This is a genomic window from Streptococcus sp. zg-86, from assembly GCF_017639855.1.
Classification (GTDB): domain Bacteria; phylum Bacillota; class Bacilli; order Lactobacillales; family Streptococcaceae; genus Streptococcus; species Streptococcus zhangguiae.
In genome coordinates this window covers 1,670,584-1,728,254 of sequence record NZ_CP072115.1, presented here as the reverse complement: position 1 = coordinate 1,728,254, position 57,671 = coordinate 1,670,584, and the positions used below count along the sequence as shown (strand labels likewise).

The 57,671-nt window shown below is 41.2% G+C and carries 55 protein-coding genes and 1 pseudogene (2 of these 56 only partly in view); 44 read left to right on the top strand and 12 right to left on the bottom strand.

The window, feature by feature from the left end:
* A protein-coding gene (gene gatA / locus J5M87_RS08095) for an Asp-tRNA(Asn)/Glu-tRNA(Gln) amidotransferase subunit GatA (protein ID WP_154608389.1) crosses the window boundary here: on the top strand, positions 1 to 262 show its 3' portion. 1,205 nt of this gene lie to the left of the window's left edge; only the last 262 of its 1,467 coding nucleotides appear in the window; the start codon falls outside the window, past its left edge; the stop codon is at positions 260 to 262.
* Positions 262 to 1,704, top strand: a complete 1,443-nt coding sequence (gene gatB / locus J5M87_RS08090) for an Asp-tRNA(Asn)/Glu-tRNA(Gln) amidotransferase subunit GatB (protein WP_154608388.1) — start codon at positions 262 to 264, stop codon at positions 1,702 to 1,704. The genes gatA and gatB overlap by 1 nt, the downstream gene beginning before the upstream one ends.
* Positions 1,705 to 1,916: 212 nt before the next feature.
* Here the strand turns inward: gatB and J5M87_RS08085 are convergent, their stop codons facing one another.
* A complete protein-coding gene (locus J5M87_RS08085; RefSeq protein ID WP_154608387.1) occupies positions 1,917 to 2,918 on the bottom strand; it encodes a LacI family DNA-binding transcriptional regulator in 1,002 nt (333 codons plus the stop codon).
* A 121-nt stretch (positions 2,919 to 3,039) separates the two neighbouring features.
* Here J5M87_RS08085 and J5M87_RS08080 point away from each other — a divergent pair, with 121 nt between their 5' ends.
* The 14 genes from J5M87_RS08080 (at position 3,040) to J5M87_RS08015 (ending at position 14,376) form a co-directional block, all read left to right on the top strand.
* Positions 3,040 to 4,212, top strand: a complete 1,173-nt coding sequence (locus J5M87_RS08080; RefSeq protein WP_154608386.1) for a galactokinase — start codon at positions 3,040 to 3,042, stop codon at positions 4,210 to 4,212.
* Positions 4,213 to 4,224: 12 nt separating this feature from the next.
* A complete protein-coding gene (galT, locus tag J5M87_RS08075; protein ID WP_154608385.1) occupies positions 4,225 to 5,712 on the top strand; it encodes a UDP-glucose--hexose-1-phosphate uridylyltransferase in 1,488 nt (495 codons plus the stop codon).
* A gap of 115 nt (positions 5,713 to 5,827) precedes the next feature.
* Positions 5,828 to 6,751, top strand: a complete 924-nt coding sequence (locus J5M87_RS08070) for a DMT family transporter (protein ID WP_154608384.1) — start codon at positions 5,828 to 5,830, stop codon at positions 6,749 to 6,751.
* Between the two features lie 63 nt (positions 6,752 to 6,814).
* Entirely contained in the window at positions 6,815 to 7,441 is a 627-nt protein-coding gene (locus J5M87_RS08065) for a copper homeostasis protein CutC (protein WP_154608383.1), read from the top strand.
* A gap of 187 nt (positions 7,442 to 7,628) precedes the next feature.
* Positions 7,629 to 8,168 (top strand): YqeG family HAD IIIA-type phosphatase, encoded by a 540-nt coding sequence (locus J5M87_RS08060; protein ID WP_154608382.1) that lies wholly within the window; start codon positions 7,629 to 7,631, stop codon positions 8,166 to 8,168.
* Positions 8,169 to 9,275 (top strand): ribosome biogenesis GTPase YqeH, encoded by a 1,107-nt coding sequence (gene yqeH, locus J5M87_RS08055; protein WP_160463233.1) that lies wholly within the window; start codon positions 8,169 to 8,171, stop codon positions 9,273 to 9,275.
* Positions 9,276 to 9,290: 15 nt separating this feature from the next.
* Positions 9,291 to 9,602 carry a ribosome assembly RNA-binding protein YhbY gene (gene yhbY / locus J5M87_RS08050; RefSeq protein WP_154608381.1) on the top strand — a complete coding sequence of 104 codons (312 nt, stop codon included), beginning with the start codon at positions 9,291 to 9,293 and terminating at the stop codon, positions 9,600 to 9,602.
* A 42-nt stretch (positions 9,603 to 9,644) separates the two neighbouring features.
* Positions 9,645 to 10,277 (top strand): nicotinate-nucleotide adenylyltransferase, encoded by a 633-nt coding sequence (locus tag J5M87_RS08045; protein ID WP_154608380.1) that lies wholly within the window; start codon positions 9,645 to 9,647, stop codon positions 10,275 to 10,277.
* Complete coding sequence (gene yqeK / locus J5M87_RS08040; RefSeq protein ID WP_154608379.1) at positions 10,274 to 10,858, top strand: bis(5'-nucleosyl)-tetraphosphatase (symmetrical) YqeK; 585 nt, start codon at positions 10,274 to 10,276, stop codon at positions 10,856 to 10,858. The genes J5M87_RS08045 and yqeK overlap by 4 nt, the downstream gene beginning before the upstream one ends.
* Positions 10,859 to 10,880: 22 nt before the next feature.
* Positions 10,881 to 11,231, top strand: coding sequence for a ribosome silencing factor (rsfS, locus tag J5M87_RS08035; protein WP_160463234.1), 351 nt, complete (start codon positions 10,881 to 10,883; stop codon positions 11,229 to 11,231).
* Positions 11,232 to 11,374: 143 nt separating this feature from the next.
* Complete coding sequence (locus J5M87_RS08030; protein ID WP_154608378.1) at positions 11,375 to 12,109, top strand: class I SAM-dependent DNA methyltransferase; 735 nt, start codon at positions 11,375 to 11,377, stop codon at positions 12,107 to 12,109.
* Positions 12,106 to 13,209 (top strand): nucleotidyltransferase, encoded by a 1,104-nt coding sequence (locus tag J5M87_RS08025; protein ID WP_154608377.1) that lies wholly within the window; start codon positions 12,106 to 12,108, stop codon positions 13,207 to 13,209. The genes J5M87_RS08030 and J5M87_RS08025 overlap by 4 nt, the downstream gene beginning before the upstream one ends.
* A 38-nt stretch (positions 13,210 to 13,247) precedes the next feature.
* Positions 13,248 to 13,949 (top strand): DUF5694 domain-containing protein, encoded by a 702-nt coding sequence (locus J5M87_RS08020; RefSeq protein ID WP_154608376.1) that lies wholly within the window; start codon positions 13,248 to 13,250, stop codon positions 13,947 to 13,949.
* 16 nt (positions 13,950 to 13,965) lie between these two features.
* Complete coding sequence (locus J5M87_RS08015) at positions 13,966 to 14,376, top strand: peptide deformylase (protein WP_154608375.1); 411 nt, start codon at positions 13,966 to 13,968, stop codon at positions 14,374 to 14,376.
* A gap of 436 nt (positions 14,377 to 14,812) precedes the next feature.
* On the opposite strand, the gene J5M87_RS08010 is transcribed toward J5M87_RS08015, so the two are convergent.
* Positions 14,813 to 15,520, bottom strand: coding sequence for a GntR family transcriptional regulator (locus J5M87_RS08010; protein ID WP_154608374.1), 708 nt, complete (start codon positions 15,518 to 15,520; stop codon positions 14,813 to 14,815).
* Between the two features lie 174 nt (positions 15,521 to 15,694).
* Here J5M87_RS08010 and malQ point away from each other — a divergent pair, with 174 nt between their 5' ends.
* From malQ to J5M87_RS07985, 5 genes are all read left to right on the top strand, one after another.
* Positions 15,695 to 17,203, top strand: coding sequence for a 4-alpha-glucanotransferase (gene malQ, locus J5M87_RS08005; protein WP_154608373.1), 1,509 nt, complete (start codon positions 15,695 to 15,697; stop codon positions 17,201 to 17,203).
* Positions 17,196 to 19,460, top strand: a complete 2,265-nt coding sequence (gene glgP, locus J5M87_RS08000) for a glycogen/starch/alpha-glucan family phosphorylase (protein WP_154608372.1) — start codon at positions 17,196 to 17,198, stop codon at positions 19,458 to 19,460. The genes malQ and glgP overlap by 8 nt, the downstream gene beginning before the upstream one ends.
* Positions 19,461 to 19,890: 430 nt before the next feature.
* The gene (locus J5M87_RS07995) at positions 19,891 to 20,682 is read left to right on the top strand and encodes an endonuclease/exonuclease/phosphatase family protein (protein ID WP_154608371.1); all 792 of its coding nucleotides are present in this window, start codon (positions 19,891 to 19,893) and stop codon (positions 20,680 to 20,682) included.
* A 10-nt stretch (positions 20,683 to 20,692) separates the two neighbouring features.
* A complete protein-coding gene (locus J5M87_RS07990) occupies positions 20,693 to 22,864 on the top strand; it encodes a PTS transporter subunit IIBC (RefSeq protein ID WP_154608370.1) in 2,172 nt (723 codons plus the stop codon).
* A gap of 272 nt (positions 22,865 to 23,136) precedes the next feature.
* Positions 23,137 to 23,754 (top strand): hypothetical protein, encoded by a 618-nt coding sequence (locus tag J5M87_RS07985; protein ID WP_154608369.1) that lies wholly within the window; start codon positions 23,137 to 23,139, stop codon positions 23,752 to 23,754.
* Between the two features lie 341 nt (positions 23,755 to 24,095).
* On the opposite strand, the gene J5M87_RS07980 is transcribed toward J5M87_RS07985, so the two are convergent.
* Positions 24,096 to 24,716 (bottom strand): DUF2812 domain-containing protein, encoded by a 621-nt coding sequence (locus tag J5M87_RS07980; protein WP_154608368.1) that lies wholly within the window; start codon positions 24,714 to 24,716, stop codon positions 24,096 to 24,098.
* 11 nt (positions 24,717 to 24,727) lie between these two features.
* Positions 24,728 to 25,039: a PadR family transcriptional regulator gene (locus tag J5M87_RS07975; protein WP_154608367.1), complete on the bottom strand. Its 312-nt coding sequence runs from the start codon at positions 25,037 to 25,039 to the stop codon at positions 24,728 to 24,730.
* Between the two features lie 158 nt (positions 25,040 to 25,197).
* Here J5M87_RS07975 and J5M87_RS07970 point away from each other — a divergent pair, with 158 nt between their 5' ends.
* A complete protein-coding gene (locus J5M87_RS07970) occupies positions 25,198 to 25,914 on the top strand; it encodes a YebC/PmpR family DNA-binding transcriptional regulator (RefSeq protein WP_154608366.1) in 717 nt (238 codons plus the stop codon).
* Positions 25,915 to 26,065: 151 nt separating this feature from the next.
* Positions 26,066 to 26,920 carry a hypothetical protein gene (locus tag J5M87_RS07965; protein WP_154608365.1) on the top strand — a complete coding sequence of 285 codons (855 nt, stop codon included), beginning with the start codon at positions 26,066 to 26,068 and terminating at the stop codon, positions 26,918 to 26,920.
* Positions 26,921 to 27,231: 311 nt separating this feature from the next.
* Here J5M87_RS07965 and J5M87_RS07960 read toward each other — a convergent pair whose 3' ends face one another.
* The gene (locus J5M87_RS07960; RefSeq protein WP_154608364.1) at positions 27,232 to 27,957 is read right to left on the bottom strand and encodes an excalibur calcium-binding domain-containing protein; all 726 of its coding nucleotides are present in this window, start codon (positions 27,955 to 27,957) and stop codon (positions 27,232 to 27,234) included.
* Between the two features lie 226 nt (positions 27,958 to 28,183).
* On the opposite strand from J5M87_RS07960, the gene typA reads away from it, so the two are divergent.
* From typA to J5M87_RS07875, 17 genes are all read left to right on the top strand, one after another.
* On the top strand, positions 28,184 to 30,034 hold the full coding sequence (gene typA / locus J5M87_RS07955) for a translational GTPase TypA (protein WP_154608363.1): 1,851 nt from the start codon (positions 28,184 to 28,186) through the stop codon (positions 30,032 to 30,034).
* A 4-nt stretch (positions 30,035 to 30,038) separates the two neighbouring features.
* Positions 30,039 to 30,320, top strand: a complete 282-nt coding sequence (locus tag J5M87_RS07950; RefSeq protein ID WP_154608362.1) for a DUF3165 family protein — start codon at positions 30,039 to 30,041, stop codon at positions 30,318 to 30,320.
* Positions 30,321 to 30,455: 135 nt separating this feature from the next.
* Positions 30,456 to 31,814, top strand: coding sequence for a UDP-N-acetylmuramoyl-L-alanine--D-glutamate ligase (gene murD / locus J5M87_RS07945; RefSeq protein ID WP_154608361.1), 1,359 nt, complete (start codon positions 30,456 to 30,458; stop codon positions 31,812 to 31,814).
* A 3-nt stretch (positions 31,815 to 31,817) separates the two neighbouring features.
* On the top strand, positions 31,818 to 32,885 hold the full coding sequence (locus J5M87_RS07940) for a UDP-N-acetylglucosamine--N-acetylmuramyl-(pentapeptide) pyrophosphoryl-undecaprenol N-acetylglucosamine transferase (RefSeq protein ID WP_154608360.1): 1,068 nt from the start codon (positions 31,818 to 31,820) through the stop codon (positions 32,883 to 32,885).
* Position 32,886: 1 nt separating this feature from the next.
* Positions 32,887 to 33,894, top strand: coding sequence for a cell division protein FtsQ/DivIB (locus J5M87_RS07935; protein ID WP_154608359.1), 1,008 nt, complete (start codon positions 32,887 to 32,889; stop codon positions 33,892 to 33,894).
* Positions 33,895 to 34,030: 136 nt separating this feature from the next.
* Complete coding sequence (gene ftsA / locus J5M87_RS07930; protein WP_154608358.1) at positions 34,031 to 35,404, top strand: cell division protein FtsA; 1,374 nt, start codon at positions 34,031 to 34,033, stop codon at positions 35,402 to 35,404.
* A gap of 23 nt (positions 35,405 to 35,427) precedes the next feature.
* Positions 35,428 to 36,633: a cell division protein FtsZ gene (gene ftsZ / locus J5M87_RS07925; RefSeq protein WP_154608357.1), complete on the top strand. Its 1,206-nt coding sequence runs from the start codon at positions 35,428 to 35,430 to the stop codon at positions 36,631 to 36,633.
* Between the two features lies 1 nt (position 36,634).
* A complete protein-coding gene (locus tag J5M87_RS07920; RefSeq protein ID WP_154608405.1) occupies positions 36,635 to 37,306 on the top strand; it encodes a YggS family pyridoxal phosphate-dependent enzyme in 672 nt (223 codons plus the stop codon).
* Between the two features lie 11 nt (positions 37,307 to 37,317).
* A complete protein-coding gene (locus tag J5M87_RS07915) occupies positions 37,318 to 37,854 on the top strand; it encodes a cell division protein SepF (RefSeq protein ID WP_160463235.1) in 537 nt (178 codons plus the stop codon).
* A gap of 5 nt (positions 37,855 to 37,859) precedes the next feature.
* On the top strand, positions 37,860 to 38,120 hold the full coding sequence (locus J5M87_RS07910) for a YggT family protein (RefSeq protein WP_154608356.1): 261 nt from the start codon (positions 37,860 to 37,862) through the stop codon (positions 38,118 to 38,120).
* A gap of 3 nt (positions 38,121 to 38,123) precedes the next feature.
* Entirely contained in the window at positions 38,124 to 38,918 is a 795-nt protein-coding gene (locus J5M87_RS07905; protein WP_154608355.1) for a YlmH family RNA-binding protein, read from the top strand.
* A 6-nt stretch (positions 38,919 to 38,924) separates the two neighbouring features.
* On the top strand, positions 38,925 to 39,647 hold the full coding sequence (locus J5M87_RS07900) for a DivIVA domain-containing protein (RefSeq protein WP_154608354.1): 723 nt from the start codon (positions 38,925 to 38,927) through the stop codon (positions 39,645 to 39,647).
* Positions 39,648 to 40,142: 495 nt separating this feature from the next.
* Positions 40,143 to 40,610, top strand: coding sequence for a GNAT family N-acetyltransferase (locus J5M87_RS07895; protein WP_309109476.1), 468 nt, complete (start codon positions 40,143 to 40,145; stop codon positions 40,608 to 40,610).
* A gap of 10 nt (positions 40,611 to 40,620) precedes the next feature.
* Complete coding sequence (ileS, locus tag J5M87_RS07890) at positions 40,621 to 43,419, top strand: isoleucine--tRNA ligase (protein WP_154608353.1); 2,799 nt, start codon at positions 40,621 to 40,623, stop codon at positions 43,417 to 43,419.
* A 382-nt stretch (positions 43,420 to 43,801) separates the two neighbouring features.
* Positions 43,802 to 44,554, top strand: coding sequence for a DUF6261 family protein (locus tag J5M87_RS07885; protein WP_154608352.1), 753 nt, complete (start codon positions 43,802 to 43,804; stop codon positions 44,552 to 44,554).
* 337 nt (positions 44,555 to 44,891) lie between these two features.
* On the top strand, positions 44,892 to 45,221 hold the full coding sequence (locus J5M87_RS07880; protein WP_230082368.1) for a nucleotide pyrophosphohydrolase: 330 nt from the start codon (positions 44,892 to 44,894) through the stop codon (positions 45,219 to 45,221).
* A gap of 47 nt (positions 45,222 to 45,268) precedes the next feature.
* Positions 45,269 to 46,978 carry a DUF2075 domain-containing protein gene (locus J5M87_RS07875; protein WP_230089010.1) on the top strand — a complete coding sequence of 570 codons (1,710 nt, stop codon included), beginning with the start codon at positions 45,269 to 45,271 and terminating at the stop codon, positions 46,976 to 46,978.
* Between the two features lie 1,098 nt (positions 46,979 to 48,076).
* On the opposite strand, the gene J5M87_RS07870 is transcribed toward J5M87_RS07875, so the two are convergent.
* The 7 genes and pseudogenes from J5M87_RS07870 to metE all read right to left on the bottom strand — a co-directional run bounded on the left by J5M87_RS07870 (position 48,077) and on the right by metE (position 55,075).
* Complete coding sequence (locus J5M87_RS07870; RefSeq protein ID WP_154608348.1) at positions 48,077 to 48,547, bottom strand: GNAT family N-acetyltransferase; 471 nt, start codon at positions 48,545 to 48,547, stop codon at positions 48,077 to 48,079.
* A gap of 130 nt (positions 48,548 to 48,677) precedes the next feature.
* A complete protein-coding gene (locus J5M87_RS07865; RefSeq protein WP_154608347.1) occupies positions 48,678 to 49,145 on the bottom strand; it encodes an NUDIX hydrolase in 468 nt (155 codons plus the stop codon).
* A gap of 9 nt (positions 49,146 to 49,154) precedes the next feature.
* A pseudogene (locus tag J5M87_RS07860) lies at positions 49,155 to 49,327 on the bottom strand (tRNA uridine-5-carboxymethylaminomethyl(34) synthesis GTPase MnmE); the annotation flags it as partial.
* Positions 49,326 to 50,228, bottom strand: coding sequence for a hypothetical protein (locus tag J5M87_RS07855; protein ID WP_154608346.1), 903 nt, complete (start codon positions 50,226 to 50,228; stop codon positions 49,326 to 49,328). The gene J5M87_RS07855 and the pseudogene J5M87_RS07860, both read right to left, overlap by 2 nt.
* 229 nt (positions 50,229 to 50,457) lie before the next feature.
* On the bottom strand, positions 50,458 to 51,831 hold the full coding sequence (gene mnmE / locus J5M87_RS07850; RefSeq protein ID WP_154608345.1) for a tRNA uridine-5-carboxymethylaminomethyl(34) synthesis GTPase MnmE: 1,374 nt from the start codon (positions 51,829 to 51,831) through the stop codon (positions 50,458 to 50,460).
* Positions 51,832 to 51,891: 60 nt separating this feature from the next.
* Entirely contained in the window at positions 51,892 to 52,764 is an 873-nt protein-coding gene (gene metF, locus J5M87_RS07845) for a methylenetetrahydrofolate reductase [NAD(P)H] (RefSeq protein ID WP_154608344.1), read from the bottom strand.
* 58 nt (positions 52,765 to 52,822) lie between these two features.
* Positions 52,823 to 55,075 carry a 5-methyltetrahydropteroyltriglutamate--homocysteine S-methyltransferase gene (metE, locus tag J5M87_RS07840; RefSeq protein WP_154608343.1) on the bottom strand — a complete coding sequence of 751 codons (2,253 nt, stop codon included), beginning with the start codon at positions 55,073 to 55,075 and terminating at the stop codon, positions 52,823 to 52,825.
* Positions 55,076 to 55,380: 305 nt separating this feature from the next.
* On the opposite strand from metE, the gene J5M87_RS07835 reads away from it, so the two are divergent.
* The 4 genes from J5M87_RS07835 to J5M87_RS07820 form a co-directional block, all read left to right on the top strand.
* Complete coding sequence (locus J5M87_RS07835; RefSeq protein WP_154608342.1) at positions 55,381 to 56,070, top strand: gamma-glutamyl-gamma-aminobutyrate hydrolase family protein; 690 nt, start codon at positions 55,381 to 55,383, stop codon at positions 56,068 to 56,070.
* A 189-nt stretch (positions 56,071 to 56,259) separates the two neighbouring features.
* Complete coding sequence (locus J5M87_RS07830) at positions 56,260 to 56,553, top strand: hypothetical protein (protein ID WP_154608341.1); 294 nt, start codon at positions 56,260 to 56,262, stop codon at positions 56,551 to 56,553.
* Between the two features lie 12 nt (positions 56,554 to 56,565).
* The gene (locus tag J5M87_RS07825; RefSeq protein ID WP_154608340.1) at positions 56,566 to 56,913 is read left to right on the top strand and encodes a hypothetical protein; all 348 of its coding nucleotides are present in this window, start codon (positions 56,566 to 56,568) and stop codon (positions 56,911 to 56,913) included.
* Positions 56,914 to 57,634: 721 nt separating this feature from the next.
* On the top strand, positions 57,635 to 57,671 hold the 5' portion of the coding sequence (locus J5M87_RS07820) for a MetQ/NlpA family ABC transporter substrate-binding protein (protein WP_154608339.1). The gene runs 818 nt beyond the window's last position; the window shows 37 of its 855 coding nt (coding positions 1–37); the start codon lies at positions 57,635 to 57,637; its stop codon lies beyond the right edge, outside the window.

Genomic DNA, 57,671 nt, shown 5'->3' with positions numbered 1-57,671 from the left:
TCCAACGGTAGCTTATGGTCTTGGTACAATGAATCAGGATCCTGTTGCTATGTACTTGGCGGATCTTTTGACTATTCCAGTCAATTTGGCAGGGCTACCGGGTATTTCGATTCCTGCTGGCTTTGTAGAAGGATTGCCAGTCGGTTTGCAATTGATTGGACCTAAACATAGTGAGGAAACGATTTATCAAGTGGCAGCAGCCTTTGAAGCAACAACCGATTATCATAAGCAACAACCTGTTATTTTTGGAGGTGAGAAATAATGAACTTTGAAACCATTATTGGACTTGAAGTCCATGTTGAATTGAATACCAATTCAAAGATTTTCTCTCCGTCATCTGCACATTTTGGAGAGGATCCCAATGCCAATACCAATGTGATTGACTGGTCCTTCCCTGGTGTTCTACCTGTCTTAAATAAAGGCGTAGTAGAAGCAGGTATCAAAGCGGCGTTAGCTTTAAACATGGCTATTCATAAACAGATGCACTTTGACCGCAAGAATTATTTCTATCCAGATAATCCTAAGGCCTATCAAATTTCTCAATTTGATGAACCAATTGGGTACAATGGTTGGATTGAGATTGAACTAGAGGACGGATCGACCAAGAAAATCCGTATTGAACGGGCACATTTGGAAGAAGATGCGGGGAAAAACACTCACGGGACAGATGGTTATTCCTATGTTGATTTGAACCGTCAGGGTGTGCCCTTGATTGAGATCGTTTCAGAAGCGGATATGCGCAGTCCCGGAGAAGCCTATGCCTACTTAACAGCTCTGAAGGAAATTATCCAGTATACTGGTATCTCAGATGTTAAGATGGAAGAAGGCTCCATGCGTGTCGATGCCAATATCTCTCTTCGTCCGTATGGTCAAGAGGCTTTTGGTACCAAGACTGAGTTGAAAAATTTGAACTCCTTTAACTATGTCAAAAAAGGATTGCAACATGAAGTGGAGCGCCAAGCAAAAATCTTGCGTTCTGGTGGTCAAATTCAGCAGGAAACCCGTCGCTATGATGAAGCAACTGGGGAAACCATTCTCATGCGGGTCAAAGAAGGTTCAGCGGATTACCGTTATTTCCCAGAACCAGACTTACCATTATATGAAATTGAAGATAGTTGGATTGCCGAAGTTGCGACAAGTTTACCTAAGTTTCCGAAGGAACGTCGAGCAGATTATATGGAGCGATTGGGCTTGTCAAGTTATGATGCAAGCCAATTGACGGCTACCAAGATTTTGTCTGATTTCTTTGAAGCAGCAGTAGCCCTTGGTGGTGATGCCAAACTTGTTTCTAACTGGTTGCAAGGTGAGGTAGCTCAATTCTTGAATGCAGAACAAAAGAGCTTATCAGAGATTGCCTTAACTCCTGAAAATTTGGTTGAAATGATTAGCTTGATTGCAGATGGTACGATTTCATCCAAGATTGCTAAGAAAGTCTTTGTTCATTTGGCGAAAAATGGTGGTTCTGCGCGTGAATATGTGGAAAAAGCTGGTTTGGTACAGATTTCAGACTCAGCAGTCTTGATTCCAATTATTCATCAAGTCTTTGCAGATAATGAAGCAGCGGTGGCAGACTTCAAGTCTGGAAAACGCAATGCGGACAAGGCCTTTACTGGTTTCTTGATGAAAGCAACTAAAGGACAAGCCAATCCGCAAGTGGCTCAACAACTCTTAGCCCAAGAGTTGCAGAAACTATTAGAACAATAAACAGCATTCAAAAACGAGCCAAGTGGCTCGTCAGATTGAAGAAAAAGTCCATTTTGGGCAATTTTCTTCAATCTTTTTTCTTTTACTTGAGAAATAAAAAACTCTTAATAATACCGCTATATCAGCATTTTTAAGAGTTTCTGTTATATGGTAGTCAACCTCAAAAATAAAAATCTTTCTATTCCTAATAGGGTTTGTCTACGTTTTGAATATTACAAACTACTATCTCTCAAGGTTAATTGGGTACCCAGTTTAACCATGCGGGGGTGGTAGTTATTTGGTTTTTTAAGCATAGCATCTACTAGCTCTACAGCTTGAATGCCCATTTCCTCGGTAAAAACGGTGATACTAGATAGGGCAGGATAGACTTGTTTAGCAATGGGTGTATCGTTAAAGGTAATGACTTGAACTCGGTTAGGCACAGCGATTTGAGCTTCTTGTAAGGCGCGGAGGGCACCGACAGCAAGATTATCATTTGCAATGAAAAAGGCCGTTGGCAACTCTTCTTTTAAGGTCTCAATCGCTTCTTTCATGAGCTGGTAACCAGACTGACTAGTAAATGGACCTGTAAAAACAAATCGTTCGTGATATAAATCACAATCAGCTAGGTATTGTTTGAATGTTCGTAGTCTAGGATCTAACAGGATCATTTCCTTATCGTAGGTTTCTTCTTGACCTGCAATCATACCGATTTCCGTAATTCCTTGTTCAAGATAATGATCGAGAACTTGAATGACAGAGCGATTGAAATCTGTTGTCACGCAAGAAAACCCCTCTGCCAAGGTATCAAAATCGACAAATACCAGTTGTTTGTGAAGACTGGCTAATTCTTTCATTTGCTGTTGACTAAATTTCCCAATGGCAATCAGAGCATCTACTTCCTTCAAGAGAGGGGAGTTACTATCGTGGAAACAACGAACGATATCGTATCCTAATTCAAGTGCGCGTTGTTCTAGGCTAATCCGAATAGAATAGTAATAGAGATCATCCAATTCCTTGCTTTCTGTATACCATTGCAGGATACCAATTTTTTGTGGGACACCTTCAATTAGCTGTTTGGTTAAGTGCTTAGTGTAGCCCAGCTGCTTGGCAATTGTAAACACTTTTTGTCTGGTATCAGGGCTAACTGATAGACTCGTATCTTCTTTCAAAACGCGTGAAACAGTCGTAGTTGATAAATTTGTTTTTTGAGCAATATCTTTTAATGTAACCATAATCCTTCTCCTCAGTTCTTTTCTATTATATCATGATTTAGTAAAATTTACTAAAATTATTGACAAAAAAATAGAATCGGTTTACAATAAAATAAAAACGGTTACAAAGGTAGGATGGCTTATGAACACAACAGAGCTTCAACAGGCTTTTAAAGAGATTTTTGGGAAGGAAGCGGATGCGACTTTCTTTTCTCCGGGGCGGATTAACCTAATTGGGGAACATACAGATTATAATGGTGGTCATGTCTTTCCAGCTGCGATTACCTTGGGAACTTATGGAGCAGCCTGCAAGCGTGAAGATCAGTTATTACGCTTTTATTCTGCTAATTTTGAGGAACTGGGAATTATCGAAGTTAATTTAGAGAATTTGGTCTATGATAAGGCGGATAACTGGGCCAACTATGCCAAGGGAGTCTTGCACTATTTACAAGAAGCTGGTCATCGCATTGATACAGGACTAGATGTATTTGTCTATGGCAATATTCCAAATGGTTCTGGCTTATCCTCATCTGCTTCCTTGGAATTATTGATTGGGATTATGGCGGAGGAATTGTTTGACTTAGACTTGACCCGCCTTGATTTGGTCAAGATTGGGAAACAGACAGAAAATCATTTTATCGGTGTCAATTCAGGAATTATGGATCAATTTGCGATCGGGATGGGAGCAGATCAAAGAGCCATTTATTTAGATACAAATACACTTGACTATGAATTAGTGCCGCTTGATTTGGGCGATCATGTGATTGTCATCATGAACACCAATAAACGCAGAGAATTAGCAGACTCTAAATACAATGAGCGTCGGGCAGAATGTGAAAAAGCTGTGGAAGAATTAAATGCCGTAGTAGACATTCAAACCTTGGGTGAGCTAGATACGCAGACCTTTGACGAATATAGCTACTTGATTAAAGATGAAAATCGAATGAAGCGAGCTCGTCATGCTGTTTGGGAAAATCAGCGGACTTTGCAGGCTAGACAGGCTTTGGAATCTGGTGACCTACAACAATTTGGTCGCTTGGTCAATGCTTCCCATGTATCCTTGGAGCACGATTACGAAGTAACTGGCCTAGAATTAGACACCTTGGCTCATACTGCTTGGCAACAAGAAGGTGTATTGGGGGCTCGTATGACAGGAGCAGGTTTTGGCGGTTGTGGCATTGCCATTGTTGAAAAGGATAAGGTGGAGGCTTTCACGACAAATGTCGGCAAGATTTATACAGATATCGTAGGCTATGCACCAAGTTTTTATATCGCTGAAATTGCAGCAGGCTCTCGTGTTTTATCTCGAAAATAATAGGAAACGAAAATGACAAGAAGTATAGTAGATAGATTCGTAGACGGCCTTATTTTAAGTGGTAGCTATGAGGACTTAGATCGTACCTATCTAAAAAACCGTGTGATGGCTCTAGTGGGCGAGGTAGGTGTAGAACAAGATAGCCATGCAGAAACGCTTGTAGAACTAAAAGATGAGTTGGTTGCCCTTGCAGTAAAAAATGGCCGCGTGGGGGACTTGGTAGAAGAGCAGGACATGTTGGGGGCGGAACTAATGGACTTTGTGACTCCTAGCCCTAGTCAGGTGAATCAGCAATTTTGGTCCTCTTATGAAACGAATCCCGATCAGGCTATCGCTGATTTTCATAACCTCAGTAAGCGCAATGACTACATCAAGGTGGGGGCGATTGCAAAGAATATCTACTATCAGGTAGCGACAGAATATGGGGATTTGGAAATTACCATTAACTTATCAAAGCCTGAGAAAGATCCTAAGGCTATTGCAGCCGCCAAACTCGTTGAAGCTTCCAACTATCCTAAATGTCTTCTTTGTATGGAAAATGAAGGCTATCAAGGTCGTGTCAATCATCCTGCACGGGCGAATCATCGGATTATTCGATTGAATTTGGGGCAGGAAAAATGGGGCTTCCAATACTCGCCCTATGCCTACTTTAATGAACATGCGATTTTTCTAAATACAGAGCATGTGCCCATGGCGATTACGCCAAAAACGTTTGAACAGTTGCTTGATTTGGTGGCGTTATTCCCAGGGTATTTTGTGGGTTCAAATTCCGACTTACCGATAGCAGGTGGCTCTATTTTGACACATAATCATTATCAGGGTGGCCGGCATAGGTTTGCTATGGACTGCGCAGAAATTGGGCAAGAACTCGTCTTTGCAGACTTTGAAGATGTCGGGGCTGGAATTGTCAAATGGCCCATGTCCGTCATTCGTTTGTCAGGTGAAGATAAGAGTCGCTTGGTGGCATTAGCCAGTAAGATTTTAGAAAAATGGCGGAGCTACTCTGATGAGGCGGTACAGATTCTTGCTTCTTCAAACGGTGAACCCCATCATACCATTACCCCAATTGCCCGCAGAAAGGGAGATTGCTTTGAGTTGGATTTAGTCTTACGGGATAATCAGACCTCAGTAGCATTTCCAGACGGCATCTATCATCCACATCCAGATGTTCAGCATATTAAAAAAGAAAATATTGGTCTGATTGAGGTTATGGGACTAGCAATTTTACCCCCACGTCTCAAAAAAGAATTGCAAGAAGTTGTAGACTATTTGCTAGGCGAGGTCGACCAAGTTGCAGCTTATCATCAAGAATGGGCAGATAAATTGAAAGCACAAAACGAAGTTTATTCATCAGAACAGGCGACCCAAGTTGTCCAAGAAGCGGTTGGTCAAGTTTTTTGTAGGGTCTTAGAAGATGCAGGTGTCTACAAACGCACGCCAGAAGGACAAGCAGCTTTTCTACGCTTTGCAGATTATGTTGGTTTGTCTAGTACACTTTAAGTATAAGGCAGGAGACTGGAACGAAAAGTCCAGTCTTTTTTTGGAAGTTTTGAGTTCTTTCTCACACCTCTTTATGTTACAATAGAATGACGTTGAAACAGAGGAGAGATAGGGTATGAATGAGAAGATGAAAGGAACGCTCTTGACCTTGATCGCCGGCATTGCTTGGGGCTTGTCGGGAGTGAGTGGGCAGTTTGTGATGGCAAGAGGAGTAACTGTTGAGGCTCTAACTGCTTTACGTTTAGTTGTTTCTGGTGTTCTGCTACTGATCCTAGCTAGCTATAAAAATCCGCAGCAGTTAAAGAGCCTATTGGCTGACCGAAAAGCCTTGATCCGCGTAGCTTTATTTTCCATTTTTGGACTTCTTTTGAATCAAATGGCCTACTTGACCGCGATTTACCATACGAATGCAGGGACGGCGACGGTGTTACAATATCTCTGTCCCATTTTGGTTCTGGTATATGTCTGTGTAAAGCAAGGTCAAAAGCCAACGATGATTGAGCTTCTAGCGATTATTTTAGCGATTGGTGGTACTTTTCTCATCGCAACGCATGGTCAGATAACTAGTCTAGCCTTGACCCCGCAAGGGTTATTCTGGGGGTTATTTTCTGCAGTCACCTATGCACTGTATATTATTTTACCGACGACCATTATCAAACAATATGGCAGTCTAGTCGTCATCGGAGTCTCTATGTTACTCGGTTCGCTTGAAATGGCACTCTTGTTTCAACCTTGGCAGCATAGCGTGCCCTTTACAGGTGAGATTTTCTGGGGGTTGATGGGGATTGTCGGCGTTGGAACTGTTTTTGCCTACACAGCCTTTTTAAAAGGCGTGAGCATGGTTGGTCAAGTAAATGGTAGTTTGCTCGCTTCAATTGAACCACTTGCTTCTGTCTTCTTTGCAGTATGGTTACTAAATGAGACTTTTTATACCAGTGATATGATTGGGATGTTTCTGATTCTAGTAGCAGTGTTGCTCATCTCTGTAAAAGATATACTAATGGCACGCAAAATAGGAATAGCACAAACAAAGGAGTAGGTGAGTCACTTGCTCTTTTTTATGGTATACTAAAAGAAAAGGCTTACATAATGGAGGGCTACGATGAAAGAATTTTGTGCAGAGAATCATGTGCAAGTTGCGCGTGCGATTGCCTTGGGAGCAGGACGGATTGAATTATGTGATAACTTGGCGGTGGGTGGGACAACTCCTAGCTATGGAGTGATAGAGATGGTTTGTCAACTGGCACATGAACAAGGGGCAACCGTTATGACCATGATTCGTCCACGTGGTGGTGATTTTTGCTATGATGCAGTAGAAAAAATGATGATGCTGAAAGATGCTAAAATTGCTAAGGATTTGGCTTCAGATGGTCTAGTTTTTGGTGCTCTGACAGAGGATAACTGGCTCGATGAAGACTTTTTAGATCAGTTAATGGAAGAAGCTGGGAATCGGGAAACGGTCTTTCACATGGCTTTTGACTTGATTCCGCGCAAACGGCAGTTTGAAGCTCTGGATTGGTTGATAGAGCATGGTTTTACCCGCATTTTAATGCGTGGTGGTATTCAGGGATCAGCTGGAGATAATGCAGAATGGCTGAAAGAATTGATTGTATATGCGGCAGGACGGATTGAGATTCTCATCGGTGGTGGTGTAACGAGGGACAATGCCGAGTCTTTGATGAAAGAGCTGGGAATCACACAGGTTCATGGAACTCGTTTATTTTGGTAAATGAAATGGTGGAATGAGAAAGAAAACGATTGTGGTTGTCTTTTTCGTTCCCTTTCTTTTCCATTCGCTATTTGCCCCAAATTATGGTAAAATAAACTAATTGAGTTCTTTTGCTAAAGGACAAAGAGAGTGAGACTGGCAAAATTGAAGGAAGGTCAGTCAGCCTTGTTAGCCCACTCTCAAAACGATGGAGAATAGTGTGACGATTGAGAATTATATGCCAGATTTTGTGCTTGAAAAAGCCTATGATGTGACAGTAGAAAGTTTGCAAAAATACCATATTCGGACAGTTTTTGTGGACTTGGATAATACCTTGATTGCCTGGAACAATCCAGATGGAACGCTGGAGATGCGCAAGTGGCTACACGATTTGCGGGATGCGGGAATCCATGTGGTTGTGGTTTCAAATAACAAATATGAACGTGTAAAGCGAGCGGTTGAACGCTTTGAGATTGACTTTGAAGCCTTTGCCTTAAAACCGTTCACATTTGGGATTGACCGAGCCATTAAGCGTTTTGGAATCGAGCGTGAAGAAGCGATTATGATTGGTGATCAATTGATGACGGATATTCGAGCTGCCAAGCGGGCGGGGATTCGTTCGGTCTTAGTACGGCCGCTCATTGAGACAGACTCGATTAACACTCAAATCAATCGTTGGCGTGAACGCCGTATGATGAAGAGAATTACCGCCAAATATGGCGCATTTGATTACAAGAGGGAAATGTAAGTGGAAGAATTGTATTGTATTGGCTGCGGAGCCTTGATTCAGACCGAGGAAAAAGAAGGGGTAGGCTATACGCCCCAATCTGCCTTGGAAAAGGGATTAGAAACAGGTCAGGTCTATTGTCAGCGCTGTTTCCGTCTTCGTCACTATAATGAAATTTCAGATGTTAATATCTCAGATGACGAGTTTCAAATCTTGCTCCATAGTGTTGGGGAAAGCGATGCCTTGGTGGTTAATGTCATTGATATTTTTGATTTCAATGGTTCTGTTATCCCTGGCTTACCACGCTTTGTTTCTGGAAATGATGTCTTATTAGTCGGTAATAAAAAAGATATTCTGCCCAAGTCAGTCAAAGATGGGAAAGTGACCCAATGGCTAGCAGAGCGAGCGCATGAAGTAGGGCTCAGGCCTGTTGATGTCTTGCTGACATCTGCGCAAAACAAGTATGCCATTAAGGACTTGATCAATAAGATTGAACACTACCGTAAGGGACGGGATGTTTACGTGGTCGGCGTAACCAATGTTGGAAAATCAACCCTCATCAATGCCATTATTCAGGAAATTACAGGGGACAAGGATGTTATTACGACTTCACGTTTTCCAGGAACTACCTTAGACAAGATTGAGATTCCGTTAGATGACGGTTCCTATATCTATGACACACCAGGGATTATTCATCGTCACCAAATGGCTCATTATTTATCTGCGAAACAGTTGAAATTTGCCAGTCCTCGTAAGGAAATCAAACCCAAAACCTATCAGTTAAATCCGGAACAAACCCTCTTTTTGGCTGGTTTGGGTCGATTTGATTTTATTGCAGGAGAAAAACAGGGCTTTACCGCATTTTTTGACAATGAATTAAAGCTTCACCGCACGAAATTAGAAGGTGCGACAGAGTTTTACCAAAAACACGCAGGTAGTCTATTGGTACCGCCAACTAATACAGAATTAGAAGCCTTTCCAGATTTGGTACGGCATGAATTTACCATTACTGAAAAGACTGATGTGGTGTTCTCAGGTCTGGGCTGGATTCGGATCAATGGAGTGGCCAAAATAGCAGCATGGGCACCAAAGGGAGTCAGTGTTGTGACTCGTAAAGCAATTATTTAGAAAAAAGGAAATAGTATGACGTTAACATCGAAACAACGGGCCTTTCTTAATAGTCAGGCGCATAGTTTGAAGCCCATTATTCAAATTGGGAAATACGGTTTAAACGACCAAATTAAGACCAGCGTTCGTCAGGCATTGGACAGACGTGAGCTGATTAAGGTCACGCTGCTTCAAAATACGGATGAAAATATCCACGACGTGGCTGAAACCTTAGAAGACGAAATCGGAGTAGATACTGTACAGAAAATTGGTCGGACCTTGATTTTGTTTAAACAGTCGAGCAAGAAAGAAAATCGAAAATTGTCGATTAAAGTGAGGGAAATCTAGTGGGATTTTCCCAAGGATGGATGAGTGGGATAAGGAGTACAGATGGCAATTGAGCTATTAACGCCCTTTACTAAGGTTGAGTTAGAGATTGAGAAAAAAGAAACAAATCGCAAGCAAGTTGGCATTTTGGGCGGGAATTTCAATCCTGTTCACAATGCTCATTTAATTGTGGCTGACCAGGTGCGACAGCAGTTGAAATTAGATGAGGTCTTGCTGATGCCAGAGTTTCTACCACCTCATGTGGACAAAAAAGAAACGATTGATGAATTGCATCGCTATAATATGCTGAAAATGGCGATTGCAGGAATCGAAGGCTTGAATATTGAAACGATTGAGCTAGAGCGTCGCGGTATTAGCTATACTTATGACACCATGAAACTCTTGAAAGAGAAGAATCCAGATACGGATTACTATTTCATCATTGGCGCAGATATGGTGGATTATTTGCCTAAGTGGCACCGGATTGATGAGCTACTTCAGCTGGTGCAATTTGTCGGTGTCCAGCGCCCACGCTATAAGGCGGGAACCTCTTATCCGATTATCTGGGTAGATGTGCCACTCATGGATATTTCTTCCAGTATGGTACGCCAATTTATCCAGCAAGGCCGAGTACCAAACTTTATGTTACCGCATGAGGTTTTGGACTACATTGAAGAAAAAGGATTGTACAAATGATAGCAGCTGATTTATCCTTTGACCGTGAGAAGGTTTTAGAAAAAATTCGCTCTGCCATGTCTGAGAAACGATTTCGTCATGTTCTGGGGGTAGAAAAAGCAGCACTTGAGTTGGCTCGTCAGTATGGTTGTGATGAACGAAAAGCCAGTCTTGCTGCTCTTCTCCATGATTATGCCAAAGAGGTTGATAATCAGGTGTTTTTAGACCTGATTGACCAGCATCAACTGGGTGAGGACTTGAAAGTCTGGGGCAATAATGTCTGGCATGGGATTGTTGGTGCCTATAAAATTCGTCATGATTTTGGAATAGAAGATCAGGAAATTTTACAGGCAATTCAGCGACATACAGTAGGTGCAGCCCAGATGACCTTGCTCGATAAGGTTCTCTATGTAGCGGATTACATTGAGCCAAATCGTGATTTTCCCGGAGTAGATGAAGCAAGAAGATTAGCCAAAGAATGTTTGGATCTGGCAGTTGCCTATGAGACGGCGCAGACAGTTGCTCATTTGGCTAAAAAAGCGATTCCGATCTATCCCCAAACAATTGAAACCTATAATGCTTATGTGGGATATTTGCAGTAAGTAACCAATAATGAGGTAAAATGTGAAAGAAAAAGAATTAGTAGAATTGGTCGTCAAGGCGGCTGATGAAAAACGTGCAGAAGAAATTGTCGCACTTGATGTAACAAACGTGACCAGTGTAACAGACTATTTTGTGATTGCTAGCTCGATGAATAGCCGTCAGTTAGAGGCGATTGCTGAGCATATTCGTGAAAAGGTCAAAGAAGCTGGTTTTGTAGCGAGCCAACTAGAGGGGGATGCAGCCGGAGGCTGGGTCTTGCTCGACTTAGGTGGGGTTGTTGTCCATATCTTCTCAGAAGAAATGCGTGCGCATTACAATCTTGAAAAATTGTGGCACGAAGCGGATAACCTTGAGATTTCAGAGTGGTTGTAAGTCTTGTCTGATAAGTGTTTCATGTGATAGCCGGAACATTTATCATCCCAAAATCTGTATGACAAGAACGTAATGAGCTGAAATAAATATGAAAAACTCAGTTGGGAGCCGACTGAGTTTTTCAAGAAAAGAAAGGAAATAACATGGCGACTTATGAAACCTTTGCCTCAGTCTATGATGCCATTATGGATGATAGTCTGTATGACAGATGGACGGATTTTAGTTTGAGACATTTTCCGAAAGGCAAGACAAAACTCCTTGAATTAGCTTGCGGTACGGGCATTCAATCGATTCGCTTCAAAGAAGCTGGTTTTGATGTAACAGGTCTTGATTTGAGTCGAGAGATGCTGGAATTAGCCAAAAAACGTAGTCAGGAAGTTGGAGTTGAGATTCCATTTTTAGAAGGCAATATGCTGGACTTGTCTGGTCTTGCTAGCTTTGATATGGTGACCTGTTATTCGGATTCGATTTGCTACATGGCTGATGAGGTCGAGGTTGGTCAGGTCTTTCAAGAGGTTTATAATCATCTCAATGAAGGGGGCCGTTTTCTCTTTGATGTCCACTCGACCTACCAAATGGACGAGGTTTTTCCAGGCTATAGCTATCATGAAAATGCGGAAGATTTTGCCTTTGTTTGGGATACCTATGCGGATGAGCCGCCACACTCGATTGTGCATGAACTGACCTTCTTTGTTCAGGAAGAAGATGGTCGTTTCAGCCGGGTAGATGAGATTCATGAAGAGCGGACCTATGAGTTATTGACCTATGATGTGTTACTGGAGCAGGCTGGTTTTAAACAAGTTAAGGTCTATGCTGACTTTGAGGACAAGGAGCCAATAGAGACCAGTGCTCGCTGGTTCTTTGTAGCAGAAAAATGATAGTGACAGGCATTGTTGCAGAGTTCAATCCCTTTCATAATGGACATGCCTACCTACTTTCTAAGGCCGAAGGATTGAAAGTTGTTGCCATGAGTGGAAATTTTACCCAACGGGGGGAGCCTGCTATTGTAGATAAGTGGGCAAGAGCGCAGATGGCGTTGGAGAACGGTGCAGATTTAGTCGTTGAGTTGCCGTTTTTAGTCAGTGTGCAGGCAGCAGATTTTTTTGCCCAAGGAGCGGTGGATATCTTAGCTCGTTTGGGAGTGACTCAGCTTTCCTTTGGGACAGAAGAAATGTTGGATTATGGGAAAATAGCAGAGCTCTACGAGTTAAAAAGTGCTGAAATGGCTGATTTTCTAGCCAATTTACCTAATCGACTCAGTTATCCTGAGAAAACACAAGCCATGTGGGAGAACTTTGCAGGTTTGAGCTTTTCAGGCAATACTCCCAACCATGTCCTTGCTCTAGCTTATGCGAAGGCAGTGGCAGGCAAAGGGATTGCATTGTGTCCGATTAAACGAGAGGGAGCTGGATTTCATTCGCTTGCCTCACATTTGGAATTTGCTTCAGCTACGGCTTTGAGACATCGCATTGACGATGCAGACTTTATAGCCACTTTTAGTCCAAGTGGGGATTTACTAAGGCAAGTTCCCCATGTGTCATGGGAGAATTATTTCCCCTATCTCCGCTATCAAATTCTCTCCAATCCAGATTTGACGAGTATTTACCAAGTCAACCAAGAAATGGCCAGTCGGATTAGAGAAGCGATAAAGTTGGCTACTTCAATGGAAGAATTGGTCGAGCAGATTGCGACTAAGCGTTATACCAAGGCACGGGTTCGACGACTGTTGACCTACATCTTAGTACAGGCACAAGAAAGTCCACTGCCGCAATCAATCCACTTGCTAGGCTTTTCTGAACAAGGTCGTAAGCACTTAGCTAGTATCAAGCAGGAAGTTGCACTGATTAGTCGAATTGGAAAAGAAGCGTGGGACCCCCTTACCCAGCAGGCAGATCGGATTTACCAACTGGGCAATCCTCAGCTTGTCGAGCAGAATTTTGGCCGATTACCGATACGGATTGACAATTCCTTGCAATAGTTTTATACTATTTTTAAAAAGCAAAAGGAGATAAGACAATGGTCAAAGTAATGATTGTAGGGACGTTTCATATGGAAAGCCAGGCAGATGTTCATCATTTGCAAGATACTGAGCGTATTCATGATTTTGGCACGGAGTTTGCAGAGCTTGTAGAAAAATTCAAGGCTTTTCAGCCAACGAAAATCTGTGTGGAATGGGAAAGCAAGCACCAAGACCAACTGTTGCAGTATTTTGCGAATTGGCAGTCAGGTCAGGTTACTTCCACGAATGAAATTGTTCAGTTGGGCTTTCCCCTAGCTAAGGCCAGTCAAGCAGAGCTTGTTGCGATTGATTGGATGGAGGAGGGACAGGGCTTGTATGGTTTTGGCGATATTATGGATGAACTAGTCAATCAGCCAGCCTTGCAGGCAGAACTGGAGCGTTATCCCTTAGATCAGACAGATTTGGATAAAGGAATTACTGAAAATCTTCGCTTCTATAATTCACCGCAATTCGTAGCAGCTGCGCAGGCTTATTATACCAACGTAGCGCGAGTGGGAAGACCTGGACGAGAAGTTGGTATTGGTTGGCTGATCTGGTGGTATCAGCGGAATCTGATGATTTTTTACAATCTGTTTGAACAGCAAGCAGTAGATGATCGGCTCTTGATTCTAATTGGAGCTTCTCATAAAGGGATATTGGAACAGATGTTAGTAGACAGCCAGCAAGTAGAGTTAGTCGATGTGAATGACTATCTATAAACCAAAGGAGTTCAAGATGATTCGACCGATTATGAAAGACATCCTCTTTTTACAGGTTCCGTCAGAGCCTGCAACAAAGGCAGATTTGGCAATTGGACAGGATTTACAGGATACTTTGTTGGCACATCAAGATGCCTGTGTTGGTATGGCTGCTAATATGATTGGGGTTCGCAAGCGGATTATCATTGTCAATATGGGCTTTACCAATCTTGTGATGTACAATCCAGTTTTGGAAGCTGCTAGGCGACCCTATCAAACAGAGGAGAGTTGCCTGTCTTTAGAAGGAGTACGCACGACCAAGCGTTATGAAGAAATCGAAGTTTCCTTTTTTGACCAGAATTGGCAGGTGAAACGGCTGACTCTAACAGGCTTTACAGCTCAGATTGTTCAACATGAGCTGGATCATTTAGAGGGGATTATTATTTAAAGAAAAAGAACTGGAATGATAAAATCCAGTTCTTTTTCTTTAAAGTCAAGATGATTTGCTGCTATTCCCTATCTCCCAAGAGCCAGCCACTCTAGCTACTGGGGAAACGATTTCGGCTGAAAATAATCTCGCTAAGCTTCTAGGGAAGCTGTTTCAGATAAAACTATTTGGGACTTATTTCTAAGGAATCCATTTCGCAGACAAACGTTCGTGTCTAGCTTTTAGGAAAGTCATTTTAAATGAAAGGATTCTGGCTTCACTTCTAGGAAAGGAAATTCACATTAGAAAACGGGATTCTGACGAAAAGGGAAGCTAATTTATATGGAAAATCGCAAATCTCGTCACTAGGCAAGTATAGTTTCAAAGAAGTAGCTACTAGCATTTGGGAAACAGTTTAGGTATTGTCCATTTCATCAGGTAATAAATTGTAGATACTCTAGCGTTTGGCAGTTGATGTAAAAGTAATTTTATCGGGACGGTAGCTGATACTACCATATTGGAAGGCTTGGCCATTTTCAAGATAGGTGGTACTGGTCACCACAACCACCATGTTATAATCGCCCAAGTCAAGAGCTACTTTTTCGTCATCATTGGCATAGCGGAAGGAGATTTCCCGCTCAGAATAACTGATCGTAAGTCCTAGCTCTTGTTCCAAATAGTGGTAAATCGAATCCTCTGCAATCGTACGGTTCAAGTAAGGAACGATACGACGGTCAAAATAGGAGAGTTCATATTCGACACACTCGCCGTTAATGGTTCGAGTTCGTCCCACACGGTAAAAATCGACACTATCATCTACTTGAAAGATGTCCATCAGAATCGGATTACCCTGTACAATATAAAGGTCTGTCAGTTTGGTCTGGACATCGTGTGTCTGAGGATGATTCAGTTCTCCCATGGTTAGAATCGTTGTGAGAGATTGAGGCTTGTTTAAGGAAGGTTCAAGGACAATGGAATTCCGACCTTGTTGTTTTCGGATATAACCGTCTCGTTCAAGAAGGGCCAAGGACTTACGAATGGTATCTTTTGAGAACTGATAGTGATTCATTAGTTCGTTTTCACTTGGTAATTCATGATGAGCAGGCAATGAGCCTGCGACAATTTGTTCCTTAATGTCTTCATAGACCTGTTTGTATTTACTCATTTCCTAGCCTCCCTTTTTCTCCTAGTATAGCACAAATCATGTAAAATTTATCCGTATAAGTCTTGCTAAGACTAGAGTTTTACGGATGGATTCCAACTGTTACGTAAAAGATATTGACAAACGCAAACGTTTGCGTTAGAATGAAACCATAAGGGAACAGAAAGGAATTGGAATATGACAAATCGTACAAGCGGTGTGTTACTACACATTACCTCTTTACCAGGAAAGTTCGGTATTGGAACATTTGGAAAAGAAGCCTATGACTTTGTAGATTTCTTGGCAGAAACCAAGCAAACCTACTGGCAAATCCTCCCTTTGACAACCACTAGCTATGGAGATTCTCCCTATCAATCCTTTTCTGCGATTGCAGGAAATACCAATTTGATTGATTTTGACTTGTTGGTAGAAGCTGGTTGTTTGCAGGTAACAGATTATGAAACAGTCCACTTTGGAGATGATCCAGAAGTGATTGACTATGCCCAATTATTTACCACACGCCGTCCTATTTTGGAAATGGCTGTCAAGGGTTTTCTAGCTCAAGATAAAAACAGTGCAGTATTTAGAGAATTTGAAAAGGCTAATTCGTCATGGTTAAACGACTATGCAGAATTTATGGCTATAAAAGAATATTTTGGTAATAAGGCTCTTCAAGAGTGGGAGGACAAGAAAGTGCTCGCTCGTAATGAAGAATCGTTGGAAGCCTATCGTCAGGAGCTTGCAGAGCAAATTACCTATTTTAAGGTGACCCAGTATTTCTTCTTTAGCCAATGGAAGGAATTGAAGGCTTATGCCAATCAAAAGCACATTAAAATTATTGGGGACATGCCGATTTATGTTTCGGCAGATAGTGTGGAAGTCTGGACTAAACCCCAGCTTTTCAAGCTAGACCAAGAGCGTAAGCCTCTTTATGTGGCGGGTGTTCCTGCGGATAATTTTAGTGCAGACGGTCAGTTGTGGGGCAATCCAATCTACGACTGGTCAGAACATGAAAAGACAGGTTTTAGTTGGTGGATTTATCGAATTCATGAGAGTTTCAAACTCTATGATGTCTTGCGGATTGACCATTTCAAAGGCTTCTCTGATTTTTGGCAAGTAGCAGGAGATGCGGCTGTTGCCAAAATTGGTACATGGGAACCGGGTCCGGGATATGCACTCTTTAAGGCAGTAAAAGAAGCCTTGGGAGACTTACCAATCATTGCCGAAGATTTGGGAAATATTGATGCGAAAGCAAGAAAACTCTTGAATGATTGTGGTTATCCTGGAATGAAAATCTTGCAATTTGGGCTGGAAGATGTAGAAGGAAAAAGTATCGATAGCCCGCACCGCTGCATTCCAAACTCCGTATCTTATACCGGTACGCATGACAATGAGGTTATCAACGGTTGGTACAATAACTTGACAGTGGAACAACAAGAGTATGTCGATGACTACAGCAACCGCAAACCAATTGAGCCGGTCACTCAGGCCATGCTTCGCGTTTTATTTGCGACAGTGAGTGATACGGTGATTGCCACCATGCAGGATATTTTAGATCTCCCTGCTTCGTCGCGCATGAATAGACCTTCTACGATTGGTGGGAACTGGCAATGGCGGATGAAAGCAGAAGATTTAACTCAAGCTAAGAAAGACTTTTTAGTGAAAATGACAACATTATATCAGCGAGGAAATGAACAAAATGACTAATTTTACAGCATTTGCAGAAGCAAATACAGCAAAAAAGCTAGCCGAATTAACAAATGAGGAAATCTATTTCCAACTATTGGCATATGTCAAGGAAACAGCTGCAAGCAAACCAAAGAATACAGGGAAGCGGAAGGTTTACTACATCTCAGCAGAGTTTCTTATCGGAAAACTCTTGTCTAATAATTTAATTAACTTAGGTGTCTATAAAGAGATTCAAGCAGAGTTAGCAGTAGCTGGGAAATCACTCAGTCAGGTAGAAGATGTTGAGCCAGAGCCGTCATTGGGAAATGGTGGGCTTGGTCGCTTAGCATCGTGTTTTGTCGATTCAATGTCTACACTTGCTATCAATGGTGAGGGAGTGGGACTGAACTATCATTGCGGTCTTTTTAAGCAGGTCTTGCAGCAAAATGAGCAGGAAGCAGAGCCGAACTTTTGGATGGAAGATCAGTCTTGGTTGATTCCGACAGACATCAGCTACCAAGTGCCATTTAAAGATTTCACTTTGACCTCTAAGTTGGATCGGTTGGATATCTTGGGGTACAAGAAAGAGACCAAAAACTACCTCAACTTGTTTGATATTGAGCAGGTCAATTATAGCTTGATAGAAGACGGAATTGCCTTTGATAAGACCAATATTCAAGAAAACTTGACCCTCTTCCTTTACCCCGATGATTCGGATAAAAATGGGGAATTGCTCCGTATCTATCAACAATATTTCATGGTGTCAAATGCAGCCCAGCTCTTGATTGATGAGGCCCTTGAACGCGGTAGCAACCTCCATGACTTGGCAGAGTATGCATATGTGCAAATCAATGACACTCATCCTTCAATGGTGATTCCAGAATTGATTCGTCTTTTGACGGAACAACACGGCCTTGATTTTGCAGAAGCGGTTGACATTGTGCGGAATATGACAGGCTATACCAACCACACTATTTTGGCGGAGGCCTTGGAAAAATGGCCTCTTACTTTCCTAGAAGAAGTGGTTCCACACTTGGTTGCGATTATCAAGGAATTAGATGCCTTGGTGCGGGCTAGTTATTCAGATCCTGCGGTTCAAATCATTGATGAAACAGGTCGTGTTCACATGGCGCATATGGATATTCATTTTTCGAATTCAGTCAATGGGGTAGCAGCACTCCATACGGAAATCTTGAAAAATGCTGAATTAAAAGTCTTTTATGACCTCTATCCAGAGAAATTCAATAATAAAACAAATGGGATTACCTTCCGTCGCTGGTTGGAATTTGCCAACCAAGATTTGGCAGATTATATCAAGGAATTGATCGGTGACGGCTATCTTGAAAATGCGACAGAGCTTGAAAAATTATTGGCCTATGCAGATGACAAGGCCGTTCATGCCAAGTTAGCTGAAATCAAATTCCAGAATAAATTGGCCCTTAAACGTTACCTAAAAGAGAACAAGGGAATTGACTTGGATGAGAATTCTATTATCGATACGCAAATCAAGCGATTCCATGAGTACAAACGCCAGCAGATGAATGCCCTTTATGTGATTCATAAATATTTGGAAATCAAAAATGGCAACCTGCCAAAACGCAAGCTGACTGTTATCTTCGGTGGGAAGGCTGCGCCAGCTTACATTATTGCCCAAGACATTATTCACCTAATTCTCTGCCTGTCAGAATTGATCAACAATGATCCAGAAGTCAGTCCTTACCTCAATGTGCATTTGGTGGAAAACTACAATGTTACCGTTGCGGAAAAATTGATTCCTGCGACAGATATTTCAGAACAAATTTCCCTAGCCTCTAAAGAAGCATCTGGTACTGGAAATATGAAATTCATGTTGAATGGTGCTTTGACATTAGGAACCATGGACGGTGCCAACGTCGAGATTGTAGAGCTTGCTGGTGGCGCAAATATCTATACATTCGGTAAGGATTCAGATACGATTATTGACTTGTATGAAACCGGCGGCTACGTATCACGTGAATACTATGCCAATGATGAAGAAATCAAGCGTGCGGTTGACTTTATTGTGAGTGAGGACTTGGTCCGTCTCGGAAATAGCGAACGCTTGGAACGCCTGTACCAAGAACTCTTGAACAAGGACTGGTTTATGACCTTGATTGACTTGAAAGAGTATATTGCTGTCAAAGAGCAGGTCTTGTTAGACTATGAAGACCAAGATGCGTGGAACAAGAAAGTGATCCACAATATCGCAAAAGCAGGCTTCTTCTCATCAGATCGTACCATTGAGCAGTACAATGAGGATATCTGGCATAGCCACTAATGTTCAATCGTATCATTTTGATACTTTCTAAGTAGTGTGGACGAAAGCTGTTTCCTTACCACAAAGAAAGTATCATCTTTGGCTCACTATGTTCACATTATTTTCTTTCAATAAGTGAAATGGTCGTTTATGAATTGTGGTGAGTAGAAATCGTATGGATATGAAAATAGGGGAACTCGGTGTTGGACCTGCGCCAAGTTCTCTTGTTGAATATATTATATAGTGAATTGAATACAGGTTCTAAAGGTTAGGACATCGTTCAGTCGCTTTGCTTCAATAGTCCAGTGGACTGTTGAAGGTTGGAAATAGGGATTATGGAATAATCCTCAATTAACGCAGTTCTATCTGCAGCTCCTTGCCTTGTCCTATTCCTTTCTCAATCCACTATAAAATCAACCAAAAACAGAAAGGAGGTATCAGAACAGTTGCTATGAAATTACTAACGCTCAATGTTCATGCCTGGTTGGAGGACAATCAGGTGGAGAAAATCAATATCTTGGCTCGGACAATTGCAGACAAGCAATATGATGTGGTGGCCCTTCAAGAGGTTAATCAGTTAATGACTGCACGTCCGGTAACTAGAGATTTAAAAGAAGATAATTATGGCTTGTTACTGGTTGAGAAAATCAATCAGATAAGCAAGGAGAAGTATTCCTTGTTCTGGAGTAATTCGCATATTGGCTATGACAAGTATGATGAGGGAATTGCCTTTCTCACCAAGCTACCTGTCTATGAAGTCGATTCGTTTTACTGCACGGAGCATCAGACGGTGCAATCGATTTTATCACGCAAGATTATTGGTATCACAGTTGCTTATCAGGGGCAACTCATCGATTGTTATTCCTGCCACATGAACCTGCCAAATTGTCAGGAGGAAGATCCTATAGACAATCTACGGACAATCATGGAACGTTCCAGTCGATCTTGTTTAAAGATTCTGATGGGAGACTTTAATACAGATGCGATTTCTGCTCCAAAAGACTATGAGGCGATGAAAGGAGTTGGCTTGCTTGACACCTATGAACTAGCTCAGGAAAAGGATGCGGGGATCACGGTATCAAAAGCTATTGATGGCTGGAGTGGTCATGGGGCACAAAAGCGAATTGACTACATCTTTTTGAGCCAAGAACGCGAAGTACTAACAAGCCAAGTTATATTTAATGGAGAAAATCAAGCAGTTGTTTCAGATCATTTTGGTCTTGAAGTCCATGTGAAATATTAGGAGAACAGAAATGAAAAAATTTCTTAGTTTTGAATTTTGGCAAAAATTCGGAAAATGTTTGATGGTCGTGATTGCCGTTATGCCTGCTGCGGGTTTAATGGTTAGCATTGGAAATTCCTTGCCCTTGTTGAGTGCAGATTCTGAGCTGTTGGTTCGTATTGGCAATATCATTGCTCAAATCGGTTGGGGGATTATCGGCAATCTTCATCTCTTATTTGCTCTTGCGATTGGTGGTAGTTGGGCGAAGGAACGTGCAGGAGGAGCTTTCTCAGCAGGACTTGCCTTTATCTTAATTAACTTGATTACAGGGAACTTCTTTGGGGTCACTGTCGACATGTTGTCAGATGCTGAAGCACATGTCAGCACTATCTTTGGAACGCAGATTCCTGTTGCTAATTATTTTGTCAATGTCCTTGGGCAACCAGCCTTAAATATGGGAGTCTTTGTCGGAATTATTGCTGGTTTTGTTGGAGCGACAGCTTTTAACAAATACTACAATTACCGGAAATTACCAGATGCTTTGACCTTCTTTAACGGAAAACGGTTTGTGCCGTTTGTGGTGATTTACCGCTCAATCTTAATGGCTCTTGTTCTAGCAGTCTTTTGGCCTCTAGTTCAAACAGGAATCAATAGCTTTGGGAAATGGATTGCCAATTCACAAGATACGGCACCAGTTCTAGCTCCATTTATCTATGGAACCTTGGAACGTCTCTTATTGCCATTTGGCTTACATCATATGTTGACCATTCCAATGAACTACACATCGCTCGGCGGAACTTACGAAATCATGACAGGGACCCAAGCTGGTCAACAAGTATTTGGACAAGATCCGCTTTGGTTGGCATGGATTACAGACTTGATTAACCTTAAAGGTGCAGGTGATATGAGTCAGTACAACGATCTTCTAGCAACGGTCACACCGGCTCGTTTCAAGGTTGGACAAATGATTGGGTCAACGGGTATCCTTATGGGCTTGACCCTTGCCATGTACCGCAATGTTGATCCTGATAAAAAATCCAAATATAAAGGGATGTTTGTCTCGTCTGCCCTTGCGGTTTTCTTGACAGGAGTAACAGAGCCGATTGAATACATGTTCATGTTTGCTGCAATGCCACTTTACGTCGTCTATGCAGTCATTCAAGGGGCTGCCTTTGCTATGGCTGATATTGTGAATTTGCGTGTGCATTCTTTCGGAAATATCGAATTCTTGACTCGTACACCAATGGCTCTTAAAGCCGGTATCGGACTGGATGTGGTCAACTTTATCTGGGTATCTACCCTCTTTGCAGTCTTGATGTACTTTATTGCAGATTTCATGATTAAAAAAATGAACCTGGCAACAGCAGGTCGAAATGGAAACTATGATACTGAAACAGTCGAAGATACGCCTGTTTCTGGCAATGCTGGGGTTGCAGATGGCAATTCACAAGTTGTGCAAATTATCAACCTTTTAGGCGGTCGTGAAAATATCGCTGATGTAGATGCTTGTATGACTCGCTTACGTGTTACGGTCAATCATGTTGAAAAAGTCGGCGAAGAAGCTGCATGGAAACAGGCAGGTGCTATGGGCTTGATTATCAAGGGTTCAGGTGTACAAGCAGTCTACGGACCAAAAGCGGATGTCTTGAAATCAGATATCCAAGATTTGCTTGATTCTGGACTTGAAATTCCTAAAACGACTGTAGTCGTTACGGAAGAAGCACTTGTAGAAGACCAGTATAGAGGCATCACAGCTGAAGTACATGCTGTGGCAGATGGTCAAGCAATGGCCATTACCGAAGTGAGTGATCCCGTCTTTGCGCAAAAAATGATGGGGGATGGCTATGCAATCGAGCCTGTAAATGGCAATGTCTACGCACCAGTTTCTGGTCTTGTGACGAGTGTCTTTCCAACCAAGCATGCTGTAGGTCTCTTGACTGATAGCGGTTTGGAAGTTTTAGTTCACGTTGGACTAGATACCGTTGCCCTAAACGGCGCACCGTTCTCTATCAAGGTATCAGACGGCCAACGTGTGGAAGCAGGTGACTTGCTTCTTGTCGCAGACCTTGAAGCAATCAAATCAGCAGATCGTGAAACGACAATTGTTGTCGTTTTCACCAATACAGCTGAAATCAAAGCAGTCCACCTGCAAAATCTTGGAGTGGTAGGTAAAGATACTGTTCTTGCGCAAGTAGAGTTGTAATCTCATTCCTTTTCTCCGTTAGACATATAACACATCAGGCAATAGGTGATAACAAACTCTAAAATTAAAAAAAGGAGTGGACAAGACACCCATAATGGCTACCTTGTCCACCCCTTTTTTCACAAACTTTCGGTTTAATTGATTGTATTTTTTTACAAATCATGCTAGGATAAAATAAATGCAAGAAAACGACAGAATCCCTTAATTGTAAAGGAAATTTGTTGTTAAAACAATCACAATATTTAGATATGCTTGCATAAAAATGAGGGCTTATGAGAAAATTTTTACAAAATGTTGTGACAGAAGTTGTTTATTATTTAGAGTTAATCTTGTCTGCTATTTTGGCTGTAGCACTCTTGATTTTGTCTCTGTTACTTATAGGAGATTTGGTATCTGCTATTCCAAATGGGATACAAGGTGAGAATTTTCTGCAAGAGTTTTTGAATCGGACCATTACCCTAGCGGTCGGTGTCGAATTTATCAAAATGTTGTGTAAACAGTCGCCTCGTACAGTGATTGAGGTGTTGCTGGTTGCGATTGCACGTCAGTTGATTGTCGAACATGCTTCGAGTGTTGATTACCTTATTGGAATGGTTTCGGTAGCGATTCTATTTGCCGTACGGAAATATCTCTTTATTCAGTTTGATGATTCGAATAATATTGTGATGCGTGCTAGTCAGAAAGTACAAGTGGCTAATATCCTTGCACGTGTGAAAATTCCTGGTGAAAAGGGTGAAACCCTGCGCGATTTTGTCGTTCGAAAATTAAACGAAGAAGAAAAAACAATTGCTATTGGTTCCTGTGTTTACTTGAAAAATGTTGCTGTGCGGATTGACAATATGCATGGGGATTTGGTAACCCGGGTTGAAATCATTAAGAGTATGTATTAAAACAGGACTGAACGATTGTTCACTCTTGTTTCAGAATGTAGACAAACCTCACAATTCAGAAAAACATTACAATAATATTTAAATTTCTTTAGTTTTAAGGTTAGAAAATTTGCGAGCGTAGCGCACACAATACCGCACCTCCGCCGTGTTAAAAGTGGGAGTGAGACAGAAGTCGTGATTTCGTTGAAATCGATTATCCTCGCTCCTTTGTTTCTGGGCTTGGGCTAAAATAATCTACTGGATTATTTTACTCAACAGGAAGTCGCTGATGTCCGAAAGCACATGAGGATGGTGGCAATAAAAAGACTTTTTCTTCAAGCTGAACAGGACTGAACGATTGTTCACTCCTGTTTTTTAGGTCTATTTTTATAAGCCATATAGAGGTAAAAAAGGGCGCCTCCTAAGATAATGAGGGATGGGAACATACTTCGTAAAAGGACAAAGGGAGTTTCAAATAGAAAATTCAACCAAAAGTCAAAACCTGATTTTCCCCAGAGGTCAGGAGTTAGATAGAGTTCTTTGAGGTTCCAAACGCTTTGCTGGTGATGAGAGCTGAGTTGGAAGATAATGGTGAAGTTTGCTATAAAGATAGTAAAAAAAGTCAGGACCTGCTGTCTCACACGTTGATAGAGAGCATTGCGGGATTCGTCATCTGAAAAAATATCTGTATCACCATTATTGTCAACATGCGTAAAATACTGATAGCTCCAGCGGTTACTACCAGGAATCAGGGTCCAGCCACATTCTGTAAAGAGAGATAAATAGTCGAAATAAGCCTGTTTAGAAGCAAATTTTCGGTAGTCAATCCGAACGATAGGGATATCTGCTAGTTGTTCGACTTTTTCAAAGGTATAAGCGGCAGTGTAAGGATTGACCTTGATCAATCGATAGCCTTTGGATTGAACTTGGTTAATCCACTTTTCTTCATCTGGAATTGTTACAAAGATTTTATGCTTTTTCATAGGGAAACTCCTTAAAAATCAAAACGGCTAGCGAGAGTACTCAGCTTTCGTATGCGCTCGGTTTCGAGTGCTAGAATACTCTTTCCCGTGGGGGTAATCTGGTAGATTTTTCTCCGGCTGTCTGTGCTTGGTACAGCGACAATCCAGTCCAACTTGAGCAGGTTTTCAATCGCTCCGTACATGGTGCCTGCTGCGATACGAACATTGCCCTCGCTCATGGTCTCCACTTCCTGCATAATAGCGTATCCGTGGTTCGGCTCAAGTAATGCCAGTAGGATATAGTAGGTTGTTTCGGTCAGTGGTAGGTGTTTATTGCGTTTCATAGTTGCTCTTTTCTATTTGTATCGCTGAACTGTATAGTTTTATTATATATCGTTAGACTATATAAGTCAACTGTATACTTAAAAAATAGCAAAAATCTTCTCAAATAGGCAATCTTATGGTATAATAAACCGATTGAAAAAAATGTAGGAGGTTCCTCATGGGACGTAAATGGGCCAATATTGTAGCCAAAAAAACAGCTAAGGACGGAGCAAACTCAAAAGTTTATGCTAAATTCGGTGTAGAAATCTATGCAGCAGCGAAAAAAGGCGATCCAGATCCAGAAACCAATACAGCCTTAAAATTCGTTATTGATCGTGCCAAACAAGCGCAAGTACCAAAACACATCATTGATAAGGCCATTGACAAGGCAAAAGGAAATACAGACGAAACGTTCGTAGAAGGTCGTTATGAAGGTTTTGGGCCAAATGGTTCGATGCTGATTGTTGATACCCTTACTTCAAACGTGAACCGTACAGCAGCAAATGTCCGTGCTGCTTTTGGTAAAAATGGTGGAAATATGGGAGCGAGCGGCTCTGTTTCCTACTTGTTTGACAACAAGGGAGTGATTGTCTTTGCGGGTGACGATGCTGACAGCATCTTTGAGCAATTGCTAGAAGCAGACGTTGATGTAGAGGATGTGGAAGCTGAAGAAGGAACGATTACTGTCTATACTGCTCCAACAGATTTGCACAAAGCTCTTGTAGCCTTGCGTGAAGCAGGTACTAGTGAATTCCAAGTGACAGAATTAGAAATGATTCCTCAGTCAGAAGTTGTTTTAGAAGGTGATGATCTTGCAACCTTCGAAAAATTATATGATGTTTTAGAAGATGACGAAGACGTTCAAAAAGTCTATACGAATGTTGAAGGATTTTAATATAACAATCAATCTCCCTTGGGTAGCAGATGACCAAGGGAGATTTTCTATTGGATACAAGGGGGCTAACAGAATAGTTGTGATACCGCTTACGGTTGGCGCTTTTTCAAAATTTTGGTATAATAAAATACGATTACAAGGAGGAAGTAAAATGAGGAAAAAACAAATTATGGCCTTCTTGATTCTCTTATCCACGTTTCTTTTATTAGCTGCTTGTGGCATAGCTTCAAAAAGATTGTCCCAGACAAGAGGAAGTAGCGTAGAAAGTCAAGCGAATGAAGAAGCTGTCCGAAGAGATGCCACAATTTTGTTGAATAGTGTATTAACTGCAAATGATAAGGGTTTTTCTAGTTTGTATGGAAAATCCTACGAACAATGGACGAAACAGATCGTTTTCCCAAGTCAAATTGAAGCAGCAATTCAAGACAATGGTTGGACACCAGAGAGCAAGTACACTTATCAGTATGCCAAAGAATTTGAAAAGCAGCAGCCTTCGGAGATCTTAGAGCATTATTATGAGACGAGACGGGATAATCTCAAGGATATTCAAGAATATAGGATTACCGATGTAGAAGTTTCAGATGATAAGGCGACAGTCACTTTTTTATCTCGTCAAATCAATCATACTGCGACTGCCAGCGCGATTAATACAATCTATTTGGCTGTGGCAGATGGCACGATTGATGTCTTTGCCGCTCTTAACAAGGCAAATGAGGCTGACAGTAAATTTAAGAAACTCCATACCCTAGTTTCTGATTTTCTCTACTATGCTAATTTTAGTGATCGTTTGGTTGATCATAAAGGCATTTCTAGTCGTTTAAATGAAACACCATTGACAGAAGGGCAGTATGAAGTCAGCTTTGATTTGGAAAAAAACAGCGAGGATAATTGGGTAATCTCAGATAAGAACTACAGGAATCTTGTGTCTGATCTACTCAATTACGATGAAAAGGCAAGCCAAGCCCGTTATCCAGATGGAACGGCTGTAAAAGATATAGTGAATTGAATAAAGGTTAGGACATCGTTCAGTCGCTTTGCTTCAATAGTCCAGTGGACTGTTGAAGGTTGGAAATAGGGATTATGGAGTAATCCTCAATTAACGCCAGTTCTATCTGCAGCTCCTTGCCTTGCCCTATTCCTTTCTCAATCCACTATGATAATGATGATTCATATAAAAAAACGCATAAAATCGGAACGTAGGGAAATCTGATTTTATGTGTTTTTATGATTCGAAGAGTTGTTATCCTATTGTAAATACCCTGCTTGCAGCTACTAATCGACCACTCGGTTATTTCATTAATAGTGAGTGTAGGCTAGTTACTCCGTTGCTGTTCGTTCACAGGCAGTACCATCTCCATCTCGGTCAAGGTGTGGCCCATATCCGGGCTGGCCTCTATAAAGTGGTGCCTTCCCTGCAGCTCTTACTGCTTTACAATTGGGGTAGTAAGGTGTTTCTGTTTGGATTGGTTCTACCGGTGCAGTTGGTAGTGGAATAGGTTGCACAGGTCGTACGACTGGTACTGATTGTGCATACTGCGTTTGGATTGGTGCTCCTAAGGTAGTAGCATAGAATTTGATTCCTTCTTGTTGCCAACCATGGCTCGGTAGAATGGCGTATTCATTTTGATCAGTTGTCCAGTGGTGCAACCCTCTTAATTTTTGATTGTAGACACGGTAGATTGGGATGTCACCTCCAGAATAAAAGACGGGCTGTGCATTGTTATCAGCAATCCAACCATGCTTTGCCGTTAATACCTGTACTTCATTAACATCAGATGTATAAAGATGATTTTGAAGACCTGCATTGTATAAGCGATAGACAGGTGTTCCTGTGTCAGGTGCATTCCAAGCAACGCCTTCGTATCCCCAACCATGCTGTTGAAATAAGACATCTTTTTCATTTTCTGATGTGGTGTAGAGATGTTCACCGTTCATACGGTTGTACAGACGATAGATTGGTGTATCTGCTTTTACCTCTTTGAAACCGACAAGCGCTAAGCTACTTAAGGCCAATAGGAGGAATAGGGATTTTTTCTTTTTCATTAGTGACTCCTTTTGTATTTCATTTGAAATTAGTATACCAAAAAACAGGTCCCGTTAAAAGCGTTTTCAGATTTATCTCATGTAAAAAATAAGTATTTCATTTAGCTTGACATAGCCTTTTATTTTCAAAGGATTACCTGAAAACATTTACAATCAGCTTATCGGTGCTTTTTCTAGAAATCTGTGATATACTTTTTTAGTTAAACTAAACAAAGTAGAGGCAGATATGACAAAATTAAGAAATGATATTCGTAATGTCGCGATCATCGCTCACGTTGACCATGGAAAAACAACCTTGGTTGATGAATTGCTAAAACAATCGCAAACGCTTGATGAGCGTACGCAATTGGATGAACGTGCAATGGATTCAAACGATATTGAAAAAGAGCGTGGAATTACCATTCTTGCAAAAAATACAGCAGTTGCTTATAACGGTACTCGTATCAACATCATGGATACACCAGGACACGCGGACTTCGGTGGAGAAGTAGAGCGGATTATGAAAATGGTTGACGGAGTTGTCCTTGTAGTGGACGCCTATGAAGGAACCATGCCACAAACGCGTTTTGTATTGAAAAAAGCCTTGGAGCAAAACCTGATACCAATCGTTGTGGTGAATAAGATTGACAAACCGTCAGCTCGCCCAGCAGAAGTCGTTGATGAAGTCTTGGAACTGTTTATTGAGTTGGGTGCAGACGATGACCAATTGGAATTCCCAGTTGTATACGCATCAGCCATCAATGGAACCTCGTCTCTTTCTGATGATCCAGCAGACCAAGAAGAAACAATGGCGCCAATTTTTGATACCATTATCGAGCATATTCCAGCGCCAGTAGACAACTCAGATGAACCCTTGCAATTCCAAGTATCGCTCTTGGACTATAATGATTTCGTTGGTCGTATCGGTATCGGACGCGTCTTTCGTGGAACAGTAAAAGTCGGAGACCAAGTAACTCTTTCGAAGCTAGACGGTACAACGAAAAATTTCCGTGTTACTAAGCTCTTTGGTTTCTTTGGACTGGAACGCAAGGAAATCCAAGAAGCAAAAGCTGGTGATTTAATTGCCGTTTCTGGTATGGAAGACATCTTCGTCGGTGAAACAGTAACACCAACTGATGCCATTGAACCATTGCCAGTGCTTCGTATCGATGAGCCAACCCTTCAGATGACCTTCCTTGTGAACAATTCACCATTTGCAGGTCGTGAAGGAAAATGGATTACTTCTCGTAAGGTAGAAGAGCGTCTTCTGGCTGAATTGCAGACAGACGTATCGCTCCGTGTTGATGCGACAGATTCACCAGATAAATGGACTGTATCTGGTCGTGGTGAATTGCACTTGTCTATCTTAATTGAAACCATGCGTCGTGAAGGTTATGAACTTCAAGTGTCACGTCCTGAGGTCATCATTAAAGAAGTTGATGGTGTGAAAATGGAGCCGTTTGAGCGTGTGCAAATCGATACTCCTGAAGAATATCAAGGATCTGTTATCCAAAGTTTATCTGAACGCAAGGGTGAGATGTTGGATATGCAGGCGACAGGAAATGGTCAAACCCGACTTGTTTTCCTTGTCCCAGCTCGTGGCTTGATTGGCTATTCAACCGAATTCCTTTCAATGACTCGTGGATACGGAATCATGAACCATACCTTTGATCAGTACCTTCCAGTCGTTCCAGGTGAAATCGGTGGTCGTCACCGTGGCGCCTTGGTGTCAATTGATGCAGGAAAAGCAACCACTTACTCTATCATGCGGATTGAAGAGCGTGGAACAATTTTCGTTAATCCAGGTACAGAAGTATATGAGGGAATGATTATTGGGGAAAATTCCCGTGAGAATGACTTGACAGTGAACATCACGACAGCCAAGGCTATGACAAACGTTCGTTCAGCAACCAAGGACCAAACAGCGGTGATTAAAACACCACGTATTTTAACCTTGGAAGAATCGCTTGAGTTCTTGAATGACGATGAATATATGGAAGTCACACCAGAGTCGATTCGTTTACGCAAACAAATTTTAAATAAAGCAGAGCGTGACAAAGCCGCTAAGAAGAAAAAATTAGCGGCCGAAGAGGGCTAAGCCTATGTTTTATCTGATTGTTGCTATCATGTTGGTACTGTTCTATATTTTTGCAGCACCGAGCAATATCAAAGGGACCATGAATGTGGTGGGAGCAGTATTTCTCGTCGTAGGGCTTCTGATTGCCCTGCTACTAGGACTCTTGCAAATTTTGCAATCTCCGCCAGAAATGTGGTTGGTGATTGGCATGGTTGTTGTAGGGCTATGGGCTATGCGTGATATCTATTTCTTAGATAGGCTAGACAAACCAGCAGGGCCAAAGAGAAGACCTTATCGGTATCGATAGACAAGGTGTATGAGTCTCTTTAACTGAGAGAACAGAGGGCTAGGGAAATTTTCCCTAGCCCTTTTACTTTCACTTGAAAAAGGAACGCATTCAAGGTAAAATAGATAGGCTAGGTATAGAAAGTATGGTATCAAGATGCATCAGATAAAAGAATTTGAAAATAAAAAAGTTTTAGTGCTAGGACTTGCTAAATCAGGTGAGGCAGCGGCGCGTTTGTTGGATAGATTAGGCGCAATTGTCACTGTCAATGACGGCAAGCCATTTGAGGAGAACCCGACAGCTCAGGCCCTATTAGAAGCAGGCATTCGGGTGATTTGTGGTAGTCATCCCTTGGAATTGTTGGAAGAAGATTTTGCCCTTGTTGTGAAAAATCCAGGGATTCGTTATGACAATCCCATGGTAGCTCAAGCCCTTCAAAAAGGTATTCCAGTTTGGACAGAAGTGGAGTTGGCCTATCTTATTTCCGAAGCTCCAATTATTGGTATTACAGGTTCAAACGGTAAAACAACAACAACGACTATGATTGCGGAAGTCCTTAACCAGGGTCAACAATCCGTCAAACTTTGCGGAAATATCGGTTTTCCAGCTTCATCTGTTGCCCAAGAAGCGACAGCAAATGATGTCTTGGTTATGGAATTATCCTCTTTCCAACTCATGGGAATAGAAGCATTTCGTCCCCATATCGCAGTTATCACGAATCTAATGCCGACCCATATTGACTATCATGGTTCGTTCGAAGAGTATGTCGCTGCCAAATGGCGGATTCAAGAGCAAATGACAGCAGACGATTTTGTTGTGCTCAATATGAATCAGGAAATTGCCAGTTCTCTTGCGAAACAAACCAAGGCACAGGTTATTCCCATTTCGACTCAAGAGGCTGTTGACGGTGCTTATCTGGCAGACGGTCAGCTCTATTTTAAAGGTGAGCAGATTATGGCTGCTACAGACATTGGTGTTCCAGGTAGTCACAATGTGGAAAATGCCCTTGCGACCATCGCAGTTGCTAAACTCATGGGAATTGATAATCAAGCGATTAAAGAAGCCCTATCAGCCTTTGGCGGTGTGAAACACCGTTTGCAACATGCTGGCCAGCTGGAAGGAGTAACCTTCTATAATGACAGTAAATCAACCAATATTTTAGCGACCCAAAAAGCCTTGTCTGGCTTTGACAATAGCAAGGTCATTTTGATTGCAGGCGGTCTTGATCGTGGGAATGAATTTGATGAATTAGTACCCGATTTAGTGGGCTTAAAGCACATGGTCATCTTAGGCGAATCAGCTCCTCGTGTGAAACGGGCAGCAGAACAAGCAGGTGTGCCGTATACGGAAGCACAAGATGTAGCGGATGCAACGCGCAAGGCCTACCAAGTAGCCACAGCAGGGGATATTATCCTACTTAGTCCTGCCAATGCGAGCTGGGATATGTATGCCAATTTTGAAGTCCGCGGAGATAGCTTCTTAGCTACTGTCGAGGAATTGAAGGGGAAGAAATAGGATATGAAAAAAATAGTCTTTACAGGGGGGGGAACGGTCGGACATGTGACCTTGAATCTCCTGTTGATTCCACGATTTCTTAAGGACGGCTGGGAAGTCCATTATATTGGCGACCGTAAGGGAATTGAGTATCAACAAATCATTCAGTCAGGGCTAGATGTCCAGTTTCACGGAATTGCAACAGGAAAGTTGCGCCGGTATTTTTCCTGGCAAAATCTGCTAGATGTCTTTAAAGTCGTCTGGGGAATTGTGCAATCTATTGCCATTTTACTCTCTATTCGTCCCCAAGCTCTTTTTTCAAAGGGTGGTTTTGTGTCTGTTCCGCCTGTGATTGCAGCGCGTGTACTTGGCATTCCAGTTTTTATTCACGAGTCAGACTTATCAATGGGCTTGGCCAATAAAATTGCCTATAAATTTGCGACCACCATGTACAGTACCTTTGAACAAAGTGTGGATTTAGCAAAGGTCAAGCATGTAGGAGCTGTGACCAAAGTTGCACCTGCTACCAATGTGACCCCTATTCAACTACCAGAAATCCTGAGTCAATTTGATGAGCATTTACCAACCCTGCTTTTCGTAGGTGGTTCAGGCGGTGCCAAGGTCTTTAATGACCTCGTTAGCCAACACAAGGAAGCTTTGACAGAGCACTATAATATTATCAATCTGACCGGTGATGCGAGTCTTAATCAACTAGCGCCAAGACTGTATCGAGTAGATTATGTGACAGATTTATATCAGCCCCTGATGAATGAAGCGGATCTTGTGATTACTCGTGGTGGCTCAAATACGATTTTTGAATTAGTTGCCATGCAAAAACTTCACCTAATTGTCCCACTAGGGCGTCAAGCAAGCCGTGGGGATCAGCTCGAAAATGCTCGTTATTTTGAAGAAAAAGGCTATGCAAAACAGTTAGATGAAAGCCAATTGACAGTGGACAGCCTAGTGACCGTTGTTGAACAATTATTCCAAGAAAAAGAAGGCTATATAAAGCGAATGGCTGATTCAAGCGAGATTCAAACCATTGACCATTTTTATCAGCTCTTACAAGCCGATATAGATAGAAAGGTATAAAATGACGGAAAAGGATTCTTTGGAAGAAGTCAAGGAAACTCCACAAGAAGAGGTGGAAGCCGAAGAAAAAGAGCAAGCACCTGATACCGAAAAAGAAAGTGATTTTCTTGTTCAATGGAAGGAACGGCATCAGGCTTATTTGGCGAGCCAAAAAGATGCTAGTGCTGATGAAAAAAGCGAAAATCAGTCTGCCTTGGAGCATAAACCAAAGGCTGTAGAGCCAAAAAGAAAAGGCAGGGCCTTGGTGAAAGAACAATCTGATACTGCTGATTCAGATAAAAAGTCACCAAAAGCTGCTCCTAAGAAAAACAAAGCTCCGCTTCCTCGCAAAGCTCTTTTAAAAGCCTTTCCTATAATTGCGGCAGCTCTAGTTGGTCTTTTATTAGCAATCTATTTCATTAGTCCACTTAGTAAGAAAAAGCAGATTGAAGTAGTCGGGAATCACTATTTAAGCTCAGAAATGATTCGTTCCTACAGCCAAATTTCAGAGAAGGATTATGCTTTGACTACTCTTTTGTTGCGAAAAAATATTGAACAAGCAATCAAAAATAGCAGCACTCTTGTCAAATCAGATAAACTAACCTATCAATTTCCTAATCGCTTTACAATCCAAGTGGAAGAGTATGCAGAAGTTGGCTATGTAAAAGATAAGGATCACTATCGTTTAGTGTTATCCAGCGGGAATATTTCTGAAACCGCGCTCTCAGCAGAAGAATTACCAGAACGCCATACCCTCATCAATCTCGCAGATAAGAGAAAGGTAGAGGAACTCGCTCTTCAATTAGCCTCTATTGACCCAAGTATCATCGAGATGATTCAAAGTATTGAGCTAACTCCAAGTAAAGTCAGTGCGGATTTATTGACTATGACCATGCATGATGAGAATACCTTGCTCATACCACTTAGTGAAATTGATATAAAATTACCCTATTACCCTAAAATAGCTAAGCAACTTTCCCTACCAAGTGTGGTGGACATGGAGGTTGGCGCTTTTAGCTATGCAAAATAGAAAAAAATATGAGAAAAAAGCGTTTCTATCCCCATTTTTTAATATTGTATGATATAATGAAGAGTGAATAATTATATTTAAAACATTGAAATTTAAAATTCAAAAAAAGATTGAGAAGTAAGAGAGGACTGACAAGATGGCTAGAAATGGCTTTTTTACGGGATTAGATATCGGTACAAGCTCCGTTAAAGTCTTGGTTGCAGAATATGTAGAAGGTGAAATGAATGTGATTGGCGTGAGTAATGTCAAAAGCTCAGGCGTAAAAGATGGGATTATTGTCAACATTGACGTAGCAGCAAATGCAATTAAAACAGCGATTGCTCAGGCTGAGGAGAAGGCAGGAATTCGGATTGATAAGGTAAATGTTGGTTTACCAGCTAATCTGCTTCAAATCGAGCCAACTCAAGGGATGATTCCAGTCACAACTGACTCACAAGAAATCACCGATATAGATGTGCAAAATGTTGTGAAATCCGCCCTTACAAAGAGTATGACCCCAGAACGCGAAGTAATCTCCTTCATACCAGAAGAGTTTGTAGTAGATGGTTTCCAAGGCATTAAAGACCCTCGTGGTATGATGGGGATTCGTCTAGAAATGCGTGGGATGCTCTATACAGGTCCTCGGACGATTTTGCATAACTTACGCAAAACGGTTGAACGCGCAGGTGTTCAGGTAGAAAATATCGTAATTTCGCCCCTTGCTCTTACCCGCTCAGTCCTCAATGAAGGTGAAAAAGAGTTCGGTGCTATTGTGATTGACCTTGGCGGTGGCCAAACAACTGTGGCAGTTATGCGTGGTCAAGAATTGCAATATACGAATATCTACCAAGAAGGTGGAGACTACATTACCAAAGACATTTCAAAAGTTTTGACAACTTCTCAGAGCATTGCTGAGAACTTGAAATTCAACTATGGAATTGCCTACCCACAAGATGCAACTGAAAAAGAAAAATTCATGGTGGAAGTGATTGGTGAATCTGCTCCTGTTGAAGTGACAGAACGCTATTTATCAGAAGTCATTTCTGCTCGTCTTCGTCAGATTTTTGCCCGTGTAAAACAAGATTTGGAACGGACACGTGCCTTGGATTTACCAGGTGGTATTGTCTTAGTTGGTGGTGTGGCTGTTTTACCAGGTATTACTGAGCTTGCTCAGGAGATTTTTGGAATCAATACAAAACTATACGTGCCGAATCAAATCGGTATCCGCAATCCAGCTTTTGCACAAGTCATTAGCCTAGTGGAATACGTTGGTAGCTTAGATGAAGTAGAAATGATTGCCCAGGCAGCTGTAAATGGGGAAGCGCATCTGCGACAAAAGCCAATTGATATCCCATTTGATGTTCCAAAAGTTCGTCCAGCTATTCAGCCAGTCCAAAAAGAAGTACCGGTCGCTGATTCAGAACCTGTTGAAGAACATCCATATGTACCCTATGCAGAGACAGATTCAGCTGAACCGAAAGTAAAAATCACAGATCGTATTCGTGGTTTGTTTGGAAGCATGTTTGAGTAAGAAAAGAAAAAGGTGATAAAACTATGACATTTTCATTTGAAGCAGCAGCAGCTCATGGTGCTGTCATTAAGGTTATTGGTGTCGGTGGTGGCGGTGGAAATGCTATCAACCGCATGATTGAAGAAGGTGTTTCTGGCGTTGAATTTATCGCAGCTAACACAGATGTTCAAGCACTTAGCAGTTCAAAAGCTGAAACAGTCATTCAATTGGGACCAAAATTGACTCGTGGACTCGGTGCTGGAGGTCAACCTGAAGTTGGTCGTAAGGCTGCTGAAGAAAGTGAAGAAGCACTAACTAATGTATTGACAGGCGCAGATATGGTCTTCATTACAGCAGGTATGGGTGGTGGATCTGGTACAGGAGCTGCACCAGTTATCGCTCGTATTGCGAAAGGACTGGGAGCTTTGACGGTTGCGGTTGTGACGCGTCCATTTGGCTTTGAAGGAAACAAACGTGGAACCTTTGCAATCGAAGGAATTGAAGGTCTTCGTGAACAAGTCGATACTTTATTGATTATCTCTAATAATAATCTCCTTGAAATTGTAGACAAGAAAACACCGCTTTTAGAAGCGCTTAGCGAAGCAGATAACGTTCTTCGCCAAGGGGTACAAGGAATTACAGATTTGATTACAAATCCTGGTTTGATTAACTTGGACTTCGCTGATGTGAAGACAGTTATGGAAAATAAGGGCAATGCTCTTATGGGAATTGGTATTGGTTCTGGTGAAGAGCGTGTGATTGAAGCCGCTCGTAAGGCAATTTACTCACCACTTCTTGAAACAACAATTGATGGCGCTGAAGATGTGATTGTCAACGTAACAGGTGGTTATGATATGACCTTGACAGAAGCTGAAGAGGCATCTGAGATTGTACATCAGGCAGCTGGTCAAGGCGTGAATATCTGGCTGGGAACTTCGATTGACGAAACCATGAAAGATGAAATCCGCGTGACAGTTGTTGCAACAGGTGTTCGTCAAGAAACAAGCGAAAAACCAGCACGTCAACGTGTTGACTATACACCAGTTAGTCGTCCGGTTTCACAACCCATTTCGCAAGTAGAAGCACCTGCTTCGAAAGCATCAGCATTTGGCGAGTGGGATTTGCGTCGTGAAAATATTCTTCGTCCAACGAATGAAACAGCGCATCATTCAACTGTTTCAGTTGAGAAATTTGCGATGGACGATGAAGAAGATGAGTTGGATACTCCACCATTCTTTAGAAATCGTTAAGATGAATTTACAAGAAAATAAAGATGCTGTATTTGCTGCTGTTGAGCAAGCAAAGGAAGCTGCACAAGGTTCTCAAGATGTCGTCAATGTAATAGCTGTCACCAAGTATGTTGACAGCTCTATTACTAAAGACTTGGTAAAGACAGGCATTCAACACATTGGTGAAAATCGTGTCGATCAATTCTTGGAAAAGTACCAGGCCTTATCCAACCAACCTCTTACGTGGCATCTCATAGGGAGCTTGCAAAGGAGGAAAGTGAAAGATGTCATTAACTATGTCGATTACTTTCATGCCTTGGATTCCGTAAAATTAGCTCAAGAAATCCAAAAACGTGCGACAAAATCAATCAAGTGCTTTTTACAGGTCAATATTTCAAAAGAAGATAGCAAACATGGCTTTTCCCTAGAAGAAATAGAAATAGTTCTAGAAAACTTGCGTCCTCTTGATAAGATTGAACTGGTTGGTATCATGACGATGGCTCCTTTTGAAGCTAGCTCTGCAGAACTGATGAGTATTTTTTCAAAAGCAAAAGACCTGCAAGAAAGATTGGCAGCACGTAACCTACCTCATATGCCCTTTACAGAACTCAGTATGGGGATGAGTGGTGATTTTGTAGAAGCCATTGCGTGTGGAGCAAGCTTTATCCGTATCGGAACAGCATTTTTTAAATAAGGAAGAAAAACGTGGCTTTTAAAGATACATTTAGAAATATAATTAACTACTTTGAAATAGACGATGATACAGAGCAAGAAGGATATAGCATGGAGAATGAAAGTCCTAAAATGAGAGTAGCTCCTCTACCAGCTAAAGAACAAGAACCAGTTGCAACTACTTCTCCATTTAGTAGTCGTTCTCAGTCTGTTCCTACGCCTTTGACGCGGTCTCAAGAAGATTCGTCAATAGCAAAGACTGGAGTTGGAAGATCAACGATTGATATTAAGTATCCGAAACGATATGAGGATGCACCAGAAATGGTTCAACTATTGATTGATGATGCGAGTATCTTGATTGATTTTCAACACATGTCTGAAACGCAAGCACGCCGTTGTTTAGATTATTTAGATGGGGCTCGTTCTGTCTTATCTGGAAATCTGAAAAAAGTGTCCAATACGATGTGGCTCTTAACACCGGCTAATGTGACAGTCAATATGGAAGACTTGCGAACAAACACCTCCCATCATACGCAAGAGGCATCATTTGATTTTGATATGAAACGGTAGAGAATATGGCACTGGTTATTTCGATACTACTAAAAGTAGTAGAAATTTACTCCTATCTTTTGCTTGCTTATGCCTTTCTATCATGGGTTCCAAATGCCTATGATAGTGCTATTGGACGTTTCATAATAAGTCTAGTAAGACCGATTTTGGCACCTTTTCAGCGCTTGAAATTGCAATTCTTAGGGATGGATTGGACAGTTGTCATTGTCTTGCTCTTGCTCGAACTCGTATCGAACCTGTTGCACTATCTATTGTATTATGTATAAGATATGACAAGAGAATATAAGCAGTTGTTGCAACATTTCCCCCGAGAAGAAAAGGAGTTTATCGAAAAAATCATTGACATCTGTCAGCAGGTGGAGATGACCTATTCCTATCGTCTGACTGCTTTTTTAAATCCTAAGCAAGATGAGATTGCACACTCTATTGCAGGCTATTTTCAATTGCGGTATTTTACCAGTCGCTCACTTGTCTCAACAGAATTTTCAAGGGGTATTATTGCTCCAGATTATTATAGGCTTGATGAGCAGGATTTTGACATGGCTTTTGTTGAGCTTTCCTATCCGCGCAAGTATGCATCATTGACCCATTCCCAAATTTTAGGGACCTTGGTGAATCGCTTAGGCATTAAGCGACAACATATTGGGGATATTTTATTAGAAGAAGAGCATACCTACGTTCTCCTTGATCGTCGTTTTGTTCCTCTTTTAGTATCAGAAGTCCAAAAAGTTGCTAGGACACCTGTTGAGTGGACGGAAGTTGATAGAAAATCTATTTCAGTGAAGCATTCCTTTGATGCTGAGACAGAACAGATTCTTGTATCGAGTTTACGGATTGATAAGTTAGTGTCTACTGTCTTTCGGATTCCACGTTCAAGAGCTAGTCAGCTGATTGAAGCAAGACAGGTAAAGGTCGATTATCATATTGTGGAGCAAGTGGGAAAGACAATGGAAGAGGGGCAATTGATAAGTGTCAGAGGTTTTGGGAGAGTGCGTGTCGCAAAATTGATTGGTTATTCTAAGCAGGGTAAAGTAAAACTAGAAGTAGAAGTTATTAGAAAGTAGGGAATTATGGTACTGACATCATTAGAACTCAAAGACAAGACATTTGGTACAAAATTTAGAGGCTATGATCCAGAAGAAGTTGATGAGTTCTTGGATATTGTGACAGAAGATTATGAGCAATTGGTTCGTATCAATCATGAGCAAGAAATGGAAATCAAGTCTTTGAAAGATCGTCTTGCTTATTTTGATGAATTGAAAGAGTCGCTCAGTCAATCGGTTATTTTAGCTCAAGATACTGCTGAAAAAGTGAAGATTGCAGCTAAAGAACAATCTTCTAATATCATTAAGCAAGCAGAATATGACGGACATTCCTTGTTGAATGCTTCAAAAGAAAAGGCAAATGAGATTCTTCGCTTAGCGACTGACAATGCGAAAAAAGTGGCAGTTGAAACAGAAGAACTTAAAAATAAGACACGTGTCTTTCATCAGCGCTTGAAATCAGTAGTCGAAAGTCAATTATCATTGGTGAATTCGCCAGAATGGGAAGAATTACTACGTCCAACAGCTTCTTATTTACAAACAAGTGATGAAGCCTTCCGTGAGGTTTTGGAAGAAGCCTTGTCTGAGGCCATTGATGTTCAAGATGATGAGCTAGAAGTGACTCGTCAATTAACAGCTGAGGAAATGGCTGAATTGGCTAAACAAGCAGAAGCACTAGAGCAAGCAGAAGCTGCGGAGAAACAAAATTCGCTTGGTGTAGCCATTGAATTTAATAGTGAAGATGAGTAGAAATACGGTAAGGTAGAAATAGTTTTAGCGAGTAGGTGATGGTGGAAGACCTGCACTCCCTTTGTATCTTATTATCATTCTATAGGATTTTCTTTGAACAAAGTAGGGGAAAACGGTTTGCTCCCGTTAACGAGCAACAGAAGGGATGGGCATTTTGCCTATCTGAACTAAGGTGGTACCACGAACTTTCGTCCTTTTTGGCGGGAGTTTTTTTATTGTCATGCCCTAAAATATAAGCAACCACTTGCTATTCACCAAGTGACACCAATAGCCACTTTATCTTAAATGCGCTACACGCTGAGAGAACGAAGTGAGTTAAATAGGATACTTTTGCAATGAGTAAAATGATACGCAAGATCAAAGAGTAGCCTGCACGGTACTACTACAGAAAGTATTTAAAATGGGAACCTTGCTTTTGATTGGGTATAAGTAAGGAAACTAAGCTAGAAGAGAATGCTAGCAAGGTGAGTGAACGACATCAGAATAGGATATGTGATGAAGTATCCAAAAGAATGTGTGTTACAGATGATTAGATTAGCATTAGTAGATGAGACAACATTTGAAGCTGTTATCCAGCTATCGGTCAGCTCCAAAGATGAGCGACGTTTGGCTTCCAATCTCTATTCGCTAGCTCAGGCGTGGCTCTATCGGGATAAGGATCAGATTGAGCCCTTAGCGGTTCTTGAAGGGGATAAGGTGGTTGGTTTTCTCTTGTTATGCAAAGAGAAGCAGGAATACTTGATTTGGCGCTTGATGATTGACCAAACCTATCAGAATCTAGGCTATGGCAAAGAGGCTCTGAAATGGGTCATTCGACGAGCAAAGGCAGATCCGACTTGTCGTCATGTTTTGGTAAGCTATGTTGTCGGTAATCATCGTATGCGAAGCATATTAGAACGGTTGGGGTTTCATTCTGTAGGTCTATCTAAGAATGAAATAGTAATGAAATTAGACATCAAATAAAGGAGAACTTATGAAATTAAAAGATACCTTGAATCTTGGAAAAACAGCTTTTCCAATGCGTGCAGGCTTGCCAACCAAAGAACCAGTTTGGCAAAAAGAATGGGAAGAGGCAGAACTCTACAAAAAACGTCAAGCCTTAAACGAAGGTAAACCGCACTTTGTCTTGCATGATGGCCCTCCCTATGCCAATGGAAATATACACGTCGGACATGCCATGAACAAGATTTCAAAAGACATCATTGTGCGCTCAAAATCCATGTCTGGCTTCTATGCACCCTACATTCCAGGTTGGGATACACATGGTTTGCCAATCGAGCAAGTCTTGGCCAAACAAGGAGTGAAACGCAAGGAAATGGGCTTGGTTGATTACCTCAAGATGTGCCGTGACTACGCCCTCAGTCAAGTCGATAAGCAACGGGAGGATTTCAAACGCTTGGGTGTATCTGGAGATTGGGACAATCCTTATGTTACCTTGACACCCGATTATGAAGCAGCACAAATCCGTGTCTTTGGTGAAATGGCTAAGAAAGGCTACATCTATCGCGGAGCTAAGCCCGTCTATTGGTCATGGTCCTCTGAGTCAGCTCTAGCAGAAGCAGAAATCGAATACCATGACTTGGTATCTACTTCCCTCTACTATGCCAACCGTGTCAAAGACGGTAAAGGAATCTTGGATACAGATACCTATATCGTCGTTTGGACAACGACACCATTTACGATTACAGCTTCTCGTGGATTGACAGTCGGCCCTGATTTTGAATACGTAGTGGTGAAACCTGCAAATGACGACCGTAAATTCCTTGTGGCTGGGGAATTACTGCCTAGCTTAGCAGAGCGCTTTGGTTGGGAAAATCCACAAGTTGTTGCCAGCTATAAGGGGCAAGAATTAGACCGAATTGTGACGGAACACCCATGGGATGTGGAGCATGATGAGTTGGTCATGAATGGTGACCATGTTACCCTTGATTCAGGTACAGGGGTTGTCCATACGGCACCAGGATTTGGTGAGGATGACTACAATGTTGGGATTAAATATGGCTTGGAAGTGGCTGTGACTGTCAACGAGCGGGGGCTTATGACAGAAAATGCTGGTCCAGACTTTGAAGGCCAGTTCTATGAAAAAGTTGTTCCAACTGTTATTGAAAAATTAGGTAATTTACTGCTTGCCCAAGAAGAAATCTCTCACTCCTACCCATTTGATTGGCGGACCAAAAAGCCAATCATCTGGCGTGCTGTACCACAATGGTTTGCCTCTGTATCAAAATTCCGTCAGGAAATTCTTGATGAAATCGAAAAAGTAACCTTCCATTCAGAATGGGGCAAGGTTCGTCTGTACAATATGATTCGTGACCGTGGTGATTGGGTGATTTCTCGTCAACGTGCTTGGGGTGTGCCTCTTCCAATCTTCTATGCGGAAGATGGAACACCAATTATGACAGAAGAAACGATTGAACATGTCGCAGAGCTCTTTGCTGAGCACGGTTCGATTATCTGGTGGGAGCGTGAGGCCAAGGATCTCTTGCCAGCAGGCTTTACTCATCCAGCTTCTCCAAATGGTCAGTTTACCAAGGAAACAGACATTATGGATGTTTGGTTTGACTCTGGTTCATCATGGAATGGGGTCGTAAATACCCGCCCAGAATTGAGCTACCCAGCTGACTTGTATTTAGAAGGATCTGACCAATACCGTGGTTGGTTTAACTCCTCATTGATTACCTCAGTAGCTGCAAATGGTGTTGCACCTTACAAGCAAATCTTGTCACAAGGATTTGTCTTGGATGGAAAAGGGGAGAAAATGTCCAAATCTCTTGGGAATACCATCTTGCCAAGTGATGTCGAAAAACAATTTGGAGCAGAAATCCTGCGTCTCTGGGTAACGAGTGTTGATACTAGTAACGATGTGCGGATTTCAATGGATATTTTGAGCCAAGTTTCAGAAACCTATCGGAAGATTCGCAATACGCTTCGTTTCTTGATTGCCAATACGTCTGATTTTGTTCCAGCAGCAGATGCTGTTTCTTATGAAGAATTGCGTTCTGTTGATAAATACATGACCATTCGCTTTAATCAAGTCGTGTCAAGCATTCGTGAAGCCTATGCGGACTTCAAATTCTTGGATATTTACAAGACAATTGTGAACTTTGTGACGGTTGATTTATCAGCCTTCTACCTTGATTTCGCCAAAGATGTCGTCTATATCGAAGGAGCAAAATCATTGGAACGCCGTCAAATGCAGACTGTTTTCTATGACATGCTTGTTAAATTGACTAAGCTCTTGACGCCAATCTTACCACATACGGCAGAAGAAATCTGGTCTTACCTGGAGCATGAAGCAGAAGACTTTGTCCAATTAGCTGAATTGCCAGAAGCACAAACATTTGATCATCAAGCTGAAATTTTGGATACTTGGTCAGCCTTTATGGATTTCCGTGGCAAAGCGCAAAAAGCCTTGGAAGAAGCACGTGCTGAAAAAGTGATCGGTAAATCGCTTGAAGCACACTTGACGATTTATCCTGATGAAGTAACAAAAGTGCTATTAGAAGCAATCAATAGTGATGTAGCACAACTCCTCATCGTATCTCAAGTGACGATTGCAGAAGGAGCAGCACCAGCAGCTAGTGTAGCCTTTGAAGATGTAGCCTTTACAGTTGAACGGGCAGCAGGAGAAGTCTGTGAACGTTGCCGCCGCCTTGATACAAGTGTCGGTACACATGCAAATCCGCACCTTGCAACAGTCTGCGACCACTGTGCTACCATTCTTGAAGCTAACTTCCCAGAAGCTGTAGCAGAAGGATTTGAAGAGAAATAAAAAATTTCCCAGTTTTTTAAAAAAATATCCAGTAATCCCTTATCAGCCCTTGATTTTTATAGAACACGAAAAGTGATACCATACAACAATACTCCCTGCAACATAGACCGTGCAGGGAGTTTTTACTGTCAGCGATTGGCAGAATGGTAAGTCTGACATTTTTCGATGAAAAATAGTTTCCTAATTTCTAAGTCTGTTTTTCTTTGATGAAAAAAATTCTTCCTAACTTCTCAGTCAGACAATATTCATTAAAAACTCCTTCCCTATATTTCAAGACTCACATTTTTGGGTGAGATATTGTTCTCTAGCATTCCAGTCTGGCATTTTTTATTTGGAATTACGAATAGAAAAGGTGAACCATAAAAATATAAAGGAGAGATATATGATCTATACGTATGGTATTAAACATTTGGCGGTTCGAGCTTTAGATAACACTAGCTTTCTTCAATTGATGATAGAGAGCAGAGATGCTGTTTCAGCCTTTGTCAGTAAGCATAAGGTAGAAGCTGTTTATCCCAAGGAGTTGGAGGACTTTTCGAGCCTGTTAGAGAGGTTTCGACTAGTGCAACTAACCAAAAATACTGGTAAAGCAGTGCAGGACTTGGAGTCAGCAGATAGGGAACGAGATGCGGCAATGCTCACCCTTTCCAATTTGATTCGTGCCTTTTCTCGCGTTAAGGAGCCAGCGACCAAGGCAGCTTATGAAACCTTATCGGCTGTCCTCAAGCAGCACAAGGTGAGCGTTACAGACAGCTATGAAAAAGAAAGTGCCAAGATTAACCAACTGCTCAAGGCCTTGTCGAGTGATGACTGTCAACAAGCTATAGCAAATCTCTATCTAACCGTTTATCTGAATCAATTGATGGAGGCACAAGCGACTTTTGACCGCAGGTATAAATTACGTTTGGAAGAACAAAAGGAACACCTACCTAGTCAGTCTAAAGCTTTGCGAGCGCAATTATTTGATATCTATCATTTCTTTGTCGATTTTACGGCGGTCATGGCTTCTGCCTATCCGGAGCGGACAGAACTTACCGATTTACATCATCAGCTCAATATCATTCGTCAGCGCTACAAAAAACGCAAGACAGTAAAGAAAGAAGAGGGCGTAAGGACCAAATTAGAAGTTTTATAATAGAATAAGAAAGAGAGTGGGATTCAATCGTGATTTTGTAGAAATTGACTTTATAGTCCTACCTCGGTTGATTAGGTACTCTTGAAAGGTTGAAGAGTAAACAAAGTTGTCAATCAACTACTGCGCCAACCTGTGTTTCCTAACTTTGATAGGAGAAGCTGGATTTTCCGCCTAGCTTCTTTTTATTATACGTAGATAATTGATTGAAACAACTAAGAATAAGTTACAAAAGCTTGTTATATTCTATAGATGAATCTTTAGAATTATAGTATACTTTTAGTAAGAATATAGATGCTGGTTTATACGATATGAGGAGGTAATGCTAGTGAATCATTTAATGAAACAAATTGATCAGTTTCGAGATGAGCGTAATTGGAGACAATTCCATAATGAGAAAGATTTGGCGATTTCAATTTCTCTGGAAGCAAGTGAATTACTGGAACTGTTTCAATGGAAATCATCTGAAGAAGTGCTTCAGACAAATAGTCTAGAACTAAAGGAAGAACTGGCTGATGTACTCATCTATTCCTTTATGCTAGCTAGTAATCTAGGTTGTAGTGTTGAAGAAATTATGGAAGAGAAATTAGCACGTAATATGGAAAAATATCCTGTTGCAGAGAGTTATGGCTCGAAGAAAAAATATACAGAGTTAAGAGGAGAGAAGTAAGAATGGCGAAATTTACTTCTTTTACGTTGAAAATTCATGAAGGAAAGTTGCAAGGGCTCGATCAACTACAAGAGAAACAGAGAAATGTATTGATTGGTGGCAATGTGATTTATATCTATCGTAGTAAGCAATCAAGAAAAATCTACATAGGTCAGACGAGGCAATTACTTACTCGGCATCAGCAACATTATTCTGGGAAGGAAGAAAAGTTTCAGTCGGCTAATTTTGATGAAGTGATGATTTTATTGTCACAGTATTTTCATAGATCAGCCTTAGATGATGTTGAAAATCAGCTTATTACTTACTTTATGGCTGATAATTCTAAGTTTAAAGCAGGACAAATTGAATTTAATCGAGATGAAGTTATTAATGGTAATCGCGGAAATGCAGTTCATGATTATCCAGAACGTGATGATATTTTCCAAAAGGTTTTATTGCCATTTTGGGAGCAAGTTCTAGTAAAAGAACAGTGGGTTCAGACAGATAGTTTAGATGAATTGCGAAATAGAGCACTTGTTAAATATAGTCCTATAAAACAACTCACCGAGCAACAACAGAGCTTGATTGATGAGATTATCAACCATTCACATAAAAACTATGTGATTAATGGCGATGCTGGTACGGGTAAGACCGTCTTATTAACTCACTTGGTTGCATCCTTACGCAATGCTAAACCCCACTCTCGTATCGCTATTGTTGTTCAACCTAATTGGACCAATGTGGCAGAGGAAATTTTTAAGATTTATGGACTGAATGATGACAATCTCATAATTGGTAGTTCGACTCAAGTAATCAATACGATGAAAAACTATGATATCATCATTGTAGATGAATCCCATAAATTATCTCGCAGGGGAGCGAAACAACATCCATCTTTTAATACAATCTACCACCACAAGGTCTTTAAACACTATCAAAATCATCTGGAACCTCTAATTGATTTGTCAAATCAGTTAATTTTAATGTATGATGTGTTACAAGCCATTCGTCCAGCCAATATTTCACGGGCAATCTTTACATCATTAACATCTGACTTTGAACAATGTTATTTGAAGACCCAATTTCGTATTCAAGCACCTGTTTCTAAAAATTATACCTCAGATGACTATATTAATGGGATTAAATATTTACTTTACAAGGATACAGGATTGCTTGAGTATACAAATTTTAATCCGAATTTTAATCGTGAGGTTTTTCATGATAATAGTCCAGATGCTTATTTTGGCTATTTTGAGAATCAGCCACTACAGCATTTAATTGATTGGATTGAGGAGGATAGAAATTATCATCCAAATCATTTGAATCGTGTATTAGCAGGTTTGGTAGAAGATTGGAAACAAAAAGAGGGTAAAAATCCAACTATTACGCATTTTCATGAAGGAGATATTAAAAGACGTTGGAATTCTACCCAAGTTAATTGGATTGCTTCGAAGGATGCTGATGGGGAGGATCAGATTGGATCCGTTTTTGCTGTTCAAGGAATTGATTTAAATAAGGTCGGTGTGTTAATTGGAAATGACTTACTGGTTGATTCACAAGGTAGATTGTATGGAGAGCCAAAGAATTTTAAAAATGTGAATGGAAAGCATACGGTCGCAGAATTGGAAGTGCCTGAAAATAGGCAAGAGTTTACCATCTTTGTATTGAATATTTATTATGTTTTACTGACAAGAGGTATAGACGGTATTCGGCTTGGTTTTTGGCATAATGACGATTTTAAAGAATATTTAAAATCTGTTTTTAAGATAGAAAAGTAAGGAATGGCTGATATTCGGTGAGAGATAAAAAAGTACCTCGTTACGGAGTAGTCATCTTTTGATGCTTGAGGTAGTTATTCATAACGGAAAGTTCAGTCAATAACTTTAGTAGAAGACTGAATAATTGGTCAAGTCGGCTGTAAATCGCTCCGAAATTTTCCAGCCTACAGCAGCCAAATGCAAGTGAATGAGACAATTGTGACAAGCTCATAATCCTTTGCTTGTTGGTCAAATGTAGTCATCTCACGCTTTGGAGTAGAAGGTGTAAATAATACAAACAATGATAGGACAGTAACGTTTACACAGGTTTCATAGAGAACCTCCATTATAAAATTAGAGAGCTTATCTGCCGAGTATGAGTCGTATTTTGTGAGAGATACTCGTCAATTCATCTTGCTGATACTCGTTTCTATATTTTATAGTTTGTGTGTTAGAGTTTCAACCATTATGGATAGCCTTTTCACCCCCCCCTATTAAAAACGAGGCTAGGGAAAATTCTGCAAATAATAAAAACGCATAAAATCACGTTCTGTAAAACGTTGATTGTATGCGTTTTTTATAGTGGGTTGAGAAAGGAATAGGATAAGGAAAGGAGCTGCAGATAGAACTAAAGCGACTTAGCGATGTCTTAACCTTTATTCAATTCACTATAATATGAATCGTCGCTATATTGTAACTCAAAATTGCGTTTTTGTCCATCCTCTCTTTTGAGGTGTATTTCTCATAATTGATAAACTAGTCAGTCTAGTAAGAAGGAATCAGTTCTTGTAAATAAAGGACAACCAGTTCTCTTTGCAACTCTTCTAGAGGTTATCCAGCGAAAAACGATATGTTTTTCTGGATTGAGTAGGACAGGGCGCCCCGTATGGATAGCAGAAGTATAGACTAGGCATGTCTTTTTTTCGGTCAAACTGACTGTCTTCGTGGAGAATACCAGAAATAGTAATAAGCTGATTGGTTTCTTCAAGGGTTTCACGTAGCGCAATGTCTTGTAGCAATTTACTCACTTCAACACTTTCGCCTGTAAAATCGTACAGTCAAATCAATACTGACAGAAACTATATTCGAGTCATGTAGGGAAGCTTATTATTGATATGTTTAATTCCCTAAATATTTAATGTAAATTTGGCAAGGATTCCATTCATCCCATAAGGTTGGAAATACTTCTAACTCCTTATAACCTACCGAAGTATAAAAACTATTTGTAATATCATATTCTTTATAGTGGCCAGATTGAACTGTTTTTACTTGGGAATATATGTACCCTAATTTCTTAGCTAGTTTTTCATACTCTTCATTTAATTGTGTTGCTGCACCTTGTCGGTGGAACTTCTTTTTGATTCCCATTACAAATATGTCTGCACAGTCTGGACTTGTAGTATTTAAAACTATAAATCCGACAATTTCATCTTGATAAAAAGAAGCCAAGAAAGGTTTGTCTTGTGAATCAGTGACATATTCTTCTGTGCTTTCTGGCATGCCAAACCATTCTGGAAGATCGTAAAGAATTTCCTTAGAAATCTTTTCCTTTTCTTCTTTATCTTTTATTTCTTTAACGGTAAACTTCATATGTTCTCTCCAATTTATTTGTTTTATATTTTTGTAGAAGGTTGCAAAGCCTGATTTTGAGGGTAAACATTTGCTTGTCCTCTTTTGATACTAGAACGTTTAAGGACAAGGTAGCTGTGTTCCTTTTTCATCAAAGCGACTTAACGCTATCTTCACCTTTATTCAATTCACTATATTGTCCTTTTCTAGGAGCAGTTGGGATAAGATCGTAGAGATAAGGTACAATCTGTTCTCCCTCTAATTCCTCCAAAGATTTAATCCAGCGGAAATCGGTGTGTTCTTCTGGGTCAAGCTCAATAGGGCGTTTCTCTTTTAGGTGAGTGGCGTAGACCAATCGTGTAAAAACGGTCTGTTTATCAGAATCAAACTGGCTATCTTCGTGGAGAATGCCAGTAATCGTGATGACTTGATTGGCTTCTTCAAGTGTCTCCCGAAGAGCAGCAGCCTGAGGCAATTCATGTAATTCGACACCGCCTCCAGGAATATCCCAGTAGTTTGGGTAAACATTGGCTTTTCCTCGTTTGATACTAGAACGTTTGAGGACAAGGTAGCGGTGTTCCTTTTTCATCAAAGCATGGGCAATCAGTTTGACAGACATGGTATCCTCCTATTTTCCGAGACAGAACTGGCTAAAGAGCTGGGTAATCAGTTCATCGGGTTTGGCGTCTCCTGTGCTTTCTCCGAGAATCTGCCAGCAGTGGATCAAATTCACTTGGAGCAAGTCGACAGGCTTTCTATTTCAAGTCCGTCGTTTACCGCCTGCAGAGCCTCTATGGCTTTACCACCGTGGCTCAGCTTCAAAAATCCAGCAGCGTTTCCAGCTAAAGGATTGGCCAGGTGCAACAGTGATCTTTTGGATAATTTCTGGACTGATGATATGATCAGTCGCCCAGAGTAGGAGGCTAGTCGGTTGGACCTCATCAATTCCTGTTACGCTGGCCTTAGCCCCCTTGTGGAGTAAGGTCCATGTGAAGGTGGTCTTGTCTGTCTTGGGAATGGGCAAAACACTGAGCGACACATCCGTCTCGCATTGCTTAAAAGCGATAGCTTTGCCATCTGCTACAAAATTATTGTGGTCATAACCGCCAAAACCTTCCAGTCCCTGATGACCCAAGTCAGGCATATCAGGCAATTCCAAGCGGTAGTCAGGTGAAATAGCCATACCGTCAATGCTAAGGAAATTATGGCAATATTCTTCGGTCTCGATGACCTTATCCCCGACATTGGTGATGGAGGCTTTCAGAGTCACTCGATTTTCCTCGATGCTGATGGTTTTTTTAATAGTAGCTGCGATACCGAGGCAAGGCACTGCCTTCGTGACAAAACTGGCACTAGTCTGCGTGTGTTTCATCGTTACAGGATAAGGCTCAACCTCATCATACTGATGAGCAAATTGGTAGCCTACATCTGAATCCTGCTTGATGAGCCCAACGCCTAATTTCGGGAAAAATTCGCCAACGGTAGCTCCAGAGCTGAAATCTCCACTAAATTCACAACACAATCCTCGACCACCAGAAGACAAATGCCGTAAGTTCATGGGCTCATTGGCACAAAAATGGGTATCTCCGTCAAGCGTAACTTCCGAAATGAACCCTGCCCTGTCAAAGCGGAAAGTATCATTCGGACGCTCACCAGGTTCGGAAATTTCCACCCGCAAGCGGTCATTGGTTAGTACAATCATAGCAACCTCCTATGAATTTTATGATTACATTACTTTATTTCCCAGACTAAATCATTGAATCCTGTTACTTTGAATTTTTTAAATATACTAAAGTTTCTTTTTTAACATTGTAAAACATGATGCACACTTACATTATACGCCAATTTTTTACCCGTGTAAGGCATAGTTGTTCAATAGGATAATAGGATTCCTGATCCCAATACAAGTAGTTGGAGTCTCTTTTGAACGTCTATTTTCCTAAACAGAATTGGCTGAATAGTTGGGTAATCAGCTCATCCGGTGCAGCATCTCCAGTAATTTCACCAAGAATTTGCCAGCAACGCGTTAAATCGACTTGAAGCAGATCAACTGGCATGCCCATTTCCAGTCCCTCATTGACTGCCTGCAAGGCTTGAACTGCTTGCTCAATGAGAGAGATGTGTCGGGCATTGGAGAGATAAGTGGCATCTTGTTCAACGAGTCCTGCATTTTCAAAGAAAAGTTGATTGATTCGCTCTTCAATCTGATCAATATTTTGATTGGTTAAGACAGAGATAGAAATCGTATCAGTAGGTAGCTGGTCTTGCTCAATTTGAATCGGTAGGTCCGTCTTGTTTAGAAGAACAATCCGATTGCTATCTTGACTGATTGCTAGCAACTGGCGATCTTGTTCTGTTAAGAGCTCACTAGCATTGAGGACTAGAAGAACTAAATCAGCTTCTTCGAGGGCTTTTTTGGAACGTTCTACCCCAATTTTTTCTACTAAATCGTCAGTCTCACGAATCCCTGCAGTATCAATCAGTTTGAGGGGGACACCGTTGATGTTGACATATTCTTCGATGATGTCACGGGTAGTCCCTTCAATATCAGTGACAATAGCCTTATCCTCTCGTAGGAGATTGTTTAACAAACTTGATTTGCCAACATTAGGACGTCCAATAATAGCTGTTGCAATTCCCTCACGTAGAATTTTGCCTCGGCGTGCTGTTTTGAGGAGGCGTTCTAGCAAGGCTTGAAATTCCATGGTTTTCTCACGGACTAGCTCGGTTGTAGCTTCTTCGACATCGTCATATTCAGGGTAGTCAATATTGACCTCGACCTGGGCAAGTGTATTGAGAATTTCCTGGCGAGTGTTGTTAATGAGAGTAGAAAGGGAACCGTCTAGCTGCCGAACAGCTTGATGCATAGCCTTATCTGTCTTGGCTCGGATAATATCCATAACAGCTTCTGCCTGAGTGAGATCGACACGACCATTTAAAAAGGCTCGTTTCGTAAATTCTCCGGGTTCTGCTAGTCGTGCTCCTTGACGGATGACTAGTTGGAGAATTTCATTGGTCACCGCAATTCCGCCGTGGGTATTGATTTCAACGATATTTTCCCGTGTAAAAGTCTTAGGAGCTTTCATGACAGAGACCATAACCTCGTCGACCACGATATTATCCATTGGATCCAGAATGTGGCCATAGTGAATGGTATGGCTGGCTACTTCCTGAAGATTTTTTTCTTTAAAAACGCTGTTTGCAATCGTAATTGCCTCACTCCCAGACAAACGGACAATTCCAATAGCACCTTCTCCCAGAGGAGTAGAGATGGCTGCAATCGTATCAAATTCTTTTGTAATCATATCTCTATTGTAACGTAAAATACCCTCTCTATCAAGAAAATAGAAAGGGTAATAGGAGGACTATGCTTTGGCGATGAGTGGTGAATGTTTAAACAATGAATAGGTTGCGCGATAGATATGTTTTGCAACGTAGGGGTTGTTCATTGTGTAGAGATGAATCCCTGCTACATCATGTGTTACCAGGTCTACAATTTGGTCGATAGCGTAAGCTAGACCTGCTGCTTTTAAGGACTCAGGGTCGTGTTCATACTTGTCTAAAATCGCACGAAACTTACGTGGTAAGCGGATATTTTCACAGGTATTGAGCAAGCGCAAGGCCTGATTGCGGTTGATGATGGGCATAATGCCTGCCAAAATAGGAACATCAATATCTGCTAGATGACATTTTTCTTGAAAATCGTAAAAGACATCATTATCAAAGAAGAGTTGGGTGACCAAGGTCGAGCAACCAGCATCGACTTTTTTCTTTAGATGTTTAATATCAGAAAGCTGATTCGGTGAATCAGGGTGGACTTCTGGATAGCAAGCCCCGATAATATCAAAGTGTGGTGCTTCTTCTTTTATAAAGGAAATCAAGTCAGTCGCATACTGAAAATCCTTTTGCGGAGTCACATCAGGCAAGATATCCCCACGGAGGGCCAAGATTTTATGAACTCCAATCTGATCAAGTGCAGCCAGAATAGTGGTTACTTGTTTCTTGGTCAGATAAATCGCTGGTAAATGGGCAATAGAAGGGATACCCAAGTCATTTTGAATATAATCGGTTAAGCGAACTGTTGTTTCTTCAATATTGAATGTATTATTACTTGCAGTCACGCTGATAAAATGTGGTGCAAGACCCTGCATATCCTGAAGGGCAGAGAGAATTTTCTCATTTCCTGCGGCGGGATTTGGAGGGAATACTTCAAATGAAAGACTGGGAGTATGAACCATTGTTGTTTCCTTTCTTTCTATACTATATACGATGTAGAGGAAAAACAATGGCTTTTCCTCATTTGAGTGTTGTACGAGCAGATTTAGCAGCTTCTACAAGCCGAACGAGACTTTCACGCGTTTCTTTGATACCACGCGTTTTTAATCCACAGTCGGGATTGATCCAAACTTTGCGACTTGGAACTTTTGTTAGAATAGCTTGAATGGTCTGGTCAATTTCCCCTTCAGCTGGCACGCGTGGTGAATGGATATCATAGACTCCAGGACCAACCTGTGTTTGGAAATTCTGTGCTTTTAATTCGTCCAAAATCACGAGATTTGATCGACTTGCTTCAAATGAAATGACATCTGCATCCATATTATCAATAGCAGGAATAATATCAGTAAATTCACTGTAGCACATGTGGGTGTGAATTTGTGTATCTGGTGCGACAGTTGAATGCACCAATCGGAAGGCTGGAATAGCCCAATCGAGGTAATCCTCGTACCAGTCGCTTCTACGCAGTGGCAATTTTTCACGTAGTGCTGCCTCATCAATCTGGATAATCTTGATACCCGCTGCTTCCAGATCCAAGACTTCTTCTTTTATAGCCAGTGCAATCTGTAGGGTAGATTCTTTTATGGAAATGTCTTCACGAGGGAAGGACCAGTTAAGAATAGTGACAGGACCAGTTAGCATACCTTTGACAGGTTTTTTTGTCCTGCTTTGCGCATAGCTAGACCATTTTACAGTAATTGGTTGCAAGCGAGTGACATCTCCCCAAATAATCGGGGGTTTTACGCCACGCATACCGTAAGATTGAACCCAACCGTTCTTACTAAAGAGGTAGCCAGATAGGTTTTGTCCAAAGTATTCCACCATATCGTTGCGTTCAAATTCACCATGGACCAAAACGTCAAAGTCAACTTCTTCCTGCCAGTGAATCCAATCATCAATCTGTTTTGCGACAAATGCATCGTAGGCTTGGGCTGAAATATTTCCCTTTCTGAAAGCGAGGCGTGTATCACGTACTTCAGCTGTTTGTGGGAAAGAACCAATGGTTGTCGTTGGTAAATTTGGCAAGTTCAAGCGCTCTGCTTGTAATTTTTCACGCTCTGAAAAGGCTGGCAGACGAGTATAGTCTTGATCGGTTAAGCTGGCGATACGATTTGCTAAATCAGTATTTTTTCCAACTCGTTCTCTGGTAAATAAGGCTTTGTTAGCAGCCAAACTATCTGTACCACCACCAGCGAGAATGGTATCCAAATCACGTAACTCCGCTAATTTTTCGACTGCAAAGGCAAAGTGTTGTAGAATATCTTCTTCCAATTCTTCATTAGCGGTTGTAAATGGAACGTGTAGCAGTGAGCAAGAGGTCGTTAAATAGACCTTGTCAGCAGGGATTTTTTCTAAAATAGCTAGACTGTTTGCGTAGTCATTGCGCCAGATGTTTTTTCCGTTAACAATTCCTGCGTAGAGTATCTTATCAGAAGGGAATCCTGTTGAGACGAGATCAAGCGTCTTTTTCCCTTCAACAAAGTCAAGTCCTAAGCCGTCAATTGGTAAGGAGATTAAGTCGGCGTACACATCACGCACATCCCCAAAGTAGGTTTGTAGAAGAATGGCCAAGCCTTTCTTATCCGATAAGAGTTGCTTGTAAATCGTTAGGAAAAGCCTTTTTTCTTCAGAAGATAGATCCTTGACCAAGCTCGGCTCATCGAGTTGAATCTTTTCAGCCCCAAGTCCTGCTAATCTTTCAAAAACTGCTTGATAGGTAGTGACAATGTCATCCAGATAATCAGTAGCTACCGTACCTTCTTCATAGTCTGCTAATTGGAGGAAGGTAAATGGTCCAATCAGAACAGGACGTGTTAGTAACCCTTGGGCTTTTGCTTCTGTAAATTCCTCAAAAATTTTCTGGCTAGCCAGTCCTATTTTCGTCTCTTTTTCAAATTTTGGTACGATGTAGTGGTAGTTCGTATTAAACCATTTTTTCATCGGTAGTGCACGGACATCCCCTTTTTCTCCCTGATAACCACGCGCAAGAGCAAAGTAACGTTCCAAGTCCGTTAAGTCCAAGTCTTGTACGGCTTTTGGCACGACATTGAGGAGAAATGCGGTGTCTAAAACGTTGTCATAATGGGAGAAGTCATTACTTGGAATTTCAGAAATACCTGCTTTCTTCACCAAATTCCAATGCTTACTGCGGAGATCCTTTGCTGTTTCTACTAATTCTGCTTCTTCGATTTCTCCCCTGAAATATTTTTCAGTTGTAAATTTTAATTCACGAAATTCTCCCAAACGTGGGAAACCAATAATACTTGTTGTCATAGGTTGCCTCCAATCTTATTCTTGACACTATCCTAACAGAAAATGGAGCATTTGTATAATTGAAAATGATTAGGAATAGATATAGTTATAAACTATATAACATTTCGTGTTATATTAGTAAAATAGGATAAATGATATAGTTTTTAAAAATGATTGCGCATAAGATGGTATGAAAAGTGATAAAATGTGAAGCTGTTTATTCCAAAAGATAAAAAATTTTAAAGAGCCGATAAAACATCTATATTAGACAGAGGGAATGGCGCATGATACTATAACAGATACATCCATAGAAAGGTGGCATGAAGATGAAAAAAGTGATTGTCGGAATTACAGGAAATGAAAAGGAACTGCCACCGATGTCTGGCTTGACATATGTTGCGGTTGTGAAGGATTTGGCTGAAGGGGTGAAAGCTGCGGGTGGTCTGCCAATTGTCATTCCAATTGGGACACCTGAAATGGCGAAAGATTATGTTCAGATGATTGATAAATTAATTCTCTCAGGAGGACAGCATGTCAGTCCACAATTTTATGGTGAAGAGCAGTCAGTCAATAGTGATGATTATTTACTCGAGCGAGATCAATTTGAACTGGCCTTAATCAAAGAGGCACTGAAACAAGAAAAGCCGATTTTTGCCGTTTGTCGTGGCATGCAACTGTTAAATGTTGCGCTAGGTGGTAGTTTGAAGCAAGACGTCAAACACCATTGGCAGCCACAATTAGAGGGAACATCGCATGACTTGCAAGTAAGACCAAACAGCCGTGTGAGTCAACTCTTTGCTGAGGGGAGCCAAATCAACTCTTTTCATCATCAAAGCATTAAGGATTTAGCGCCTGTGTTAAAGGTGACGGCTCGTGATCCGCGTGATGGGACTATTGAAGCTGTAGAAGGGCGTGGGAGATTACCGATTTTAGCAGTCCAGTGGCATCCGGAATTTTTATGCAGGGATTGTGACAGTAACCGACAGTTGTTTGACTATCTGGTTCATCAGTTGTAAGTGATGATTGGAAAATAGGGAAAAGTGAGGGAAGTCCAGACTTGAAAGGTGGGCTTGGCCTCACTTTCTTTTTGTATCCGCTGTCACACTTTAGTGCCCATATCTAGTGGCTTTTTTTAGCCTTAGGAGTAGACTATAGGTAAAGAGGGTTCGTGTTTCTAGCTTAACTTGATGGAAGGAGGCTGTACTATGTTTGAATCTGCTCTACCTCATATTAAAAAATATTATCCCCTACTTATCATTTGGGGTTTTCTTTTCTGGATTAGTCCCTTCTTTCTTCCAGATGAGTTGACCATTACAACGCAAAATCATCTTGGTTGGGGTTATGTTGTGATCTTGTTTATTTTGCCGATAGTAGGTGCGCTCAGCTTTCCATTTTCTCTTTATTTCAAAGAGAAGAAGTGGATGCTACCGAGTCTAATGCTCTTATTAGCTTTTCCAATTTCAATCGCACTTCAGATTTTTCTTATTTTCTTCGTCTAAAGGAGGTTTCTTATGTCACACTCTTATTCTCTTTTTATTAAAAAACATACGGCTCATCTTATCGGGCTGGGATTTTTCGTCTGGATTGCACCGGTTTTAATGCTCTTTACCCCTAAAGTGGTACGAGCTCCATTTTTCGCTACCGCAGATTGGCATACGGTTACAATCGTTTGGCTGGTTCCGATTATCGGTGTCCTTGCCCTTCTTTGCTCTCTCTATCTCAAACGCAAGAAATACCTATTTTTCAGCGCTTTCTTAATCTTTGCCCAACCGATTTCCTATCTTCTGTGGTTTGCGAGTTTCTATCTCTTTTTCTGGGGTTATGGTGTCTTCTACTGGCTATCCAATCTGTTTCATTAAGCTAGATAGCCTTGCAGTTGAATGGCGTACTAGGCAAGGAGTCGCAGCCAAAACTTGAGTTAGTTGAGGATTATGGTATACCCTCCATTTTCAACCAGGCTGAGACAAAAGTGTCCAGCCTTGCTTCTTTTATAGCTTTAATAGTTTGATGCTTGTAAAACGTTGATAAATCAGCATTCTATTAGAAGAGGCTAGCGAACGTTTTTTTACTACCCTTATTTCCAACCTTAACAGTCCATTGGACTGTTGAAGTAAGACGCGTTAACGATGTAATCAATGCTAACTGACATATCTCAGAATGTAGACAAACCTCACAATTCAGAAAAACAGTCCAACAATATTTAAATTTCTGTAGTTTCAAGGTTAGAAAATTTGCGAGCGTAGCGAGCACAATACCGCCACCTCCACCGTGCTAAAAGTAGGAGTGAGACAGAAGTCGTGATTTCGTTGAAATCGATTATCCTCGCTCCTTTGTTTCTGGGCTCGGGCTAAAATAATCCACTGGATTATTTTAGCCCGAAGGAAGTCGCTAATGTCCGAAAGCACATGAGGATGGTGGCAATAAAAAAACTTTTTCTTCAAGCTGATCTATAGTTAAAAACTATAGAGTTTACAAAATACCCATAAAAGATTTTTAAGTGGCACATAAAAATTCTATATTGGTCAAATAGTCGCTCCTGTGATAAGCTATGTATAGTTCATTTTTAAGGAGTGTAAAATTATGAAATTGAAAAAATTAGCTAGCTTAGCAGTAGTCG

What these genes read in the sequence shown, in the direction of transcription:
- gatB (WP_154608388.1), top strand. Translation starts at nt 262, where the DNA reads ATGAACTTTGAAACCATTATTGGACTTGAAGTCCATGTTGAATTGAAT.
- J5M87_RS08085 (WP_154608387.1), bottom strand. Translation starts at nt 2,918, where the DNA reads ATGGTTACATTAAAAGATATTGCTCAAAAAACAAATTTATCAACTACG.
- J5M87_RS08080 (WP_154608386.1), top strand. Translation starts at nt 3,040, where the DNA reads ATGAACACAACAGAGCTTCAACAGGCTTTTAAAGAGATTTTTGGGAAG.
- galT (WP_154608385.1), top strand. Translation starts at nt 4,225, where the DNA reads ATGACAAGAAGTATAGTAGATAGATTCGTAGACGGCCTTATTTTAAGT.
- J5M87_RS08070 (WP_154608384.1), top strand. Translation starts at nt 5,828, where the DNA reads ATGAATGAGAAGATGAAAGGAACGCTCTTGACCTTGATCGCCGGCATT.
- J5M87_RS08065 (WP_154608383.1), top strand. Translation starts at nt 6,815, where the DNA reads ATGAAAGAATTTTGTGCAGAGAATCATGTGCAAGTTGCGCGTGCGATT.
- J5M87_RS08060 (WP_154608382.1), top strand. Translation starts at nt 7,629, where the DNA reads ATGGAGAATAGTGTGACGATTGAGAATTATATGCCAGATTTTGTGCTT.
- yhbY (WP_154608381.1), top strand. Translation starts at nt 9,291, where the DNA reads ATGACGTTAACATCGAAACAACGGGCCTTTCTTAATAGTCAGGCGCAT.
- J5M87_RS08045 (WP_154608380.1), top strand. Translation starts at nt 9,645, where the DNA reads ATGGCAATTGAGCTATTAACGCCCTTTACTAAGGTTGAGTTAGAGATT.
- yqeK (WP_154608379.1), top strand. Translation starts at nt 10,274, where the DNA reads ATGATAGCAGCTGATTTATCCTTTGACCGTGAGAAGGTTTTAGAAAAA.
- J5M87_RS08030 (WP_154608378.1), top strand. Translation starts at nt 11,375, where the DNA reads ATGGCGACTTATGAAACCTTTGCCTCAGTCTATGATGCCATTATGGAT.
- J5M87_RS08025 (WP_154608377.1), top strand. Translation starts at nt 12,106, where the DNA reads ATGATAGTGACAGGCATTGTTGCAGAGTTCAATCCCTTTCATAATGGA.
- J5M87_RS08020 (WP_154608376.1), top strand. Translation starts at nt 13,248, where the DNA reads ATGGTCAAAGTAATGATTGTAGGGACGTTTCATATGGAAAGCCAGGCA.
- J5M87_RS08015 (WP_154608375.1), top strand. Translation starts at nt 13,966, where the DNA reads ATGATTCGACCGATTATGAAAGACATCCTCTTTTTACAGGTTCCGTCA.
- J5M87_RS08010 (WP_154608374.1), bottom strand. Translation starts at nt 15,520, where the DNA reads ATGAGTAAATACAAACAGGTCTATGAAGACATTAAGGAACAAATTGTC.
- malQ (WP_154608373.1), top strand. Translation starts at nt 15,695, where the DNA reads ATGACAAATCGTACAAGCGGTGTGTTACTACACATTACCTCTTTACCA.
- glgP (WP_154608372.1), top strand. Translation starts at nt 17,196, where the DNA reads ATGACTAATTTTACAGCATTTGCAGAAGCAAATACAGCAAAAAAGCTA.
- J5M87_RS07995 (WP_154608371.1), top strand. Translation starts at nt 19,891, where the DNA reads ATGAAATTACTAACGCTCAATGTTCATGCCTGGTTGGAGGACAATCAG.
- J5M87_RS07990 (WP_154608370.1), top strand. Translation starts at nt 20,693, where the DNA reads ATGAAAAAATTTCTTAGTTTTGAATTTTGGCAAAAATTCGGAAAATGT.
- J5M87_RS07985 (WP_154608369.1), top strand. Translation starts at nt 23,137, where the DNA reads ATGAGAAAATTTTTACAAAATGTTGTGACAGAAGTTGTTTATTATTTA.
- J5M87_RS07980 (WP_154608368.1), bottom strand. Translation starts at nt 24,716, where the DNA reads ATGAAAAAGCATAAAATCTTTGTAACAATTCCAGATGAAGAAAAGTGG.
- J5M87_RS07975 (WP_154608367.1), bottom strand. Translation starts at nt 25,039, where the DNA reads ATGAAACGCAATAAACACCTACCACTGACCGAAACAACCTACTATATC.
- J5M87_RS07970 (WP_154608366.1), top strand. Translation starts at nt 25,198, where the DNA reads ATGGGACGTAAATGGGCCAATATTGTAGCCAAAAAAACAGCTAAGGAC.
- J5M87_RS07965 (WP_154608365.1), top strand. Translation starts at nt 26,066, where the DNA reads ATGAGGAAAAAACAAATTATGGCCTTCTTGATTCTCTTATCCACGTTT.
- J5M87_RS07960 (WP_154608364.1), bottom strand. Translation starts at nt 27,957, where the DNA reads ATGAAAAAGAAAAAATCCCTATTCCTCCTATTGGCCTTAAGTAGCTTA.
- typA (WP_154608363.1), top strand. Translation starts at nt 28,184, where the DNA reads ATGACAAAATTAAGAAATGATATTCGTAATGTCGCGATCATCGCTCAC.
- J5M87_RS07950 (WP_154608362.1), top strand. Translation starts at nt 30,039, where the DNA reads ATGTTTTATCTGATTGTTGCTATCATGTTGGTACTGTTCTATATTTTT.
- murD (WP_154608361.1), top strand. Translation starts at nt 30,456, where the DNA reads ATGCATCAGATAAAAGAATTTGAAAATAAAAAAGTTTTAGTGCTAGGA.
- J5M87_RS07940 (WP_154608360.1), top strand. Translation starts at nt 31,818, where the DNA reads ATGAAAAAAATAGTCTTTACAGGGGGGGGAACGGTCGGACATGTGACC.
- J5M87_RS07935 (WP_154608359.1), top strand. Translation starts at nt 32,887, where the DNA reads ATGACGGAAAAGGATTCTTTGGAAGAAGTCAAGGAAACTCCACAAGAA.
- ftsA (WP_154608358.1), top strand. Translation starts at nt 34,031, where the DNA reads ATGGCTAGAAATGGCTTTTTTACGGGATTAGATATCGGTACAAGCTCC.
- ftsZ (WP_154608357.1), top strand. Translation starts at nt 35,428, where the DNA reads ATGACATTTTCATTTGAAGCAGCAGCAGCTCATGGTGCTGTCATTAAG.
- J5M87_RS07920 (WP_154608405.1), top strand. Translation starts at nt 36,635, where the DNA reads ATGAATTTACAAGAAAATAAAGATGCTGTATTTGCTGCTGTTGAGCAA.
- J5M87_RS07910 (WP_154608356.1), top strand. Translation starts at nt 37,860, where the DNA reads ATGGCACTGGTTATTTCGATACTACTAAAAGTAGTAGAAATTTACTCC.
- J5M87_RS07905 (WP_154608355.1), top strand. Translation starts at nt 38,124, where the DNA reads ATGACAAGAGAATATAAGCAGTTGTTGCAACATTTCCCCCGAGAAGAA.
- J5M87_RS07900 (WP_154608354.1), top strand. Translation starts at nt 38,925, where the DNA reads ATGGTACTGACATCATTAGAACTCAAAGACAAGACATTTGGTACAAAA.
- J5M87_RS07895 (WP_309109476.1), top strand. Translation starts at nt 40,143, where the DNA reads ATGAAGTATCCAAAAGAATGTGTGTTACAGATGATTAGATTAGCATTA.
- ileS (WP_154608353.1), top strand. Translation starts at nt 40,621, where the DNA reads ATGAAATTAAAAGATACCTTGAATCTTGGAAAAACAGCTTTTCCAATG.
- J5M87_RS07885 (WP_154608352.1), top strand. Translation starts at nt 43,802, where the DNA reads ATGATCTATACGTATGGTATTAAACATTTGGCGGTTCGAGCTTTAGAT.
- J5M87_RS07880 (WP_230082368.1), top strand. Translation starts at nt 44,892, where the DNA reads ATGAAACAAATTGATCAGTTTCGAGATGAGCGTAATTGGAGACAATTC.
- J5M87_RS07870 (WP_154608348.1), bottom strand. Translation starts at nt 48,547, where the DNA reads ATGAAGTTTACCGTTAAAGAAATAAAAGATAAAGAAGAAAAGGAAAAG.
- J5M87_RS07865 (WP_154608347.1), bottom strand. Translation starts at nt 49,145, where the DNA reads ATGTCTGTCAAACTGATTGCCCATGCTTTGATGAAAAAGGAACACCGC.
- J5M87_RS07855 (WP_154608346.1), bottom strand. Translation starts at nt 50,228, where the DNA reads ATGATTGTACTAACCAATGACCGCTTGCGGGTGGAAATTTCCGAACCT.
- mnmE (WP_154608345.1), bottom strand. Translation starts at nt 51,831, where the DNA reads ATGATTACAAAAGAATTTGATACGATTGCAGCCATCTCTACTCCTCTG.
- metF (WP_154608344.1), bottom strand. Translation starts at nt 52,764, where the DNA reads ATGGTTCATACTCCCAGTCTTTCATTTGAAGTATTCCCTCCAAATCCC.
- metE (WP_154608343.1), bottom strand. Translation starts at nt 55,075, where the DNA reads ATGACAACAAGTATTATTGGTTTCCCACGTTTGGGAGAATTTCGTGAA.
- J5M87_RS07835 (WP_154608342.1), top strand. Translation starts at nt 55,381, where the DNA reads ATGAAAAAAGTGATTGTCGGAATTACAGGAAATGAAAAGGAACTGCCA.
- J5M87_RS07830 (WP_154608341.1), top strand. Translation starts at nt 56,260, where the DNA reads ATGTTTGAATCTGCTCTACCTCATATTAAAAAATATTATCCCCTACTT.
- J5M87_RS07825 (WP_154608340.1), top strand. Translation starts at nt 56,566, where the DNA reads ATGTCACACTCTTATTCTCTTTTTATTAAAAAACATACGGCTCATCTT.